Source organism: Sphingopyxis sp. sgz302558 (assembly GCF_057220455.1).
On sequence record NZ_JBXPUZ010000002.1, the window covers coordinates 521,455 to 575,369 of the forward strand.

Sequence of the window (53,915 nt, forward strand, 5' to 3'; positions counted from 1 at the left end):
CCCAGTCTGATGGGCCAATCCATCAGGCTCTTGCGGCCAATGATGCCAGCTATGTGTTGGTGGAAGCCCATGGTAGGATGCTGACCCGGCGTTCGATCCACGCGATACATCGGTTGCTGCATGCGCGCCACGACGGCGAAGCGGTTGTTGCCGCCATCGCCGATCCGCGCACGCAGTTGATTACCGTGGCAATTGGTGAGAGTGCCTATCGACAGAGCGCTGCAGCCACCGACAGTTGTCATGACGTCAGTCCTGCGGCTGGGGCGACCGGGCGGGATCGTGCCATCGACCCCATTGGCCAGATCGTCGCCGGGCTAGCTGCGCGTCGCGACGCTGGTAGCGGTGGCCTGACGATATTGGCTTGCGACAATCTGGATCAGAACAACGTCATTCTGGCCAGCTTGATTGATGAAGCCGCCGTTGCCCATGATGTGGCTTTTGCCGACTGGATTGCCGCGAACATTCGCTTTCCGGCGGTGTTTGGTGACCGTTTCTTGATCAACGATTTGCCTGCCTCGACCGCCATCGGGGGTGCTGATGTCGCCGTCGAGCCCTTTGCGCAATGGGTGCTGGAAGACAATCTGGGGCCTGAACGTGTGCCACTTGCCGCGATTGGGGTGAGTTTTGTGGCCGAGGCGCGGCCCTTTCAAAAGGTCCGACGCCGGTTGCTGGAAGGGGGATTGCTGCTGTTGGCGCTATGCGGCCGGTTGCGAGGGCATGATCGCCTTGATAGCGCCGTTGCGGATTCTGAAATCTGCATGTTGCTCGATAGCTATTTTGTGGAGACTGCTGGCGCGCTGCCTCCGCTCAAAGGATTTGATCCCGAACGATATTGCACTGAATTAACGCGGCGATTTGCCAACCCGGCGCTGAATTTGCAGTTGGCGGGCTTGCTTTGTGACGGGTCAGTGCAAATCCGCGAAATAATCCTTCCTACTATCGCGGACGTATTGCGGCTTGGTCGGTCCGCTGAGCCAGCGGCGGCTGTGGTGGCCGCGTGGATGCTACATTGCACGTCTGATGACGTTGAAGATCCACATGCGGAATGTCTGACCGCCATTGCCCAGTTGGCCGGCGCCGACTGGCATAAACTGACGGCCTTGATGTGCGACTATGAACCGGTGTTCGGGAACTTGGGGCGCAAGCCACTATTTCGCGAGATGACTGAAAGGGCCGTACGCCTGCTGCCCGGCCTCCACGCGCTATGACCTTGTCGGGGGCGTTGGTGTTTCTGCGGTTTTTGCAGTGCCAGTTCCAATTCTTTGTTTACCGCTTTCATGCATGACACAGACAGCATCCTTCAATCATGGCGCCTTGTCACGTTGAAGGGAAACGGAAGGCCGCGATGGAAGAACCACGCCTCTATTCCGCTCCGCCCATAGCGGAAGCTGAAGATGACCGCCGCGACGGCGCGCGGCTCCGCACCGTCTGCCGCATCGCCAAGATTGTGCGTATCGACGATGCCGGACTGTGGATGGTCCGCAATATCTCCGACGGCGGCATGATGCTGACCACCAATGTTCCAGTTGCGGTCGGCGAAGACATTACAATCATGTTGTCAGAGGAAATCTCACTGGACGGCCAAGTGGCGTGGGTGCGTGACGGCAGATGCGGCGTCGCATTCACCGACGAGATCGACGGCGAGCTTGTTTTGCGTCAGCTCGCCGAGGACAAAGACAATGGCTGGCATCGCCCGCTGCGCGTTGAGGTCAATGCGCACGCGCTGGCCAGTGTCAATCACCGCATGCGCCCAATCGAAGTCGTCAATCTGTCGCAGCATGGCGCGGGCATCATCCATGACGGTTCGGTAGAGACGGGAATGCGCCTCAACCTTATGCTGCCGGGCGGTATCAGGCGCGAGGCGGTGGTGCGTTGGTCACGGGACGGCCGCGCAGGGCTGTGGCTGACCCAACCGCTGGAGCGACACCTGTTGGAAAGCGTGCGCCACCTTCAACCTGCGGCGCAGCCTAAAGGGTTGCCGTTAACCCAGGAGCCGCCGGAAGTTCCTGCGAAGAAAAAGGCTGCACCGGCAGCAAAGAAGAAGCGCAACGCAGCGCCGCGCTAAAAATCCTGCGCCAGACGTCCGTATAGCTCAGGACGACGATCACGGAAAAAGCCCATGCCCGCGCGGTGCTTGGCGGCCATTCCGAGGTCGAACGAAGCGACGAGCACGCCAGTTTCCGCTTCGCCATATTCGGCGATCAGATCGCCCCATTCGTTGGCGATGAAGCTGTGACCATAGAAATGCTGGCCGTCCTCGTCACCGATGCGGTTTGCGGCAATCACCGGCATGCAATTTGATACGGCGTGTCCCTGCATGGCGCGTCGCCACATCCGGCTGGTATCCAGACTGGCGTCATAGGGTTCGCTGCCAATAGCGGTAGGATAAAAAAGCAGTTCCGCGCCCATCAACGCCATCGCGCGGGCGCATTCGGGATACCATTGGTCCCAGCAAATTCCGACGCCGATGCGCGTGCCAAAAACATCCCAGACCTTGAAGCCGGTGTTGCCAGGGCGGAAGTAATATTTTTCCTCATAGCCCGGCCCGTCGGGGATGTGGCTTTTGCGGTAGATACCCATAATCTCGCCGTCGGATCCGATCATGGCGAGCGTATTGTAATGGTGCGGCCCGTCTCGTTCGAAGAAGCTGGTCGGGATGGCGACGCCCAATTGCTTGGCGAGCTTGGCCATGGCGCGCACGCTCGGGTGCTCGGCAGTCGGGTGCGCGGTAGCGAACAGCGATTCATCCTCGACCTTGCAAAAATAGGGGCCTTCGAACAATTCGGGTGGGAGGATGATCTGTGCGCCTTCGGCTGCCGCGCGGGCGACCAGATCGGACACGGTGTCGATGTTCGCAGCCTCGGGGCCCGGCAGCGGGAGCTGGAGCGCGGCAACGGTAATGGTGCGGTCGGTCATGGCGGATACCGCTATGCCGGAAGCTGTTGGCTCGAACAATGGAAACTGCCGCCGCCCATGATAATCCCGCGCGCCGATACGCCGACGGTACGACGATCTGGGAAAAGATCGGCGAGTGCGGCGACCGCGAGATCGTCATTGGCGACGTCATAGGTGGGGACCACAACAACGCGGTTGCCGATGTAGAAGTTCATATAACTTGCTGCGACAAGTTCCCCGTCGATGACGACGCGGCCGGGGGAAGGGATGGGCACCACTTCGATGCCAAACGCCTTGGCGCGCGCGCGGGCGTCGGCATAGATAGCGGCGTTGGGGTCGTTGCCGCCGGCCGCTACCGGAATGGCCAGCCGTCCTTCGCCAATGAACCGGGCGAGATTGTCGACATGGCCATCGGTATGGTCGCCGACCAGACCTTTGCCCAGCCACAGGATACGATCAATGCCGAGGTCATCGCGAAGTCGCGCTTCAATGTCGGCCTTGCTGAGCTGGGGGTTGCGATTGGGATTGAGCAGGCATTCCTCGGTCGTGACGGCGAGGCCGGTGCCATCCACATCTATCCCGCCACCTTCGAGCACCCAATGGCATTTGCGGATGGGCAGGCCCGTATCGGCGGCCAGCTTTGCGCCAATTTCGCGGTCGCCGGACATCACGAACTTGCCGCCCCACCAGTTGAAGTCGAAGTCGCGCGCCTCGCGGCTTCCGCCTGTACCGACGACAATTGGGCCGGTGTCGCGCAGCCAGATATCGCCTAGCGGATGCTGGACCAGCCGCACATGGTTTGACACCAGCGCCGCCGCCGCGCGCATACTGTCGGCATCGCGCACGACCAGCCTCACCTCTTCGCCGCGCCCGCTATCGGCGAGGGCGTCGGCAAAGGCGGCCAAATCGCGCCGCGCCGCGTCCATATGTCCCGCCCATTCCTCGGCAATGTGCGGAAAGCCGATCCAGGTCGCCTGATGGCGTGCCCATTCAGCGGGCATACGCAGCGTCACCGGCCTATTTCCGGCTGGCGTCGCGCACCGCGCGGAATTCGTCGCCTTCGACCCAGTTGGGCCATGCTTCGCTCATCGCCAGCATACGTCCGACAGCATAATAGAGCCGCAGATCCGCCATCATCCCGTCCCAGCTGGTAATCGCGCTCATGTCATCCGACGGGGCGTGATATTGTTTTTCTGTATAGTTCGCTGCCCACGCCTTGCCCGCTGCGGTGCCGCCCTCGAGCAGGTCTTCGCCGCCATCGAAATAGATCATCGGCACGCCCAGTTTGGCGAGACTGAAATGGTCGGAGCGGTAATAGAAGCCTTTTTCAGGGGTAGGCTCGGTAACCAGTACGCGCTTGTCGCCGGTCGCTGCCTTTTCGAGATAGGCGTCCAATTCGGACTTGCCGCGCCCGATAACGATTACGTCGCGCGACGCCCCTGCGCCGGTCAGCGCGTCCATATTGACGCCGCCGACCGTGGTGGCGAGCGGAAACACCGGATTTTCGGCGTAATATTTAGACCCCAGCAGCCCCGATTCCTCTGCGGTAACGGCAAGGAAGATCAGGCTTCGGTCGGGCGCACCCGCTTTCGCATGTGCCTCGGCTAGCGCCACCAACGCGGCAGTTCCGGTCGCATTATCGATCGCGCCGTTGCAGATATCATCGCCATTCACTGCTTCGCACCGGCCCAAATGGTCCCAGTGCGCGGTGTAGAGCACATGTTCGTCGGGGCGGTTCGCGCCTCGCAGAACACCGACAACATTCCTCGACATTTTACGGGTGATGTCATTGTCGAGCGACAGCGATGCTTTGACGCCGGTAAGCGGCACTGCCTTGAAGCCCTTTTTCTTGGCGGCTTCGCGCAGCGCGGCAAAATCCTGTCCGGCACCGGCGAACAACGCCTTCGCCTTGTCAAGTTGGATCCAGCCATTGGCCGCAGTCTCGTTTGCGCCATTGTTCTCGGAAGCAGCCAGATATTGCGTGCCGGTCCAACTCGACTGGACCACATTCCAGCCATAGGCGGCCGGTTCGGTGTCGTGGACGATCAAGGCTGCCGCCGCGCCCTGCCGTGCGGCCTCTTCATATTTGTACGTCCAGCGGCCATAATAGGTCATCGCGCGGCCGTTGAATTCGCCTTTGGCTTCCTTGGTTTGCCAGTCGGGATCATTGATCAAGATAACGACGGTCTTGCCCTTTACATCGATTCCGGCGTAGTCGTTCCAGCCTTTTTCGGGGGCGTTGATGCCATAGCCGACGAAGACGACGTCGCTATCCTTCACTTTGACGCTTGGCTGGACGCGGTAGCTGAACGCGGCAAATTCTTTGCCATAGGCGAGCGAGAGCGGGGTCTTGCCGCCCGTAAAGGTGAGCGGGCTAATATTTTTTGCCGTCATTTCAACCAGTGGGACATCCTGCGTCCAGCTGCCCTTGTTGCCCGGCTGTAGTCCCGCTGCCTTAAAGCGCTCAATTAGCAGCGCGACGGTCTTTTCCTCGCCCGGCGTGCCGGGTGCGCGTCCTTCAAATTCGTCGGACGCGAGCTGGCCGGTTACGTCCTGCATGGTCTTGAGCGAGATTTGGGGAACGGTGACGTCGGGAATGGCGGAGGCGTCGGTCCCGCCTGTGGTGCAAGCGGTAAGCAGTGCGGCAGATGCCAGGGTAGGCGCGAGAAATTTCATCGGGACGCTTCCTATCGGGAAATTCGAAGGTGGTTCCTGCCAGTGGGGAAGGGTTCGTGCAAGAGAGGGGATGAACCAGCACGCTTCTCCCAAACCGTTTGTCCCGAGCTTGTCGAAGGAGCGCAATTTCTTTCGTCCCGCTCAAGGCAATGCCAGCGCTTCAACAAGCACTGGGCAGGCGGAGTAGAGGGCTCGGCAGGAAGCCAAACGAAAAAGGGCGGCCCTGCAAGACCGCCCCTCTTGTATCGTTGATGCCGGATCCGGATCAGCGCGAATAAAATTCGACGACCAGATTGGGTTCCATCTTTACCGGATAAGGCACTTCGTCCAGCGTGGGTACGCGGGTGTAGGTGACCTTGGCCGTATCGGTGACGGCGACATAGTCGGGAATGTCACGCTCAGGCAGGCTCTGCGCTTCGGCCACCAGTGCCATATCCTGCGCCTTCTTGCCCAGGCTGATTTCGTCGCCGGGCTTCACGAGGCGGCTGGCAATGTTGCACTTCACACCGTTCACATAGACATGGCCGTGGCTGACCAGCTGGCGCGCGGCAAAGATGGTCGGTGCGAATTTGGCGCGATAGACCAGCGCGTCGAGGCGGCGTTCGAGCAGACCAATCAGGTTTTGTCCGGTATCGCCCTTCATGCGCGATGCTTCGATATAGTTTTTCTTGAACTGCTTTTCGGTGATGTCGCCGTAATAGCCCTTCAGCTTCTGCTTGGCACGCAGCTGAATGCCGAAGTCCGACATTTTGCCCTTGCGGCGCTGGCCATGCTGCCCGGGGCCATATTCGCGGCGGTTGACCGGCGACTTCGGACGACCCCAGATGTTTTCGCCCATCCGGCGGTCGAGTTTATACTTGGCGCTCTGGCGCTTTGACATATGTCACTCCATTTGCTGTGCCGCGCGCCACCATTGGAACGCAGCCTACGACCCGGACCCGCCCGCGATTTCATGGGAGAAAAAGCGCGACCGCCGCTGCACCGGGTGTGCGGGGTCAAATGCGAAGGCGCGCGGTTAGCGGGGGGTGCCTACAAAGTCAAGCGTGGCGGCGGAGAAAGCCCACCCCCTCGACAGCGAAGCAAAATCGGCTATGGCGCGCGCCATGTCAGAGCCGCTTGCGCCCGCCGATTGCACCACCATGACCGAAGTCCGCGCTGGCGTGGATGCTGTCGACCGTGAACTGGTCGCGCTACTTACCCGGCGCTTCGGTTATATGAACGCCGCTGCGCGTATCAAGACAGACCGCGATACGGTGCGCGACGAGGCGCGTAAGGCAGAGGTGCTGGCCAATGTCGCCCGCCATGCAGCGGCGGCTGGGCTCGATCCCGACCGGCTGACGGCAGTATGGGACGTGCTTATCGAGCAATCCATTGCGCACGAACTAGTGCGCTGGGACAAGCTGCGCGGATCGGCCTAGCTTCAGCCGCCGCCAAGTGGATCGTGGGTATTCTGCTTAAACTGCTGATTCTGCACATCAAGCTTGCCGCTGTCGCTCCGCTCTTCCACTGCCCATTCATCAGCGGTCAGGCATTTTCGCTTGCTCATGCGCGTGCCGGTGCGTCCGATATCGCGGCAGATCTTTTTGGGCTTTGCCGGAACCGCTGCGGGCGGGGTAGGGGCGGGGGCATCGGACGCGGCGAAGAGCAGAGCGAGGGCGGCGGTGATCATGGTTGGGGCTCCGTTGCGGAAATTGGCCTAACGGCAATGGCATCAGCCTAACCGCGTTTGCGCGGTCGGCCAAGTATCGAAATAATGCCATGCATCATCCGCACATCGTTGCTGGACCAGCCGGTCTTGGTCAGCATCGTACGAAGCGCGCGCAACGTTACCTTCTTGCGGTCCGCGGGGAAGAAATAGCCCGACGATTCCAGATCAGCGACAAAATGACCAATCAGATCCTCCATCTCGCCGTGCGGGGCGGGCGGATCGAGGTCCACGACCGTTGGCTGCGCCAGCCCGACATGCTTGGACCATTCATACGCGTTGATGATCACAGCCTGCGCCAAATTGATTGAACCGAATTCTGGATTGATCGGGATCGTGACAATGCTGTGCGCCAGCGCGACATCGTCGCTTTCAAGCCCCGAGCGTTCGGCGCCAAACACCAGTGCGCATTGCCCGGCTTCGGCGTGGATCTCTTTTGCGGCAGCCTCGGGCGTCAACACCGGCTTGGTCACCCCGCGCCGTCGTACCGTGGTCGCATAGATATGCGCGCAGTCAGCGACTGCATCGGCCAGTGTCTGATAAACCTTTGCTTCCGCCAACACATTGTCAGCGCCCGAAGCAGCAGGTCCGGCGTCGGGATTGGGCCACCCGTCGCGCGGCGCCACAAGCCGCAAATCGGTCAGCCCAAAATTGAGCATCGCACGCGCAGCCTTGCCGATATTCTCGCCCAGTTGCGGGCGGACAAGGACGATGGCGGGGGGCGGGGCCACACCCATACGTCAGGTTTTGCGCGGCGCGGCTTCGCTTATACTCGCGGCGAATTCCTCAAAATCGCGGGCATCGGCGAAGTCACGATAGACGCTGGCGAAACGAATATAGGCGACGCTATCGATACCCTTGAGCGCTTCCATCACCATAGCGCCGATCTGCGACGCGGTGGCCTCGGTTTCGCCGCTGGTTTCCAGCTGACGCTGGATGCCTGATACCAATCGTTCAATACGAGCGGGATCGACCGGGCGTTTGCGGCAGGCAATACCAACGGATCGCAACAATTTTTCACGGTCGAATGGCTCGCGCCGTCCGTCTGCCTTGATGACGGCCACTTCGCGCAGCTGGACGCGTTCAAAGCTGGTGAAGCGCGCGCCGCAATCCTCACATTGCCTCCGCCGCCGGATTGCCGCGCCATCCTCGGTCGGGCGGCTATCCTTCACCTGGCTGTTGTCATGTCCGCAGTAAGGGCAACGCAATGCAGATCAGCCCTGATAGATGGGGAAGCGTTGGCACAGTGCGCGCACCCGGGCGCGAACACCGGCCTCGACGGCTGCATCGCCATGTTCGCCATGAACGCGCAACGCTTCGAGCACATCGGCGATCATGTCGCCAATTTCCTCGAACTCAGTAATGCCAAAGCCACGCGTCGTGCCGGCCGGCGAGCCCACGCGGATGCCGCTGGTCTTCATCGGCGGCAACGGGTCATTGGGAATGCCGTTCTTGTTGCAGGTAATCGCGGCGCGCTCCAGCGCCTCGTCGGCATCGCGGCCGGTGACGCCTAGCGGGGTCAGGTCGACCAGCGCGAGATGCGTGTCGGTGCCGCCCGCGACCAGATTGGCCCCGCGCGCTTTCAGGCGCGCCGCCAGCGCCTGAGCATTGGCCACAACAGCGCGCGAATAATCCTTGAATTCTGGGCGCAACGCTTCGCCGAACGCCACCGCCTTGGCGGCGATAACGTGCATCAGCGGGCCACCCTGCAGGCCCGGGAACACTGCTGAGTTGATGCGCTTTGCAATCGCTTCGTCGTTGGTCAGGATCATCCCGCCGCGCGGCCCGCGCAGCGTCTTGTGCGTCGTCGTCGTCACTACATGGGCATGCGGCAGCGGCGAAGGGTGGACACCGCCTGCGACCAGGCCGGCAAAATGCGCCATATCCACCATCAGCAATGCACCGACATCATCAGCAATCGCGCGGAAACGGGCGAAATCGATAGTGCGCGGATAAGCGCTGCCGCCCGCGATGATCAATTGGGGACGATGCTCGCGAGCGAGCCGTTCGACCTGTTCAAAATCAATCAGATGGTCATCGGCCTTCACACCATATTGAACGGCGTTGAACCATTTTCCCGACTGCGCTGCCTTTGCCCCGTGAGTCAAATGGCCTCCGGCATCAAGGCTCATTCCCAAAATGATCGCGCCGGGTTTGGTCAGCGCCAGCATCACCGCGCCGTTGGCCTGCGCCCCAGAATGCGGCTGGACATTAACAAAGCCGCAGTCGAACAGCGTCTTGGCGCGCTCGATTGCCAACGTTTCGACCGCGTCCGACGGGGCGCAACCTTGATAATAGCGCTTGCCCGGATAACCTTCGGCATATTTGTTGGTGAAAACGCTGCCCTGCGCCTCCAGCACCGCCTTCGACACGATATTCTCGCTCGCAATCAGCTCAATCTGATATTGCTCGCGGTCGAGTTCGCTCGCCAGCGCGGCAGCCACGGCAGTGTCAGTGGCGGCTACACCGTCGGTGAAGAATCCCGCAGCGCGGATGGCGGGGCGATCGAGTGTAGCGGTGGTCATGCGGGCGTCTCCAGCGCAGGGGGATGGGTAAGTTTGCCGACACGCCGCACATGGCGATCGCCGGCAAAAGTGGTGGTGAGGAAAGTCTCGACGCAGGCGCGCGCCATGTCACTGCCCGTAAGCCTTGCGCCAAGCGCTATGACATTAGCGTCATTATGCTCGCGCGCCAGCCGCGCCGACAAAGGTTCCGACACGCGCGCGCAGCGGCAGGCGGGGTGACGGTTGACGGCGATGGAAATGCCGATGCCGGATCCGCATAAGGCAATGCCGAAATCGGCTTCACCAGCCGCGATATGCAAAGCGAGCTTATAGCCATAGTCGGGATAATCGACGCTGTCTGTGCTTTCCGGGCCCAAATCGGTCACTTCGTGGCCGCTAGCGCGCAGCCATGCGATCAGCTCGGCCTTCAAGCCAACTGCTGCATGGTCCGAGGCGATGGCAAGGCGCATGGTGGCTCCGTCACACTGGGCGAGAATCGTCTGGCGAGGCTTTAGGCGAAGCGCTGCACCTTGACCATAAGCGAAGGTGGCACTTTTGTTTCGGCGCGTTAAATCGGCGTAATGACGGATACCATCCTTGCAATCTTGATGTTGTCTGGCTTTGCGCTCGGCTTCGGCGCAGCCATCATCTTCCGGCGCGGCGATAATCGGCGCGCGATCCTGATGCTGCTCGCCGCGCTGGTGATGTTTGCCAATGTCGCGATCTGGCTGGCCCCGTTGCCTCCTATTTGATCGGCGAATCCGGCGCGAGTCGCATATCCAGATAGTTATCGAGCGACTTCATCAACTGTTCGAGTTCGAACTCGAAGAAGTGATTGGCGCGTGGAATTTCGTCATGGTGGATGGTGATCCCGCGCTGCGTGCGCAGCTTATCGACCAGTTTCTGCACCGACGCAGGCGGGACAATTTCATCTTGCAAGCCCGCAACGATGATGCCCGACGAAGGACAGGGGGCAAGGAAGCTGAAGTCGTACATATTGGCGGGAGGCGCGACCGACAAGAAACCACGAATTTCGGGACGGCGCATCAGCAACTGCATCCCGATCCATGCGCCAAAACTGAAACCGGCAACCCAGGTGGTCTGCGCTTCGGGATGAATTGACTGTACCCAATCAAGCGCCGAGGCGGCGTCACTGAGTTCGCCGATGCCGTTGTCGAATGTTCCTTGGCTGCGCCCGACTCCGCGAAAATTGAACCGCAGTGTGGCAAAGCCGCGCGCAACAAAGCTTTTGTACATTGCCTGAGTGATGCGGTCATTCATCGTGCCGCCGCCTTGCGGGTGGGGGTGCAGAATGAGCGCAACGGGCGCGCGTGGACGCGGCGGCGGAGAAAAGCGGCCTTCGATCCGGCCTTCGGGACCGGGAAAAATCACGTCGGGCATTGCTGACCTTTTCTTTTGTGGGCTGCGAACCGGAGGCGCCAGCGGGGGCTGGCGAGGGCAGGGAACGCGCTATATAGAGAATTGGTTGCAGAACGCAACTTTTGCGAATCGCTCGCAACAAGGTTTATTGCCCGGCATGCTTTATCTCGATTACCAGGCCACCACTCCGCTTGCTCCAGAAGCGCGCGCGGCGATGCTACCGTGGTTGGCCGGACCGGGCGATGGCGATGGCTTTGCGAATCCCGCGAGCAATTACCGCGCCGGTCGCGCGGCGGCGGCGGCGGTAGAGGTGGCACGAGATCAGGTGGCGGCGCTGCTCCCTTCAGGTGGCCGCCTCTACTTTACCAGTGGTGCCACTGAAGCCATCAACTGGGCGCTATTTGCAGCGCAGCGCCACTACAGTGCACCCGTGGCCGGCACTGCCATCGAACATGCCGCAGCAATCCAATGTCTGGAACGGTTGAACGGCGCGCTGTGGCCGGTCAATCATGCCGGCATAGTTGCGATCCCTAATGAAATTGCACCCGGCACGATTGGCGCTTGCATGCTGGTCAACAATGAAGTCGGGACTATTCAGCCAGTCACGATGTTCGCCGATGCCGTTCATGCCGCTGGCGGTCTGCTATTGTGTGACGCCGTGCAGGGTTTTGGTCGCATGGTGATACCCGAAGGTCCCGATTTCATTGCCGTGACAGCCCACAAAATCCATGGCCCCAAGGGCATTGGCGCTTTGTGGGTCAAAGACGGCGTGCATCTGCCCCCGTTTCTGGTCGGCGGTGCGCAAGAAGAGGGCATGCGGTCTGGCACGGTGTCGCCCGCGCTGGTCGCGGGTTTCGGCGCAGCGGCAGCGTTGGCGGCGGAGCGGATCGATGCTGACGCGGTGCATGTGGCGCAGCTGTGGGACCTCGCGACCGACCGGCTCAAGGACTGGACAATCAATGGCACCACCGGCGCCGATGAGCGCTATCGGGGCAATCTGAACATAAGGCGCGACGGTATCAATGCCGCGCGATTGTTGTCTGACGCGCGAGAGGTTGCCTTTTCGCTGGGAAGCGCTTGCGGCAGCGGATCGGGCAAAGTCAGCCATGTGCTGCGCGCTATGGGTCTGTCGGAAGTGCAGGCGCGATCGTCCATCCGGCTCGGCTGGGGACGATATACCACCGAAGCCGAACTGGACGCAGCGCTCGGCGCGCTGTTGGCGGCGGCAAAGCTACAGGGGCTGAACTGACCATGGTGCGCGTGACGTTTATCCAAGCCGACGGCGAGAATCGTATCGAGGCCGAGGCCGAAGCTGGCACCCGCCTACTGGAATTGGCGCAAGCACAGTTGCTCCCGCTCGAGGGGACCTGCGAAGGCCAGATGGCTTGTTCGACCTGCCACGTCATTGTCGCCAAGGAAGACTTTGACCGCCTGCCGCATGCCAGCGAGATGGAGGAGGATATGCTCGACCTCGCAGCGGGCGCCAGGCGCACCAGCAGACTGGCATGCCAGATTGTCCTGGAAGATTCGCTGGACGGGCTGACCGTGCATATTCCTGCCGAAAGCCGGAATATGCAGGGACGCTGATGGCCTAACCCAAAGCCAGCAGCCCGATTGCGACAGCGACCCAGAAAACTGCCATAATAATGAATGGCTTGGAAAAGTCAGGAACCGGATCACTGCGAACATGCAGCACGGTTCCTTGCGCAACGGGTTCGCCTTCCTGGGTTAGGCGGTAGGGCACAGGATCAGCCTTTAACAGCGCTGCAGCCAGCTGCGCTGCGGTCAGCAAGGTGTCCAACTGGCAGCCGAAAAATGGCGGTGCCGCCCATTTGACTTCAGCCGAAACCAAACCCTTATCAGGTAACTCCACCTCAATGACATCGCCAACGGAAAGGAGCTGACTGTCGGTTTCCAGCAGCAATCCGTTTTCGGCAATATTGCGAACGCGAACATTGACCAATCGCCCGTCGGCGTCTCGCAGCTCAATTTCCAGCCGCAAAGCCCGGCGGCCCCGGCTAGCACGGCGGTCGGCGATTTTCGCGGCAAGGGCTGCTGTGAATTTCATGGCGCGGCTCGCCAGCAAAAGCTGACCGAAACAGGTAAACAGATGGTTAACAACGTCGACGGCGTCGGCACTGATCCGTCAGAACAACTGTAGCGACGGCAGTTCGCTGCCTGTCTTGCAATTCGGCCGCGCCCCCGCCATATGCGCGCCGGGAGTCGGGCGGACGTGGCTTTCGCCAACCCGGTCAGGTCCGGAAGGAAGCAGCCGTAACGAATTTCGCTGCGGGTCGTTCCGGCTCCCACCCTTTCCACTATCGCTATTGCGCCCAGCGGGTCTAAAGACCCATGCCATGAGCGATTCCGCCGACGATGATATGCCCATGATGGGTTTGGGGCTGGACGAACCGGCGCAACCCAAGACCGAAGCTGTTGGCGGTGCCTATCGTGTACTGGCGCGCAAATATCGACCACAGACTTTCGCCGAGCTTATTGGACAGGATGCGATGGTCACAACGCTGGCGAACGCCATAGCCCGCGACAGGCTGGCGCATGCGTTTCTGATGACTGGGGTGCGGGGCGTTGGCAAAACATCGACCGCGCGGCTAATCGCCAAAGCTCTGAACTGCATTGGCCCTGACGGGCAAGGTGGGCCTACGATCGATCCGTGCGGGGCGTGCGAGCCGTGCCGCGCCATTGCCGAGGGGAGGCACATCGACGTCATCGAAATGGACGCCGCGTCAAACACCGGGGTGGACGATGTACGCGAGATTATCGAGGCGGTGCGTTATGCCGCCGTGTCAGCGCGCTATAAAATCTACATCGTCGATGAAGTACACATGCTGTCAAAGAATGCCTTCAACGCCCTTTTGAAAACGCTCGAGGAACCGCCGCCGCACGTCAAATTCCTGTTCGCCACAACCGAGGTGCAGAAGGTGCCAGTGACGGTGCTGTCGCGCTGCCAGCGCTTCGATCTGCGCCGTATCACCCCCGCGATGTTGTTTGATCATTTCGCGGCGATTTTGACAAAGGAAGGCGTCGAGGCCGAACCGCCCGCCATTTGGTTGATTGCCAATGCTGCCGAAGGATCGGTGCGCGACGGGCTGTCGATACTCGATCAGGCGATCGCCCATGCCGACTTGGAAAGCGGCGGGCGGGTTACCGCGCAGCAGGTGCGCGCGATGCTCGGCTTGTCCGATCGGTCGGGCATTCTCAACCTGCTCGGCGCGGTGCTGGCTGGCGATGCCGGCGCGGCGATCGATCAGGCGCGCCAGCACTATGCGCTGGGGATTGAACCCATTGCGCTGGTGCGCGGGATGATGGATCTGGTGCACGCGGTCACGCTGGCAAAGGTCGCTAGGCACGAAGACAGCGGCTTGCCCGACGAGGATCGCGCGCGCATGGGTGACTGGGCGGATCGGTTGACGCACGGCCAGCTCCACCGGTTGTGGCAGCTTTTGACGCGCGGCCATGACGAGGTGCTGCGGGCCAATACGCCGCTCGATCATCTGGAAATGCTGTTGCTTCGCATTGTGCATGCGGCCGCAATGCCCGATCCCGGCGAGCTGGCAAGAATGCTTTCGAACGGCGTGCCTGCACCAGCATCTGCAATCGCGGCGTCATCACACACGGTTGCCGAAGGGCCGTCCGACGCAGCCGCAATCCATGCGCTTCTCGAGTCAGCGCAGCGTCATCGGCTTGCGGTGCAATTTCATGACCACGGCCGCGTGATTGGGCTAGGTGACAATGTGTTGACGCTGGCGCGCGCACCAGGCATCGACGATGGTGCCGCGCGCGAACTCGCTGATGCGCTGCACGCAGCGACCAGCCAGCGCTGGCGTGTCGAACTTTCCGATGGCGAGGGCACGCCCAGTCTTGGTGACAGCAAAGCTGCCGTGGTGCGGGACAGCGAGAACGCCATCCGAGAACTTCCCGTGGTCAAGGCAGCCCTAGCGGCATTTCCGGCAGCGCGGATCCTCCCCCCCGAAACTGAAAGCAGGAAGGCATCATGAATTCGTTTGAGGAAATGATGAAAGCGGCGCAGCAGGCTGCGGCCACGGTGCAGGCGCAAATGGCCGAAGCACAGGCAAAGCTCGACAGCGTAGAGGTCGAAGGCGTGTCGGGCGGCGGATTGGTCCGCATCCGTGCCTCCGCCAAAGGACGCATCATCGCCATCAGTATTGATGACAGTCTAATGGTCGCCGACGAGAAGCAAATGCTGGAGGATTTATTGGCCGCTGCATTTAATGATGCCCGCGAAAAGGCCGATGCCGCGAGCGGTGAAGAACTGGGCAAGGCGACATCGGGGCTGCAATTGCCGCCAGGATTCAAGCTGCCGTTTTGAAGCGGGGGCGCGGCGGGTTGAAGCCGTGCGGATGAATGCCATATTAGGCGTTACCGTGTAAATTGCGGGCGGCCCAAAACAATGCCGCGACCGCGCGAGGAGCCAGATTTGACCCAGACATTCCCCCTGTTGCCGCTGCGCGACATTGTTGTGTTCCCGCAAATGATCGTGCCCCTGTTTGTCGGCCGCGATCGATCAGTCGCTGCGCTTGAGGTAGCGATGGAGAGCGACAAGGAAATTTTTCTCGTTGCGCAGCTCGACCCGGGTGAGGACGATCCCGAGCGCGACGATCTTTACGACCTTGGCGTGATTGCCTCAGTGCTTCAACTCCTCAAGCTGCCTGATGGCACCGTGCGTGTGCTGGTCGAAGGCAAGCAGCGTGCCAAGCTCGAGGCGCTTGACGCCTCGGACAAGGCAGTGATGGCGACGGTGACCTTGCTGGATGACGTCGCTGACGAAAGCAAAGAAACTGCGGCACTGATGCGCTCGGTGCTGGATCAGTTTGAGAATTACGCGAAGCTCAACAAGAAAATGCCCTCGGAAACGGCGGTGCAATTGTCGCAGATTGAAGATGCCTCGCGCCTTGCCGACGCGGTCGCGGGCAATCTGAACATCAAGGTGGCAGATAAGCAGGCGTTGCTGGTTGAGCCTTCGCCGGCGAAGCGCCTGGAAATGGTTTTTGCCTTCATGGAGGGTGAACTTGGCGTGTTGCAGGTCGAGAAGAAAATTCGCGGCCGCGTGAAACGCCAGATGGAAAAGAGTCAGCGCGAATATTACCTCAACGAACAATTGAAGGCGATCCAGCGCGAGCTCGGCAATGACGGCGGCGAGAGCGGAGACGACCTTGGCGAGCTGCAGGAAAAAATCGACAAGCTGAAACTGTCGAAGGAAGCGCGCGCAAAGGCCCTGGGCGAACTTAAAAAGCTGCGCGCCATGGCCCCGATGTCGGCGGAAGCCACGGTGGTGCGCAATTATCTCGACGCACTGCTTGGCCTGCCGTGGGGCAAGAAGTCCAAGCTCAAAAAGGACATTGCCGCGGCGCAGGCGGTGCTTGATGCCGATCATTACGCGCTCGACAAGGTCAAGGACCGGATCGTCGAGTATTTGGCTGTGCAGGCGCGCACCAATAAGTTGAAGGGCCCTATCCTATGCCTCGTCGGCCCGCCGGGTGTGGGCAAGACTTCGCTTGGGCGCAGCATCGCGAAGGCGACGGGGCGCGAATTTATTCGCCAGTCGCTGGGTGGCGTGCGCGATGAGGCCGAAATCCGCGGCCACCGGCGCACCTATATCGGCTCGCTGCCGGGCAAGATTGCCACCAACCTTAAAAAGGCGGGAACGATGAACCCGCTGTTCCTGCTCGACGAGATTGACAAGCTGGGTCAGGATTTCCGCGGCGACCCAGCATCGGCGCTGCTGGAAGTGCTGGACCCTGAACAGAACGGCAAATTCCAGGACCATTATCTGGAAGTCGATATCGATCTGTCCGACGTGATGTTCGTGACGACCGCAAACAGCCTCAATCTGCCGCAGCCGTTGCTAGACCGGATGGAGATTATCCGGCTCGAAGGCTATACTGAGGACGAGAAGGTCGAAATTGCGCAGCGCCACCTGATCGCCAAGCAGATCGAGGCGCATGGGTTAAAGGCAGGCGAATTTGAACTGGCCGAAGACGGGTTGCGGGCGTTGATCCGCCACTATACCCGCGAAGCCGGGGTGCGTACGCTGGAACGCGAAATCGCGCGTTTGGCGCGCAAAGCGCTGCGCCGCATTCTGGAAGGCAAGGCCGAAACGGTTACGGTCACGGGCGAAAATCTGGCTGACTTTGCCGGGGTGCAAAAATTTCGGCACGGCATGGGCGACAAGGAAGACCAGATCGGTGCCGTCACGGGGTTGGCGTGGACCGAAGTTGGCGGCGAGTTGCTGACGATCGAGGCCGTTACTGCGACTGGCAAGGGTCAGGTGCGTACCACCGGCAAGCTGGGCGAGGTCATGACCGAATCAGTGCAGGCCGCGCTCTCCTTTATCAAGGCGCGCGCACCCAGCTATGGCATCCGTCCCAGCGTCTTTGCGCGCAAGGATCTCCATATCCACCTGCCCGAAGGCGCAGTGCCCAAAGATGGTCCGTCAGCGGGCATCGGGATGGTCACGGCAATGGTTTCGACGCTGACCGGCATCGCGGTGCGCAAAGATGTCGCTATGACCGGTGAAGTTACGCTGCGTGGGCGTGTGCTAGCGATTGGCGGGCTCAAGGAAAAACTGCTGGCCGCATTGCGAGGCGGGATCGCCACAGTGTTGATTCCACAGGAGAATGAAAAGGATCTGGCAGAGATCCCGGCCAATATCCGCGAAGGTTTGAAAATCATTCCCGTTAGCCATGTCGACGAAGTACTGGCGCTTGCTTTGGTGCAGCCGATGGTCCCCATCGAATGGACTGAGGCAGACGAGCTGGCTGCATCGCCTGTCGCAGGGTCGCCTAGCGAAGGCGACATTCCGATTCGTCACTAAGCGCTTGCTTTTGCTGCGATGCAACAAGAGGAAAAATGGCATTTATGCGACGAAATGGCGATTTTTTGCTTTGACAAAGCCATGGGAAAGGCCGTTAGTGCGCGCCCATGACAAAGATGTCATGAATCAGATTCAACGCCAATAAGGGGGTTCCCAAGGGATGAACAAGCAAGACCTGATCGCCACTGTCGCTGACGCCAGCGGCCTTACGAAGAGCGATGCGAGCAAAGCGGTGGAAGGCGTGTTTGATGCCATTACTGCCGCGCTGAAGAAGGGCGGCGAAGTCCGTCTGGTCGGCTTCGGAACCTTTTCGGTCAGCAAGCGCAAGGCGTCGACCGGTCGTAACCCGCGCACCGGCGAAACGATGACGATCCCGGCTTCGACCCAGCCGAAGTTCAAGGCAGGCAAGGCGCTGAAAGACGCTGTCAACTGACCTGATCGGCGAAGTCCGAAAGGAATGAAAAAGGGGGGTCGCGGTCACCAAGCTGCGGCCCCCTTTTTGAATCCGCGTTGTTGGGGGGCAAACTGGGCATTGCAATTGGTTCGCCATAACCCTAAGGCGCGCGCCTGCAGCGCTTCTGGGCTGCGACGGGCGCGTAGCTCAGCGGTAGAGCACTCCCTTCACACGGGAGGGGTCACAGGTTCAATCCCTGTCGCGCCCACCATCCCCGCCGGGATTTTCTTGGACCCTGAATGCGGATCGTGCCGATGTCCGGCTGGACTGTCACAAAGCTGCGTTACCTATTCATGGGCCATTCAATGCGCTGCTGGCAAATCCCGCGCATGAACCGACCTATACTGCTTGCTGCTGCCTTGGGCGGACTTGCGTTGATCGCCGCACCTGCCGCTGCACGTGATGATCGTGAAGCGGAGTCGGCACGCGCCGCGGCAGAGCAGGGCCAAGTGCTGCCGTTGGGCCGGCTGGTGGCGATGGTGCAGGCACGCGCCCCCTATCGCGATATGGTCTATCTTGGCGGGCCGAAGTTTGACGAGCGTACGATGCGGTATGGCTTAAAGTTTTTGGATGGGAACAAAGTGATTGTGGTGTTCGTGGATGCGCGCACCGGCAAGATTGTCGGACGCCAGCCCTGAGACAGCGCCCCTTTTGCCACCCGCGCTGCGATGCTACCCGTGAAATGAGCAACAAGCCGCCCGTGGCGGTGCGAAAGGTGAAGCGATGCGCATTTTGATTGTCGAAGACGAACCCACGCTAGGCCCCCAGCTTAAATCGACGCTGGAGCAGGCGGGGTATGCCGTCGACCTCGCCACCGACGGCGAGGATGGCCATTTTCTTGGGTCAACGGAGAATTACGACGCGGCAATTCTCGATCTGGGTTTGCCCGAGGTTGATGGGCTTACCGTTCTCGACCGCTGGCGCAAGGAGAAGCGCAACTTTCCCGTACTGGTGCTGACCGCGCGCGACAGCTGGTCGGATAAGGTGGCCGGGCTAGATGCTGGCGCCGATGATTATTTGGCCAAACCGTTTCAGACCGAAGAGCTGATTGCCCGTTTGCGCGCCTTGATCCGGCGCGCTTCCGGCAATGCATCGAGCGAATTGGTGGCAGGCGACGTACGGCTCGACACGCGGTCGGGCCGGGTCACGCTAGCGGGCCAGTCAGTGAAAATGACCGCGCAGGAATTCAAGTTGCTGTCATATTTGCTTCATCACAAAGGCAAGGTGGTTTCACGTACTGAGCTGATTGAGCATATCTATGATCAGGATTTTGATCGCGATTCGAATACCATCGAGGTGTTTGTAACGCGCATTCGCAAAAAGCTGGGTGCCGATATCATCACTACTATTCGTGGTCTGGGTTATCAGCTTGACGACCCGCAGGGCTGATGCCCGAAAGCACCTCCACCAATAGCGGAGTCCTGGGCCGCGTCACCGGGCAGACCACAGGGTCGCTCAGCCGCCGAATGATCGGTATTGCGGCGCTGTGGATCAGCCTGTTGCTGTTGGGCGGAGGCTTCGCTTTGGATCGGGTCCTGACCGGGGCCATCACACGAAATTTTGATAGCGGGCTAGAATATGTTCTGCTGGCAATGATCCGTTCCGCAGAGATCGGGCCCGATGGCGAAGTACGGATGATCCAGCCGTTGGGGGACCAACGCTTTCTGGAACCCTATAGCGGGCTTTATTGGCAAATCAGCGGTAAGGGCCATGAGCCTTGGCCATCGCGGTCATTGTGGGACCGGCGGCTGGTTTCCCCGGAAGAGCACCGGGACGATGGCTTGCATGTATACGACAGCAACCAGTTTATCGGCGAGGAACTGCGCATTCTGGAACGCAATGTACAATTGCCGGGCAGTGCCACCAGCTGGCGGTTTCAGGTGGCGCAGTCGCGTAGCGTCTTGGATGAGCAAATTCGGGCTGTGCGGCGAACACTTTATCCCAGCCTCGGCGCGTTGGGATTGGGTCTTATCGTTCTTGCTGCGCTCCAGACAATCTACGGTTTGTGGCCACTGCGGCACCTCCGGGCAGCAATTGCAGCCTTGCGGGGAGGAGAGGCAGCGCGCTTGGCTAGGCCCATGCCGCTTGAGGTGCAGCCAGTTGTTGACGAACTCAATGCGTTGTTGGCGCACAGCGAGAAGCAAGCCGAAGAAGCGCGAACGCATGCGGGCAATCTGGCGCATGCGTTGAAAACGCCGCTGGCGGTACTGGTGTCGAGCGCGACATCGGCGACCCCCGAGCTTGCCGAAACGGTGCGGCGCGAAGCTGCCACGATGAAAAGGCAGGTCGACCATCACCTTGCCCGCGCGCGCGTGGTTGGACGTCGCGGTTCGGCGCAGGCGCGCTGTAATGTGTGGGAAAGTGTAAAGAGCGTCGAACGTGCGGTAGCCCGACTTTACCCGGACTTGCGCCTTGATGCGACCGGCGATGAGCGGCTTGAAGCGCGCGTAGAGCGACAGGATTTGGACGAACTGCTCGGCAACTTGCTCGAAAACGCTGCCAAATATGGTGGTGGCAGCGTTTTCGTTACCGTGGCCCGAGCGGAAGGCATGGCCGAAATCGCTGTCGAAGACGATGGTCCCGGGATTGCCCCAGCGGACCGGCTACGCATCTTTGATCGCGGCGTGCGTCTTGACAGTGCCAAGCCTGGCACCGGTTTGGGCCTTGCCATCGTGCGCGATGTTGCCGAGCTCTACGGTGGCAACATCCTGCTTGAAGATAGCGAGGATATGGGCGGGTTGCTGGTGCGGCTGCGATTGCCGGCGGGCTAGGTATCGCGCAGCCTTTCGTGGTGGCGGATGACTTCGTCGATAACAAAACGCAGGAATTTTTCGGAAAACTCGGGGTCCAGATTGGCATCGCGGGCCAGCTGGCGCAGACGCTCGATCTGCCGCTCCTCGCGCTGCGGATCGGCCGGGGGTAGGTCGAGGCGCGCTTTTAGCTCGCCTACAGCCTGGGTAATTTTGAACCGTTCGGCGAGCATGAAGACCAGTGCGGCATCGATATTGTCGATGCTCTGGCGATAACGCCCCAACTGGTCATCATTCATTGAAACCCTCCCTTGTCCCGATTGTCGTTGCCAAACAAGACCGCCCAAGGCAATGGCGAAGCCTATGAGTGCCGAAGTCCACCGCCTGCACGCCAACCGGCCACCGTCGCTTGACCCGATACTCGCGCTGGTGGCCAACGACATGCACGAGGTTAACGCCGTCATTCTTGACCGCATGCAGTCAGAGGTGCCGCTGATCCCCGAGCTTGCGGGTCATTTAATTGCAGGTGGCGGCAAACGCATGCGGCCGATGTTGACGCTGGCCTGCGCGCAATTGCTTGACTATCCCGGACGTCGCCACTGTAAATTGGCCGCTGCCGTCGAGTTTATCCATACCGCGACATTGCTGCACGATGATGTGGTTGATGGATCGGATTTGCGGCGCGGCAAGCAAACGGCCAACCTGATCTGGGGTAACAGCGCCAGTGTTCTGGTCGGTGATTTCCTATTTAGCCGCGCGTTCGAACTGATGGTCGAGGACGGCTCGCTCAAGGTACTCAAAATCCTCTCTCGCGCCTCGGCGGTGATCGCCGAGGGCGAAGTCAACCAGCTGTCAGCGCAGCGCCGGGTTGAAACCAGCGAAGACCAATATTTGGCGATTATCGGTGCAAAGACCGCCGAGCTGTTCGCCGCGGCCAGCAAGATTGCGGCTGTCGTTGCCGAATGTGATGAGGCGACCGAGGCGGCGCTCGATGCTTATGGCCGCAATCTGGGGATCGCTTTCCAGCTGGTTGACGACGCCATCGACTATGTTTCGGATGCCGCCACTATGGGCAAAGGCGTTGGTGACGATTTCCGCGACGGCAAGGTGACGCTGCCGGTTATTTTGGCGCATGCACGAGGCGATGCCGAGGAACGCGAGTTTTGGCGTCAGGCGATGATCGGTCACAAGGCATCGGATTCCGATCTGGCGCATGCGAAGGCGTTACTGACCAAACATGACGCCGTGACCGACACGCTGGCACGGGCCCGTCACTATGGCCAGCGCGCAGTGGATGCGCTCGGCGGCTTCCGCCCGAGTCAGGCGCGCGCGGCGCTGACTGAGGCCGTCGCCTTCGCGGTTGCACGCGCTTATTGAGTGATGACCAGCGTTGCAGCAGAGCTGCCGATCATGGCGGTGCTGCCGCAATTGTTGGGTGCGCTTTCGATCCGTCCCAATGCAGTGTTGATAGCGCCGCCCGGCGCGGGCAAAACCACGCGCGTCGCGCCCGCGTTGCTTGACCAACCATGGGCCGCCGGTGCCATCTGGCTGCTCTCGCCGCGTCGCCTTGCAGCGCGCGCTGCTGCCGAGCGCATTGCCGAGGAGTTGGGCGAGGCAGTTGGCGGGCGCGTTGGTTATGCGACGAGGCTCGACAGCAAAGTGGGTGCGAATACGCGGCTGTTGGTGATGACGCACGGGTTGTTTCGTAACCGTTTGCTGGCGGACCCCGAGTTGACCGGCGTGTCGGCAGTGCTGTTCGACGAAATCCATGAACGTAGCCTCGACAGTGACTTTGCGCTGGCGCTAGCAATCGATGCGCAGCAGGGGCTGCGGCCTGATTTGCGCTTGCTGGCCATGTCGGCCACGCTCGACGGGACGCGTTTTGCCGGAATGCTTGGCGGGGCGAGTGTGGTTGAGAGCAAAGGACAGTCTTTTCCGCTCGAGCTGCGTTACCTCGGGCGTCGGGTTGAACAGCCGCTGCCCGACGCGTTGCTGGGGGCTGTGCGGCAAGCGCTGGCCGATGGTACACATGGCGATCTCCTCGCCTTCTTGCCCGGTGCTGCGGACATAGAGCGGACGGCGGAGCGGGTTGAGGCCGCAGGATTGCCGTTGGTCGTGCACCGGCTGCACGGGCAGATTGATCCTGCGTTGCAGCGCGCCGCGCTGGCGCGCGACGGGGAGAGGCGGCGTAAGCTGATCCTCGCGACCAGTATCGCCGAAACCAGCCTGACCATCGACGGGGTCCATATCGTCATCGACAGCGGCATGGCGCGTCGGCCACGGCTAGACCGGGCAGCGGGGATGACGCGGCTGGTCACTGAACGCGCAAGCCAGGCGTCGGCGACGCAGCGTGCCGGGCGTGCGGCGCGGCAAGGGCCGGGCGTCGCATATCGGCTGTGGGAAGAGGCCGCGACCGCCGGGATGCTGCTGTTCGATCCGCCCGAAATCCACGAAAATGACCTAATGCCGGTGGTTCTGGATTGCGCCAGCTGGGGCATCGTCGATCCGCGCCAGTTGGCGTGGCTGGACCAGCCGACCCCGGCGGCCGTAGCGGACGCCCGCACGCGCTTGGAAGCGATTGGAGCGCTTGGTCCTGATGGGCGCATCACCGCGCATGGCAAAGGGCTGGCCGCCATTCCGCTGCCGGTACCGCTGGCGCACATGCTGACGGAGGCGCGGGACAATTGCGCGGCGGAGCTTGCCGTGCTGTTGACCGAGCCCGGGCTGGGCGGGCGCAATGCCGATATCGAGCAAAGGTGGCAAAGCTGGCGCCATGCGCGCGGCGAACGCGCCGAGAGCGCGCGGCGCTTGGCACGGCGTTTGGCGAAATTGGTCGGTGCTGACGCTGGTGCTGAACCAAGAACGGCCGGGGAGCTGCTGGCGTTGGCTTGGCCGGACCGGGTAGCACGCCGCCGTGACCGGGCGCGCGGTGAGTATTTGAGCGCAGGCGGACGCGCCTTCCGCCTCGATCCCGCCGATACACTGGCCAATCACGAATGGTTGGTAATCGGCGATGCACAAGGCCGCGCCGATGGCGCGCGCATATTGGCCGCGGCACCGATCGACGCGGGCATGGTGGAAGCCATGTTCAACGACCAAATCGATGAACGGCGGATTTGCAGCTTTGATCCGGCCAACGACCGCGTCGATATCGTCGCCGAGCGGCGCCTCGGCGCAATCAAATTGGCCGCGCAGCGGGTACCGCGCGATACCGGTGTCCTGGTCGAGGATGTTGCCGCGCGGGTCGACTATGTCCGCGCGCAGGGGCTGGCGGCTGTCGGCTGGGGCAAGGCAGCGCTGGCGCTGTGCCAGCGCGCCCACTTTGCCGGGGTCGCCGCGCTCGGTGATGCAGCGCTGCTCGATAGTTTGGAAGACTGGCTGGCGCCCGTGCTCGGGCGCACGCGGGGGCTGCGCGATATCCATGATAGCGCCCTGGTCGACGCTTTGCTGGGGCAACTGGACTGGACCGAGCGGCAGGCGATCGACCGCATTGCTCCATCGCATTTCACCTCGCCGACTGGTGCCTGTCACCTGATCGATTATGGCGCCGAGTGTGGGCCATTGGTCACCCTTCGCGTGCAAGAATTGTTTGGACTGGCCGTGCATCCGACCGTGGGTCAGCCACCCGTGGCGCTGGTTCTGGCGCTCACCTCACCGGCGCACCGTCCGATACAATTGACGCGCGACCTTCCGGGCTTTTGGCGCGGAAGCTGGCGCGATGTGCAGCGCGAGATGAAGGGGCGCTACCCCAAGCATAGCTGGCCCGATGACCCGGCGAACGCGCGGGCTTCGACGATGACCAAGGCAGCGCAGGCGCGGCGCGATGGGGCGACGTGAATCCGCTTTGCACCGCCTCCCCACGCGCTTATTGAGCGCGGCAACATTGCACACAGGAAATGATTCATGGCCGCGCGAATTTATCAGGAGCCCAAAAATGCTATGCAATCGGGGCGTGCGCGCACCGACCGCTGGGTGCTCGAATTCGCCCCCGCCGAAGCACGGCGGCCCGACCCGCTGATGGGTTGGGCGGGGAGCGGCGACACGCAGCGGCAGGTGCGGCTGACCTTTGCGAGCGACGCTGACGCGCACGCCTATGCCGACCGTTACGGAATATCGGTGAGCGTGGTACCCACACCGCCACGGCGGCTGAAGCTGCAGGCCTATGCCGATAATTTCCGCTGACTGACCGCTTAAGGATACAAAAGTCACGGCCACACATCCCCTATGTGTATCCTTTGTATCTTTAAGGGAGAGCCTGCGGGCCGTTAAGCGCACATGGCGGGACACGGCACACGATCATCGTGTTGACGATCAAAAGAGCCTTTTGACGGCCTGACAGATTACCGCGATGTAGGAAAGCGGCTTTTGGCCGCGGGCTTTACTCTGCCTCGCTTTCGGGCTCGAGCAACCGGTGTAGATGCACCACAACATATTTCATCTCGGCATCGTCGACCGTGCGCTGGGCAGCCGCGCGCCACGCTTTTTCGGCGCTCTTATAGTCCGGAAACATACCGACGATGTCGAGGCTGGAAAGGTCAGCGAACTCCAGCGTGCGCGGATCCTTGACCCGTCCGCCAAACACCAGATGCAATTTGCTCATGACGCCTTCATCCTGCCGCGCTGAAAAAGCTGGCGCGCCGGTAGCAGCGCAGGGGTGAGGGGGCAAGCGTTCGTCCCTCCCCCGCAAGGGGGAGGGCCAGCGCTCTTCATCCCTCGTCGTCGCGCTTACTTCCCTTGGGCAACAAAGAGCCGAGCAGCGCGCCAACGGCAGCGGCTCCCGCGAGAAGAGTAAGCGGCTGTTTTTCAGCAACTTCCTTGAGCTTCGTGCCTGCCTTTACCGCCTCAGCCTTGCCGCGCGCCACGACAGGGGCGACTTTTTCGCTAAGCTGGTGGGCCTGTTCGGTTGCTTTCGCGGCGGCGTCGCTGGTCGCGGCTTTGGCCTTGCCATAGGTTTCGGTGATGCGCGCCTTCGCCGCCGCGGCGGTGTCGAGGCTCGATTGTTTCAGATCGTCAAACTGGCTCATCATCTTGCTCCGGTAGTTCGGGGGAGGGGGCAGAGGAGGCATCGGCATTTTGCCGTTCGAGGAAATTAGCGACCTTGTCGGCGGCATTCTTGAGCGGGCGACGGAAAGCGAAGGCGAGACCTGCAAGCGCCCCAAGCGCGAGTGGAACACGGTGCTTGCGCAGACCGGCTTCGACCGCCGCGACGCTGCTGTCGATGCGCGCATTCACTTTCTTGGCGGCGCGGCGTTTCAAGGCGTCGGGGGCAAATTCTTGCCGTGCGCCACCGAGCGAACGGCCGAGCCGGGCGCGCTGGAACAGCGCTTTGCGCGCGGCGTTGAGCAGATGGACCTTCTTGGGGTTCATTCCTCGCCCTTCCAGTGCGGGTTGTCGCCTTGTTCGGAAAATGCGGTACGCACGTCGGCCGCTCCGGTCCGAGCGCGCAGTGCAGCAAAAGCCGCAAGGGCGAGCAGCAGGCCACCGACAATCAGCGTCGCGAAAACCGCACCAACATAAGGAACGAGTGCCACGATGACCCCGAAGACAATGGCGAGCAGGGCGATCAGCGCCGCCCCGCCCGCGATGGCGCCCCACATGGCGGCGCGGCGCACCCCATCGCCCGCCAGCGCAGCGCGCGCCTGAATAAGCGCGAGTTCGCTTTCTGCCGTCGCTTTGATGTCGGCGACCAAATTGGCCGCAATGTCAGCGAGCGGTGGCGGGGGCGCAGCAGCATCATGCGCCGTAACGGGAGCGAAGCCATGGCGCACATCGCCTAGCCCGCCGCCCGCGTCGGACGCGTCGCTCTTACCCCGGGTGACCACGCCTGCGGTCAGGCTTCGTCTTTGCCGCCGCCGCTTTTCAGCATGCGCGCAAGCACGAAGCCGATAACGGCGGCAGCGCCAACCGCAACGGCCGGACTTTTCTTGACAAAGTCGCGCGTCGCATTGGCCAGTTCGTCGAGATCCTTTTCTTCGAGCGTGGTGGCGAGACCGGCGACGGTGGTCGCGGCGCTGCGCGCATAGTCGCCATATTGCTTGCCAAACTTGTTATCGACCGTCGCAGCGCTGTCCTCGATCATTTTGGCGAGGCTGCCGACGGTTTCGGCGGCCTTGTCCTTGCCCTTTGTCGCGGCTTCGCGCGCGCCCTTGCTGGCAGTGCTCGCGAGCGCAGCGGCTTCTTCGCGCAGTTCTTTGGCGCGGCGGGTGGCCTCCGATTTGATGGTGTCGGCGGTGGCCGAAATCTGGTCGCGCACCGGATGAGGGGCCGAAGCGGCAGCCTTTGCCTTCGGCGCAGCCTTGGGTGCCGCTTTGGCAGCCGGCTTTTTCGCGGGTGCTTTCTTGGGCGCAGCGGCCTTCTTGGCGGGGGTTGCTGGGGTGGCCATGTTCAAACTCCTCGTGTCGGCGGAGCGGCACCATATCTGTGCGCGCCAAGTGACAACGTCGATATAGGGGCATCGTTCAACCGATGCCAGTGGCGCGCGACAATTTGGCAGGTGTAGCGTTGCGTTCGTCCGATGCGCTGGATAAGGCGGCGGCGCATATTGCCCTAACGGAAGCAGAGCCCAGCTATGACCGCCATCATCGACCTTCATGCCCGCCAGATCCTGGACAGCCGCGGAAACCCAACGGTTGAGGTCGACGTGCTGCTAGAGGATGGCAGCTTTGGCCGCGCGGCGGTGCCATCGGGCGCATCCACCGGAGCGCACGAGGCGGTTGAGCTGCGTGATGGCGATAAGGGCCGCTATCTGGGCAAAGGCGTGACCAAAGCAATCGCGGCGGTGAATGGCGAAATCGCTCAAGAAGTGATCGGCATGGACGCCGAAGACCAGCGCGACATCGATATGGCGATGATTGCGCTGGATGGCACCCCGAACAAGGCGCGGTTGGGGGCCAATGCAATTTTGGGTGTGTCGCTGGCTACCGCCAAAGCGGCGGCGGATGCACGCGGCCTGCCGCTCTATCGTTATGTCGGCGGGGTCGGGGCGCGGACGCTGCCGGTGCCGATGATGAACATTATCAACGGCGGCGAACATGCCGACAACCCGATCGATTTTCAGGAATTCATGGTCATGCCGGTGGGTGCGCCGAGCCTGGCCGAGGCAGTGCGCTGGGGATCGGAGATTTTCCACACGCTGAAGAAGGCGCTGCACGCCAAGGGGCTGGCGACGGCGGTAGGTGACGAGGGCGGCTTTGCACCCAATCTTGCCTCAACCCGCGCCGCGCTCGACTTCATTGCCGCGTCGGTCGAGCAGGCGGGGTTCAAACTCGGCAGCGATGTCGTATTGGCCCTCGACTGCGCCGCCACCGAATTCTTCAAGGACGGAAAATATGTCATCAGCGGCGAGGGGTTATCGCTGAACCCTGAGGCGATGGCCGATTATCTGGCCGAGCTGGTCGCCGATTATCCGATCCGGTCGATCGAGGATGGGATGGCCGAGGATGATTTTGTCGGCTGGAAGGCGTTGACCGACAAGGTTGGGGCAAAATGCCAGCTGGTGGGCGACGATCTGTTCGTGACCAACCCGGCGCGGCTGGCTCAAGGCATTAGCGACGGGCTCGCCAATTCATTGTTGGTCAAGGTGAACCAGATCGGCACCCTGTCCGAAACATTGGACGCAGTCCAGATGGCGCAGCGCGCGCGCTATACAGCGGTCATGTCGCACCGTTCGGGCGAGACCGAGGATGCGACCATCGCTGACCTGGCGGTCGCGACCAACTGCGGACAGATCAAGACGGGCAGTCTGGCGCGGTCGGACCGGCTTGCGAAATATAACCAGCTGATCCGTATCGAGGAGGAGCTGGGCGATATGGCGCAGTATCCTGGGGGCGCGATTTTCGGCTGAAGCAGTGGAAAAGCGGCGCGTGCGGGGTTGACGCCGCGAATCACTTCTGATTCAAGCAAAGGGTGATGGCAAAGCAACCAAAGGTTCGGCGACAGATGCGCGGCGCGATTGGCCCGGCACTCGCTGCCCTCGCGCTGCTTGCCATCGTCGGCTATGCCTTCGCCGGGCCGACGGGGCTGTTTGCCTGGGGCGATTATACGCAGGCGGTGGCATCCAAGAAGATCGAGCTGGCCGCGTTGAAGAAGCGCGAGGCCGAGTTGCGTAACCAGGTGAAGCTGCTCGACCATCGCCGCGCCGACCCCGACATGGTCGATGAACTGGTGCGGCGCGAGTTGGGTGTTGCCCACCCTGACGAAGTCATCATCCCGATGACGCCCGAGGCCGACGCGCCGCGCTAAGCGGTTGCGTTTTCTGCATACGTAAAAATGCTGGCCGGGCGGTGCCCGCGCCGTTGCCAAGTGATGCGCGCGGTGCTTATAGCGGTGCTCCGTTCGCAGTCCCCTTGACGTAAAGGAAGCAGCCTTTGGCCAAGTCCCCCGCACGAGCCAAATCGGTTGGCGCAGCCACTAGCCGCGAAGGTCCCCGCGAACCGGTGCCGCATCCGGCGACCAAGGCCGAGCTTGAGCAATTTTACCGCGAAATGCTGCTGATCCGGCGGTTTGAGGAAAAAGCGGGGCAGCTTTATGGGCTGGGGCTGATCGGGGGTTTCTGCCACCTTTACATCGGACAGGAAGCCGTCGCCGTGGGGCTGCAATCGGCGCTTGATCCGGCGCGCGACAGCGTGATCACCGGGTACCGCGACCATGGCCATATGCTGGCCTATGGCATCGACCCCAAAGTCATCATGGCCGAGCTGACCGGGCGTGCCGCGGGGATTTCGCGCGGCAAGGGCGGGTCGATGCACATGTTCAGCGTCGAGCACAAATTTTATGGCGGGCACGGAATTGTCGGCGCGCAGGTGGCGCTGGGTACGGGCCTTGCCTTTGCGCACAAATATCGCGGCGATGGCGGGGTCGCGCTGGCTTATTTTGGCGACGGTGCGGCGAACCAGGGGCAGGTGTACGAAAGCTTTAACATGGCCGAGCTGTGGAAGCTGCCGATCATCTTTGTCATCGAAAACAACCAATATGCGATGGGCACCAGCGTTAACCGGTCGTCGGCCGAAGACCAGCTCTATCGGCGCGGCGAAAGTTTCCGCATCCCCGGGATGCAGGTCGATGGCATGGACGTGCTGGCCGTGCGCGGCGCGGTGACGAGCGCGCTCGAGTGGGTCCGCGCGGGCAAGGGGCCGGTGCTGATGGAGCTGAAAACCTATCGCTATCGCGGCCACAGCATGTCCGACCCCGCCAAATATCGCAGCCGCGAAGAAGTGCAGGCAGTGCGCGAAAAGAGCGACCCGATCGAAGGGCTGAAAGCGGTGATGCTGGCGGCGGGGATCAGCGACGAGCAGATCAAGGCGATTGATCAGGACATTCGCAAGGTGGTGGGCGAGGCGGCAGATTTTGCCGAAAGCGCGCCCGAGCCGCCGCTGGAAGACCTCTACACCGACGTGCTGGTGGAGCAATATTGATGGCCATCGAGATTAAAATGCCCGCCCTGTCGCCAACGATGGAGGAGGGGACGCTGGCCAAATGGCTGGTCAAGGAAGGCGACGAGGTCAAGTCGGGCGACATATTGGCCGAGATCGAGACCGACAAGGCGACGATGGAGTTTGAAGCGGTCGACGAGGGCGTTGTCGGCAAGATTTTGGTCGCCGAAGGCACCGACAATGTGAAGGTCGGAACGGTGATTGCGGTGATGGGCGGCGATGGGGAAACGAGTGCGCCGGCACCAGCCCCCGTTGCTGCGCCTGCTCCCGCACCGGCACCCGCACCGGTCCCCGCGCCTGAGGTTCGCGCTTCGGTGGCGATGGCTCCCGCCGCCGACCCCGCCATCCCGGCTGGCACCGCGATGGTCAAAACCACTGTGCGCGAAGCGCTGCGCGATGCGATGGCGGAGGAGATGCGCCGCGACGACCGCGTGTTCGTAATGGGCGAGGAAGTTGCCGAATATCAGGGCGCTTATAAGGTTACGCAGGGCTTGCTTGACGAATTCGGCGCGCGGCGGGTGATCGATACGCCGATTACCGAATATGGCTTTGCGGGGCTTGGGTCGGGCGCGGCGATGGGCGGCCTCAAGCCCATTATCGAATTCATGACCTTCAACTTCGCGATGCAGGCGATTGACCACATCATCAATTCGGCGGCCAAGACCAATTATATGTCCGGGGGGCAGATGCGCTGCCCCATCGTGTTCCGCGGTCCCAATGGCGCGGCAAGCCGGGTAGCGGCGCAGCACAGCCAAAATTACGGACCTTGGTATGCGAGCGTGCCGGGGCTGATCGTGATTGCCCCCTATGACGCCGCCGATGCCAAGGGCCTTCTGAAAGCCGCGATCCGCAGCGAGGATCCGGTGGTGTTCCTGGAAAATGAGTTGCTTTACGGGCGCAGCTTCGATGTGCCTGCTCTCGACGACTATGTGCTGCCCATCGGCAAGGCGCGGGTGATGCGCGAGGGCAAGGATGTCACGCTGGTGAGTTATAGCATCGGTGTCGGCTTAGCGCTCGAGGCCGCAGAAACGTTGGCGGGCGAGGGGATCGATGCCGAGGTCATCGACCTGCGCACATTGCGCCCGCTGGACACGGCAACCGTGCTTGCCAGCCTTAGAAAGACCAACCGCATGGTGGTGGTCGAGGAAGGCTGGCCGGTTTGCTCGATTGCCAGCGAGCTGGCGATGGTGGCGATGGAGCAGGGGTTTGACGACCTCGACGCACCGGTGCTGCGCGTGTGTAACGAGGATGTGCCGCTGCCCTATGCGGCGAACCTGGAAAAGGCCGCGCTGATCGACGCGCCGCGCGTTGTCGCGGCGGCCAAGCAGGTTTGCTATCGCTGAGCGCGGCTTCGCCGTCGCTGGAGTGGGTGCCCCCCAGCCTGCTTGACCCGCGCGTGATGCTGATGGTGCCGCGCGGTGAGCGGGCGGCGCTGAGCGCATTATGGAAACTGGAAGCGCGGCTGTTCGGCTTAGTGGCTGAGCGACGTGAGGTAGTTTTGGCGCAGATCAAGCTGGCGTGGTGGCGCGAACGGCTGGAGCAGGTGGCGACCGATGCTGGCGAGCTCCCCAAAGGCGAGCCATTGCTGGCAGAACTGGCGGCAGTGTGGGGCGGCCAAAGATCATTGGCGCCGCTGTCCGATGCCTATGAAGCCATCATGCTGGCCGACGATGGCAATGCATTGAACGCGGCGGGTACGAAGCTGGCAGCGGCGATGCAGGCCGGAGGGGCATGGGGGTTGGGGCGTGCGGCACAGCTCGGCAACACCGAGGAATTGCGTTCCGCTATGCGGCACCGGGTCGTGGCGACAGCGATAAACGAACACCCGCGCCATATGCGTACGCTCGATCGCTGGGCGCATTTGCTAGCAAGGAATGGCGGGTCGGCATCGGCGCGCGCCGAGGGCTGGCTGTTACTGCGCGCAGGTGTAGGTCTTTAACCACCCAAAATGTAACAAGGGGTGGAAAGCGGGCGAACCAATGGTTATCTTGCGACAATAGCAACAGGGGTCCGCCATGGTCGCTGCTTTGATCGACTATCTCGACAGCATCAAGTCGCGCGACCCCGCGCCGCGCACGCGTTGGGAAGTGCTGCTTTATCCCGGCTTGTGGGCAGTCGGATACCACCGCGTTGCCCATTGGCTGTATGAAGCCGAGATGTTCTTTCTGGCGCGGCTGGTGAATCATTGGTCGCGCTGGTTGACGGCGATTGACATTCATCCCGGCGCGAAGATTGGACGCCACCTGTTCATCGACCATGGCTTTACCGTGATCGGCGAGACCGCCGAAATTGGCGACAATGTGACGATTTACCAGTGCGTGACTTTGGGCGGTACCGATCCCGCCAACGGGGTGGCAGGCAAACGCCATCCGACGCTGGCTGATGATGTCATCGTCGGGTCGGGCGCTCAGATCTTGGGTCCCATCACGGTCTCCAGCCGCGCGCGCATTGGTGCCAACGCCGTGGTGACCAAGGATGTGCCGGAAGGTGCGGTGATGGTTGGCATCCCCGCCAAGCCGCAGCTGGTCGATGCCAAGGATTATGCGCGCGAATTCGTCCCCTATGGCACGCCGTGCAGCGAGATGTTCGATCCCGCAACGCAGAAGCTGGAGATATTGCAGTGCCAACTAGAGGTCCTGCAGAAGCAGCTTGCGGCGCTGCAGGCGGACGCAAAGACCGAAGCGGCTCCAATGCCCGCAGCGCGCAAGGGCGGGCGCAAATCGGCCTGATGGGTGAGGTAACCCCCTTTCCCTATTCCCGTTATCCGGCACCGGTTGCCTTTGACCGCATCGAACTCAACCGCATTCTTGACCTGTATGGCCGCATGGTTGCCGCTGGAAACTGGCGCGATTATGCGCTGGATTTCGGGCGCGAGGTGGCCACCTTTTCTGCCTTTCGCCGCGCCGCTGAACGCCCCGAGTTCCGCATAGAAAAGCGCCCCGCCTTGCGGAATCGCCAGGGCATGTGGGCGCTGGTGTCCGAAGGCGGGGCGGTGCTCCGGCGCGGGCACGACCTTACCGGTGTACTCGCGCCGGTGGAACGGCGGCTTATGAAGCTGGTTGCGGACTGACAGCAGTTGTTGCCGGCAGATGTTGTGCCAGCGACGCTGGCAGCAATGCCACCACGACGCTGCGCGCATTCTGCCAGAAAGCAGACAGCAGCAGCAGCGCGCTGCCGATAACAAAGGCGGTCAGGGCAACGTTGAGTTCAACGGCACCGAATTCGCGGAACAGCTGGGTCAGTGCGAACAGCACATAGGCCAATGCCGACACCAGCAACGCGCGGCGGTCGATGGCCAGCGCCACCATGCCGAACAGGATATAGATGCCGATGACAGCCACGGCTGCGCCGCTGGCAATGTCATTGCCGTCGGTGACGCCGAGCAGCGCGAAAATCGGATGCGCGATCATCGGCGCGGCGAGCAGGTGCAGCCAAAAGGCAACATCGCTGCGCCGGGTCTGGCGTGCGCGATCGCTGCGGTCCCACCACATAGCGAGAGTAAAAATGCCGACACCGGCAATCAGCACCAGCGTGAGCACCAGATTCTCGTCCGGCTGGTCAAAGCCGGTCGCTGCCAACACCAACGCGATGGCCGTGCCCGCAAGCGCGGCGGCCCCTGCTGCAACGGTGATCGGCACCATGAAGCGTTTCCAATGGAACCAGGTGGCTGCGGCAGTGATCAGACCCATGCCGGCGAGCAAGGTGCCGGGGATCCAGTCGGCGGGCTGGTTACCAAACCATGCCTCGCCATGGCGCACCAGAAAGCCGCCCATGGTTCCGAACACACCACCGGCAAAGGCGATCATCAGAATGATGCTGGGGAGCGCCATCCGGCGGCGGCGCGTGAAAAATTCGGCAAGGCCCCAAGCAGTGACCGCGACGAACAGTCCCGCCAGTGCCTCGTGCACCGATTGGCCGATCCAGCCCACTGCCACCAGCAGAATGACGGCGGCGATGCCGACGAAAATATCGTTGAAACCAGTGATGAGGCGGAAATGCTCCTCATCGGCGCCGGGCGCGGCACGCGACGCAGCGATGTGGGCCCGGAAAGCGGCGACCGCTTCCGGATTGATCACACCTGCGTCGACCGCCTGTTGCAGGTCGCTGTCGCTATACATCGGGGTCGTCCTTTATCAGATCGATCCCCCTTGCCCCATGCGCGTGATAGCAAGGGTGTATTGCTGTGTCAATACGGCAGCGCGCCTATCCCAATTTCTGCAGCGCCTGCATCACCACCATCGACTGGCCGCTGCCCGATTGCGGCACGGTGTCTCCTGTACGGTCGATAATCGCCTCCCAGTTTGCGGCGAAGCCTTCGGGCGTGCGTTCGCCTTCGGGCAGCGCGATGCCGGGGGTCAGCGTGACATAGGCGGCGTGATAGGCCCCTGCGCCCGCGCCGATGATCATGTTCGACGGCGCATCTTCGCTGACCAGATAAAGCGCAGCGGGGACGACATTTTCAGGCGTGAACTTCTCGAACAATTCCGGCGGGAACAGGTCCTCGGTCATGCGCGTGCCCGCGACGGGCGACAGCGTGTTCACGTGCACATTGTATTTCGCGCCTTCGAGATAAAGCGTTTTGGTTAGGCCCGCGAGGCCCAGCTTGGCGGCGCCATAATTGGCCTGGCCGAAATTGCCGAACAGGCCAGTCGACGAAGCGGTCATCAGGATGCGGCCATAATTTTGCTCGCGCATCAGATCCCAGCAGGCTTTGGTGGCGTTGGCGCTGCCGAGCAGATGGACGCGCACGACCAGTTCAAAATCGGACGGGTCCATCTTGGCAAAGGTCTTGTCGCGCAGGATGCCGGCGTTGTTGATGAGGATATGGACGCCGCCCCACGCCCCTTTCGCCCGTGCGACCATTTCGACCATCTGTTCATATTCAGTGACGCTGCCGCCATTGGCCATAGCGTCACCGCCTGCGGCCTTGATTTCCTCCACCACCTTGTGCGCAGCGTCGCTGGCACCGGTGCCGTCGCGCGCGCCGCCCAGATCATTGACCACCACCTTTGCCCCGCGCCGTGCGAGTTCAAGCGCATAGGCGCGGCCCAAACCGCCGCCCGCGCCGGTGACGATGGCAACGCGATTGGCAAAGCTGATGGTCATATTAGTCTCCCTGATGTGCTGCGCGGTTGCATAGCCGCTGAAGCGCCGGGCGCAAGTGCGGACGTGCCGCCAAACCGCAGAATTCTGCGCAACTTCACACAGTTTTGTAGGAAATGTGGCCGATCCTTAAAGCTACAAAAGATACCGCCAGTCGCACTGAAACTGTATCCTTTGTTGCTTTTACGAAGTTGCAATTGCAGCGGCGAAAATGCGGGCGAGGCGGGCGCGGCGTGCATCGATGCCAATGTGCAGATTTATGCAATGTAGGAAAGCCGTTTTGTCAGCGAATGAGGCGGCCGCCTTGCAGTACAGTCAGTGGCGGGCGCTCGAGTATGCTTATGTCGGTTAAAGGGTCGCCGTCTATACCCAAGAGGTCGGCGTAACGGCCCGGAGCGATCGTACCAATGTCAGCTTCGGCACCGATGATGCGCGCGGCGACGGAAGTGGCCGATTTGATTGCCTGCATGGGCGTCATGCCGTGCTGGACCATATAGGCGAATTGCTTGCCGTTCTGGCCGTGCGGATAGACGCCGGCGTCGGTGCCATAACCGATGGTTACGCCCAGTTCGACCGCGCGGCGAAAGGCGGCGCGCTGGACATCCGTTGTCTCACGGTTCTTGCGGAGATATTCTTCGGGCCAACCCTGGTTGCGACCCTCAGTGTCGATATAGTCGCCGTTGTAAATATCCATGACCAGCGCGACGCCGCGTTCTTTGGCCAATTGCAGCACGGCCTCGTCGGCCAGGCTGGCATGCTCGATGCTGTCGACGCCCGCGAGGATAGCGTTGCGAATTCCCACCGTGCCGTGGGCGTGCGCGGTGACCTTTTTCCCGCGCGCATGGGCAACAGCGACGATGGCGCGCAGCTGTTCGGGCGTGAGTTCGGGCTCGCCGGGTTCGGTGCCGATGGCCAGCACTGCGCCGGTGGCGATGACTTTGATAAAGTCGGCCCCCGCATCGAGCAGCGCGGTGGTTTTGGCGGCGGCCTCTTCAGGCGTCGCGGCGACGCCAAGACGCATGTCGGCGGGCAGGTCGCGGTTGTCCTTGACGACCCCGTTGAGCTCGCCGCCGCCGCCAGGGATGGTGAGATAGGCGCCCGCGACATACATGCGCGGACCCGGCACGTCGCCGCGTGCAATGGCGTTGCGCAAGGCAATATCGGTCAGGCCACGATAAGTGCCAACGTCGCGCACGCTGGTGAAACCGGCTTCCAATGTGACGCGGGCATGGCGCGCGCCAATCAAAGCGGTCGCCGCGGGTGAAGTCTTGAGGGGTTCGGCAAGGTCGCTGCTTTGGCCGGCATCGGCGAGATGGGTGTGGAGGTCGATCAGGCCCGGCACCACGGTGAGGTGCGACCAGTCGATGCGTTCAAGCCCCGGCGGGGTTGGACCGCAGGGTTCAACCGACTGGATGCGCGGACCGCGCGTCGTGATGCACTGATTTTCGAGGGCGCTCTCGCCGATGCCATCGATCAGGCGGCCAGCGTGAATATAGAGGTCACGTGAAGGCACCGACGCGGTGACGGGCACCACGCCAAGCCACAGGGCGGCTGTAATACCTACAGCGCAGCGTCGAAGGTATTGCACTGGCGTGGGTCGCCCGTTTGCAGGCCGCGGCGCAGCCAGGTCATCCGCTGTTCGCTGGTGCCGTGGGTAAAGCTTTCAGGCACCGGACGATGACCCGCCGAGCGCATCAGATTATCGTCGCCGATGGCGTTGGCGGCGCGCAGCGCTTCTTCAATGTCGCCGGGTTCGATCACCGACTGGCCATCGCGGGTGCGCGCGCTTGCGGCCCATACGCCCGCATAGCAGTCGGCCTGCAGTTCCATGCGCACTTGCAGCGCATTGCCCTCGGCGCGGCTTGCCCGCTGCTGCGCCTGCCGAACCTGATCGGAAATGCCGCTGATGGTCTGGACATGGTGGCCGACCTCGTGCGCAATGACATAGGCCTGTGCGGCGTCGCCCGCCGCGCCGAAGCGCTGGCCGAGTTCGTTGAAGAAGCTGGTGTCGATGTAGACGCCCTGATCGGCAGGACAGTAAAATGGCCCCATTGCAGCCTGCGCGGCGCCGCAGCCCGAGCGGTTGCTGTCGGTGAAGAAATTCAGTGTCGGGCGCTGGTAATTCTGGATCAGTCCGTCCCACACCTGATGCGTCGAGCCGAACACGTTGCAGGCGAAGCGTTCTTCGGCCGTGTCACAGGCGATGTTGGTCGCCGAGGACTGGCTGGTGCCCGACGGCGCTTCGGCCGGCCCGGCAAGGTTGAGCATGCCGCTCGACAGCAGAAAATAGCCCGCGATACCAAGGATGAGCAGTGTGCCGCAGCCCATTTTGCGGCCGAGCAACATCGGCAGCAACCCGATGAGCAGGCCACCCATGCCGCCGCCCCCGCCGCCGCCAAAGCCGCCGCCACCGCCGCGCCCCAGGTCGCGGATGTCGTCTCCTGGATCATAATCGTCAAGGCGCATGCGGCATCCTTTTGGTCTTGGCTTGACCCCTGCATAGACCCGCGACAAGGGTTTGAGAATGCGGTTCTTGCCGTCCCTGCCACAGTGAGGAGTGAAGCCCCGATGACCGACCTTAGCGGCCGCACCGCGTTGATCACCGGATCCACCTCTGGCATCGGGCTGGGCTATGCGCGCGCGCTCGCCGGGGCCGGGGCGGCAGTCATGATCAATGGCTTTGGCGATGCTGCTGCGATTGCGTCCATGGTCGCCGAACTGGGCGAGCTAAATGGGGGCAAGGCGGTGCATCACGGCGCCGACATGACCAAGCCAGCGGACATCCGCGATATGGTGGCGACCTGCACCACCGCGTTTGGCGCGCCCGACATTTTGATCAACAATGCAGGCATCCAGCATGTCGCGCCAGTCGATGAGTTCCCGGAGGAAAAGTGGGACGCGGTACTGGCGATCATTTTGTCGTCGGCCTTCCATGCGACCAAGGCCGTGCTGCCGGCGATGAAGGCGAAAGGGTGGGGGCGGATCATCAATACGGGATCGATGCACAGCCTGGTCGCCAGTCCCTTTAAGGCCGCGTATAACAGTGCGAAGCACGGGCTGGCCGGGCTGACGAAGACCGTGGCGCTGGAGGTTGCGACGCAGGGTATTACCGTCAATAACATCTGCCCCGGCTATGTCTGGACCCCGTTGGTTGAAAACCAGATCCCGGACACAATGAAGGCGCGCGGCATGAGCTATGACGAGGTGGTGAGCCAGGTGCTGCTCGACAAACAGCCGCAGAAGCAATTTGTGCAAGTCGAACAATTGGCGGCGCTCGCGCTGTTTCTTTGCGGGGATGCCGCCAGCGCCATTACTGGCACCAATTTGTCCGTCGATGGTGGCTGGACCGCGCAATAGCAAGGTGACAGGATGCACGGCGAGAGGGGTGTGATGCGGGGTCCATTAAGCGCGGCGATGCTGACCATCGGGATGCTGCTGCTGTCCGGCTGTTCCGATATTGCCGCCGACGTGAAGGGTGCCTTTGCGTCGGGGAACAAGGGCGTCAATGATCCTGCAGGGTGGCGGGCGATGGCGACGCCGCGTGACCGCGCGCGCGTGCGCGATTGGTATGGCACATGGACCGCTGCTCTGGCTGACGCGCGCGCCAAGGGGTTTGCACCGCAAATCGCTGCTGAAGGGGCACTGCTCGACCCGCAAGCGGCGCTTATGAATCCGGAACTGCCGATGGGCGCTTTTCGGTGCCGCACCGTTAAAATCGGCACGCAGGGAGCTGGGCCCGGCTTTATCACCTATGACTGGTTCGATTGCCAGGTCGGCGATGAATCGGGCTATGTCAGTATGGTCAAGACACGCGGATCGCAGCGGCTGAATGGCCGACTGTTTCCGGATGATCGCCAGCGCCTAATTTTCCTCGGTACGCTTGTGTTGGGCGATGAGACGATGGCGCTAGACTATGGCAGCGACCAGCTGCGCGATATGGCCGGGATCGTTGAGCGCATTGGCGATCGGCGCTGGCGGATCGTGTTCCCGCGTCCGGCCTTTGAATCCCTGCTCGACGTGATCGAGCTTGTTCCTGCGGAGTGAAGATGATGCGCAATATGGCACTGCTAACCCTGTCGCTGATGTTGGCGGCGCCCGCCGCGGGGCAGGGCATGGACGCGAAGATCAAGGCCGAACTGCCATCGTTGATGGCGATCTATGACGATCTGCATGCCAATCCCGAATTGAGCTTTATGGAAGAGCGCTCGGCTGCAGTGATGGCACGCGAAGCCCGCGCTGCGGGGTTTGAGGTGACCGAGAAAGTCGGGGGGCATGGTGTTGTGGCGGTCATGCGCAACGGGCCCGGGCCCGTGGTGCTGATCCGCGCCGATATGGACGGGTTGCCGGTGACCGAACAAACGGGGCTGCCCGGCGCTTCAAAAGTCCGCGTGGTGACCAAGGAAGGCGTCGAAACCGGTGTGATGCACGCCTGCGGTCATGACACCCATATGACCGCCTGGGTAGGCACCGCGCGCATGCTGGCGGCGAGCAAGGACAAATGGTCGGGCACTTTGGTCATGATCGGCCAGCCCGCCGAGGAGCGCGGTGCCGGGGCCGTCGCGATGTTGAAAGACGGGTTGTTCACCCGTTTCCCCAAGCCGGACTATGCCATCGCTTTTCACGATGCGGCGCAGTTTCCCGCCGGCATGATTGGCTATACCCCCGGCTTTGCGCTGGCCAATGTCGACAGCGTCGATATCCACGTGAAAGGCGTCGGCGGGCATGGCGCCTACCCGCACACCACCAAGGACCCGATTGTGCTCGCCAGCCGCATTGTTGGCTCGCTCCAGACCCTGGTGTCACGCGAGCTTGACCCGCAGGATGCCGCCGTGGTGACCGTGGGCAGTTTTCACGCCGGCACCAAGCACAATATTATTTCGGACGAGGCCAAGTTGCAGCTGACAGTGCGCAGCTTTTCAGACGAGACGCGCAAGAAGATGCTTGACGGCATCCGCCGAATTTCGCGCGGAGAGGCGATTGCCGCGGGCATGCCCGAAGACCGGATGCCGGTGGTGCGCGTTGAGGAGCAAGAATTTACGCCATCCACATACAACAGTCCCGAGTTTACGGTCGAGATGGGCGCGTTCCTGAAGAGCCATTTCGGCGAAAGCCGCGTTCGGCAGGTTCCCGCTGTGATGGGCGGTGAGGATTTCGGACAGTTTTACCGCGCCGATAACAGTATCAAATCGCTGATATTCTGGGTCGGCGGCGTGAAGCAGGCCGAATATGATGCGGCGATGAAGGAGGGGCGGCAGTTGCCCAGCCTGCATTCGCCCTTTTGGGCCCCCGACGCGCCGGTGGTGGTGGCTACCGCGACCGAAGCAATGACGGCGATGACGCTGAAGCTGCTAGGCAAATAGCTGCGCCGCGAATTGCGGTGAAATCGATTAGTGAATGCGGTTTGATTTATTGGACCGATAAGGACGCGTGGCGCAACCATGCGGTCATACTGGTCGTCGATGCGGCGAGTCCCTACCCCAAAGGAGAGAGATGATGAACGCCCCTGCAAAATGCCCGTTCCCCCATCAAGGCGCTGCCCGCTCATTGCTGGGCCGCCAGAATAAGGATTGGTGGCCCGACGCGCTGCCCGTCGACATGCTGCACCAAAATGGCGTGTCACCCGACCCCATGGGTCCCGATTTCGATTATGCCGAGGCTTTCAAGAAACTCGATTATCAGGCGTTGAAGAATGACCTCACGGCCTTGATGACCGACAGCAAGCCTTGGTGGCCGGCAGACTATGGTCATTATGGCCCCTTTATGATCCGCATGGCCTGGCACGCCGCGGGCACCTATCGCGTAACCGATGGTCGTGGCGGTGCGGGCAGCGGGCAGCAGCGGTTCGAGCCGCTGAACAGCTGGCCCGACAACGGCAACCTCGACAAGGCCCGCCGCCTGCTGTGGCCGATCAAGCAGAAATATGGCCAGTCGATCAGCTGGGCCGACCTTTTCATCCTCGCGGGCAATGTCGCCATTGAGTCGATGGGCGGCCCGGTATTCGGCTTCGGGGGCGGGCGTAAGGACGTGTATCAGTCCGAAGGCGATACCTTCTGGGGCACCGAAGAGCTTTGGGTGAATCAAGGCGCCAAGACGCGCATCATTCCTGAAGAAGGTGCCGAAGAACTGGAAGGGCCGCTCGCGGCGATCCAGATGGGCTTGATCTACGTCAATCCCGAAGGCCCGGGCGGCAATCCTGACCCGTTGCAGTCGGCACGCGACATGCGCGCGACCTTTAGCCGCATGGCGATGAACAGCGAAGAAACCGTCGCGCTCACTGCCGGTGGTCACGCCTTTGGCAAGGCGCATGGCGCGAAGCCTGCCGAAACCTTTGGCAACAGCCCGGCGTCGGAAGCTATGCATCTGCAGGGTTTTGGCTGGCTGACCGATCAGGATGAAATCGGGCAGGGCCACATTACCACGTCGGGCATCGAAGGCGCTTGGACGCCGAACCCGACCCAGTGGGGCAACGACTATTTCCGCCTGCTGTTCAAATATGACTATGAACTGGTGCGCAGCCCGGCGGGTGCGCAGCAGTGGCAGCCGATCAACCCCGATCCGGAAGATATGGCCCCCGACGCGCGCGACCCCAACAAGCGCGTGCCTACCATGATGACGACCGCTGATATGGCGCTTAAGATGGATCCCGAATTCCGCGCGATTTCGGAGCGGTTCCGTGATGATCAGGCGGCGCTGGATGATGCGTTTGCGCGCGCCTGGTTTAAGCTGTGCCACCGCGATATGGGCCCCAAGAGCCTTTACCTTGGACCGGAAGTCCCGGCCGAAGACCTGATCTGGCAGGATCCGGTTCCTGCCGGCACTATGCCTTCGGATGGCGATGTGGCGGCGTTCAAGGCGGCGGTGCTGTCATCAGGTCTGACGGTTTCGCAGCTCGTCAAGACGGCTTGGGCGTCGGCCTCGACCTACCGCAAGTCCGACAAGCGCGGCGGCGCCAACGGTGCGCGTATCGCGCTCGCCCCGCAGAAGGATTGGGACGTCAACGAGCCCGCCGAGCTCGCCAAGGTGTTGGCTAAGCTGAATGAGCTGCGTGGGTCGCTGAGCCTGGCTGACGCGATTGTGCTGGCGGGTTCGGCAGCGGTCGAAAAGGCGGCCAAGGACGCTGGCTTCAACATGACGGTGCCCTTTACCGGCGGGCGCGGCGACGCGACGCAGGAGTGGACCGATATTGAAAGCTTCGTTTGGATGGAACCGCAGGCCGATGGCTTCCGTAACTATCTGAAGTCGCCGCAGCCGGTGAAGACGGAAGAGTTGCTGCTGGACCGTGCGTCGCTCTTGGGCCTCTCGGCACCTGAAATGACTGTGCTGGTCGGCGGATTGCGCGTGCTGGGTGCCAACCATGGCGACACACCTGATGGCGTGTTCACCGCTCGCAAGGGTGTGCTGACCAACGACTTCTTTGTTAACCTGCTCGACAATGACGTCTTCTGGGAACAGGCCGACCCGGCAAGCGACGATCGCTTCGTCGGCAAGGATCGCACCGGCAAGCAGGTGAAATGGCGCGGGACGCGGACCGACCTGGTGTTCGGCTCGAATTCGCAGCTGCGCGCCACTGCTGAAGTCTATGCCGAAAATGGCAATGAAGAAAAATTCGTGCGCGACTTCATCAAGGCCTGGGTCAAGGTGATGAACGCAGATCGCTTTGACCTGATGTAATACCCGTCGTTTCCCCCCTCTTGACGGGTCGCAAGGAGCCCCGGTTTCCGTAAAGGAGGCCGGGGCTTTTTGCTGGGATTCGACGCAGGAAATTTTTTTGTTTGGTCGTGCAACCAATCCCAATGCTCGCGCATTAAGGCGGTATGCGGGCCGGGCCCCTCTGACATTCTTGCACTTGCAGGATGTGATGTCGGACCGCATCGGGTGATCCCGGTGCGCTATGGCCTTTCCCTCCCCCCTCACAGAGAGGCGGCGCATCGGGTCACCTGAGTCGAGAGTCAAAGCTCTTTCAGGAGGCCATGTTTATGTCGCTTAATCCTTATCTTTTCCGCCTGACGCAGGTGCATCGCCAGCTCGACGAAGCGATCCGGCGCGAAGCTGCGCGTCCGTCGGGTGACCGTTTGCGCGTGCTGCGGCTTAAGAAGCTGAAGCTGGCGGTCAAGGACCGGCTGGCGCAGTTGATGCGCAAGCCCGTTCGGGCGCGCTGACTTACCGCAATCTAGCAAGTTTATTTTCGCCGCCCCGGCAATTGCGCGCCGGGGCGGCCTAGTTTGGAAAACAGGGACATGGAATTTCTAACCACCATCTGGCTGGGCACGCCGGTCTGGTTCTGGCTCGCCTTTCTGGGCATTGTAGCGGCGCTGACCGTGTTCGACCTTGGCATTTTGCACAAGGAAGACAAGGAAATGGGCGTTGCGGAATCGCTCAAACTGTCGGCCTTCTATATTAGCGTGGCTTTGCTGTTCGGCCTGTGGGTCTGGTACGCCAAGGGCGCCGACCTGGGCATGAAATATTACACCGGCTTCTTCATCGAAAAGGCGCTGTCGATCGACAATGTCTTCGTCATCTCGATGATCTTCACCTATTTCGCGATCCCGCCGAAATATCAGTATCGCGCGCTGCTGTGGGGCATTTTGGCTGTTATCGTGCTGCGCGGCATCATGATCGCGCTGGGTGCGGCGCTGGTTCAGGAATTTTACTGGACGCTCTATATCTTCGCTGTCTTCCTGATCTTCACCGGTGTGAAGATGCTGATGACCGGCGAGCAGGAAATGGACGTGGCGAACAATCCGGTCGTCAGGTTCATGAACAAGCATTTCCGCGTCACCAAGGAACTGCACGGTGAAAAATTCGTGGTGAAGGTGCCCGACGAAAAGTCCGGCAAGTTGGTGCGGGCGATGACGCCGCTGCTGCTCGCGCTGATCGTCATCAACATCGCCGACCTCATCTTCGCGGTCGACAGTGTGCCGGCGATCTTTGCGATCACGACCGACACCTTCATCGTTTATACGTCGAACATCATGGCGATTTTGGGCCTGCGCGCGCTGTACTTTGCGCTTGCGGCGATGGTGCACCGCTTCCATTACCTGAAATATGCGCTGGCGTTGGTGCTGGTGTTCATCGGGTCCAAGATTTTCGTCGCTGACTTCGTCCTCGGCGGGGACAAGTTCCCGCCGGTGCTGAGCCTGGGCGTCACCATGGGCCTGATTGCAGGCGGAGTTATCTGGTCGCTGGTGAAGACCCGCGGCCAGCCCTCCGAGGCCCACTGATGTTTGTTTTTATCCCCAACCAAAACTGACAGGAGAGTAAAATGAAATTGACTGCCGTTGTCCTGGCCATGGCCGCAGTGGCCACCATTCCCGTCGTGGCCGAGGCCAAGACCAATGCCGCCAAGTGCGTCGCGGTAACCCAGGCGCAAGTTGACGGGTTGTTCAAGGAATTCAACGACGGGTTCCAAACGCGGAACCCCGATGTGGTGACCGCGCTGTTCAGCAAAGATGCCGTGTTGCTGCCTACCGTGTCGGGTAAGATGCGCACCGATGCGGCAGGAATTCGCGACTATTTTGTCGGCTTCCTGGCTAACAAACCATTCGGCACGGTGACCGAATCCGAAACGACGGTCGGATGCAACATGGCAACGCGCGTCGGCAATTGGACCGTCAAGCTGACCAATCCGACAACGGGCGAAGTTAGTGAAGCCTCCGCGCGCTTCAGCTTCATCTATGTCTATGAAGACGGTAAATGGAAGATCGCGCATCTGCACAGTTCGCTGCGCCCAACCACTTGATCGTGCAAGAAAATGCCCGCCGGAGGTCTTGCGACTTCCGGCGGGCAGGCTTTCCTCCCCAGGAAAGCAGGTGAGCGCGGCGGCGAGGTCCGCCGCGCAAACTGTTTATGCGGCGAACTGGTTCATCGTGTTGTCCTTGCCCGCTGCTTTCAGCGCGGCTTCGCCGGCGAAATATTCCTTGTGATCATCGCCAATGTCGCTCCCGGACATATTCTGGTGCTTCACGCACGCAATGCCCTGGCGGATTTCCTTGCGCTGGACGCCCGCGACATAGCCGAGCATCCCCATTTCGCCGAAATAATCCTTGGCCAGATTGTCGGTGCTGAGTGCGGCGGTGTGATAGGTCGGCAGCGTGATGAGGTGATGGAAAATCCCGGCACGCTTGGCAGCGTCGCGCTGGAAGGTGCGGATGCGATTATCGGCCTCGATTGCCAAATCGGTGGCGTCGTAGTCGGCGCTCATCAGCTTGGCGCGGTCATAGGCGGCGAGGTCGCGGCCTTCTTTGGCCCATGCGTCGAACACCTGCTGGCGGAAGTTGAGCGTCCAGTTGAAGCTGGGCGAATTGTTATAGGCTAGCTTCGCGTTCGGCACGACCTCGCGGATACGGTCGACCATTCCGGCAATCTGTTCGATGTGCGGCTTTTCGGTTTCGATCCAGATGAGGTCGGCGCCATTTTGCAGGCTGGTGATGCAGTCGAGCACGCACCGGTCCTCGCCCGATCCGGCGCGGAACTGGAACAGGTTGGAGGGAAGCCGCTTGGGGCGCAGCAGCTTGCCATCGCGATTGATCAGGACGTCGCCGGGGTTGCCTGCGCCGACCACCTCTTCGCAGTCGAGGAAGCTGTTATACTGGTCACCCAGATCGCCGGGTTCGCGGCTGAAAGCGATCTGCTTGGTCAGGCCCGCGCCCAGGCTGTCGGTGCGCGCGACAATGATGCCGTCCTCTACGCCGAGTTCCATGAAGGCGTAACGGATAGCGCGGATTTTCTGGAGGAAATCTTCGTGCGGGACGGTGACTTTGCCGTCCTGGTGACCGCATTGCTTTTCGTCCGACACCTGATTTTCGATTTGGAGCGCGCAGGCCCCCGCCTCGATCATCTTCTTGGCAAGCAGATAGGTCGCCTCGGCATTGCCGAAGCCGGCATCGATGTCGGCAATTATCGGCACGACGTGCGTTTCATGATTGTCGATGGCGTTGAGCAGCTGCTTCGCCTTCACCTCGTCGCCGGCTTCACGGGCTGCGTCGAGTTCGCGGTACATCAGGCCCAATTCGCGGGCATCGGCCTGGCGCAAAAAGGTGTAGATTTCCTCGATCAGCGCAGGGACGCTGGTCTTCTCGTGCATCGACTGGTCGGGCAGGGGTCCGAATTCGCTGCGCAGCGCGGCGATCATCCAGCCGGAGAGATAGATGTAGCGGCCCTTGGTGGTGCCGAAATGCTTTTTGACCGCAATCATCTTTTGCTGCGCGACAAAGCCGTGCCAGCAACCGAGCGACTGGGTGTAATTGGCCGGGTCGGCGTCATAGGCCGCCATGTCGGCGCGCATGATGCGCGCGGTATATTTGGCGATATCGAGACCGGAACGGAACCGGTTTTGCGCGCGCATGCGGGCGACGCTTTCGGGGCTGATCGCATCCCAGCGGCCGTCTTGGTCGCGGATGATGCGGCCCGATTGGGCGATGTCGTCTTGATAGGCCATGGTGCAGTCCTTGGTGGGAGGTGATGATTGGATATTGGCGAAAGTGCCGCGCAACGTGAAAAGCTTTGTCAATAAATCTTGTCAATAATGCTCATATCGTGCATATTCGTCGGTGAAATTGTAAAGAAAGTTACATATGGCCGAGCAGCGGGTATTTGCGGGCGCCGCGGTGCGCAAGGCGCGGCGCGCGGCTGGGCTGACGCAGGCGGCCATGGCCGAAGCGCTGGACATTTCGCCCAGCTACCTCAACCTGATCGAGCATGGCCAGCGGCCCTTGACCGCGCCGGTGCTGGTGCGGCTGGCCGAGCGGTTCGGGTTCGAGCTGGCGCAGCTGACCGAGAGCGCGGTCGCTGGCGGCGTTGCGGGCCTGCGGCGCCGGCTGGGCGATGCGATGTTTGCGGACCTCGATATCCAGCCGCAGGATGTCGAGGATTGGTTGGCGACATCGCCGATGATCGCCGCAGCCTTTGCGCGGCTCTACGATACCAAGGGGGGAGAGGGCAGCGCGGCGGTCGATAGCGAAGCCCCCGAAGTGCGCGCCGTCCGCCTGGCCATCGAACAATGGCGCAACCATTTTGCCGACCTCGACGCCGCAGCCGAGGCACTCGCCGACGAATTGCGGCTGGCTGGCAGCGACCTGTATGCGCAGATCAGCGAGCGGCTGCGCACGCGGCACCAGCTGGGCATCCGCATCATGCCCGCCGAGGTGATGCCCGACCGGCTGCGTTACCTCGACTATCACAGCCGCCAGTTGGTGCTGTCCGAGCTGCTGCGCCCCAACAGCCGTACCTTTCAGGCCGCCGCAGTGCTGGCGCAGAGCGAGCAGGGGGACGCCATCGACGCGCTGGTCGCGGGCGCGCGGCTGGGCGATGCCGCCGCCGAACGCCTGTTCCGCCGCCATCTGGTCCATTATTTCGCGGCCGCGCTGATGATGCCCTATGGCCGGTTTTTGCGCGCGTGCGAGGGCACGGGTTATGACCTGCTGCTGCTCCAGCGGCGCTTTGGGGCGGGGTTCGAACAGGTCGCCCACCGGCTGACCACGCTGCAGCGCGTCGGCGCACGCGGCTTGCCCTTTTTCATGCTGCGCATCGACCGCGCGGGGCAGGCGAGCAAGCGTTACACCGGCGCGAGCCAAAGCCCGCTGGTCGACGGCGATGCGCGCTGCCCGCTGTGGAGCGTGCACGAGGCGTTCGCGCGCGCGGGCGAGGTGGTGTCCGAACTGGTCGAGCTGGAGGATGGCAGCCGCTGGTACACGCAGGCGCGCGCGGTGGCGGCGGTCGGCGCGAGCGGCGGCGGCACGCCCGCGCGCTTCGCCGTGGTCATCGGGGTGGATGCCAAGCTTGCCGCACCCATCGCCGCCGCACGCGGGCTGGACATGCTGCGCGCCCCGGCAACGCCGATCGGGCCGGGGTGCCGCAAGTGCACACGGACGAACTGTCCGCAGCGTTCGGCGCCGCCGATCGGACGACCGCTACAGTTCAGCGATCGCGAGCGGGGGCGATCACCGTTCAACTTTGCGGGGTGAAGGAACGCGCGCGTGGCTCAACCGGACGGAAAACGTTTTTCGAGCCACGCCATCCAATCGGCTTGGAGAGCGTCGAGGTCGCGGGGCAGTGTGCCCTTTGGTTCCGCACCCGCCAGCCATTGTTCGATCGTTTCCCCGCGCACAAAGGCGCGAGCGATGCGGCCGAAAATCTGCTGATCTCCCGTCCGGTCGATTAGATATTCTGACGCGACGGCCGATTGCAGATAAAAGCGCACCCCGCCCTCGGCGATCTTTCTGGCTTCATCGCCGGTGAGTACGCGCACAGTGCTTTTCTTTTCCTCGTCTGATTGCATGGCATTGAGCAACCGCACCTGGTCAAAGGCCGGGTGGGTTTCGGTCATGAAGTTTTTCAGATCCAGCAACAATTTGGTGCCTTCGTCAGCGCCGGCGGGGTTGGCGCGATACTTGGCATAACGCTGTTCAAACTGGGTGATGCGTTCGGCGAACATTTCGGGTGCTTCCAGCAGCACCGCCGACATTTCATCGAGCCAGTCGGGGCTGGGCCCGCCATAATGTTTATTTTCGCCCAATGGCGCGTCGGGCCAATAGCCGATGCGAAACCAGTCGTGACCCAATTCGTGGGGCACGGCGGCCAATTCAATTCTGGCGCGCCGCGCCGGGTCCATTTGGCGTGCCATGCCGGCCTGAACCGCCGCCTCGATTTCCTCGGCCGATCGGCCCGCCATTTGCGCCGTTACGGCGCGGCGAATGGACGCTTCGCTTTGCTGGCGAAACACGGCTTCCGATAGCCACGCCAGCACCACCGGATAGCCGGATTTGCGCAAGGTAACGATCTTGTCATTGCTTAGCACCGCATCAGGCTGTTCCACCACCGCATAGCGCAGCGGTTCGATGTCAAAGTAGGATGCGAAGCGTGACGCCCCGCCCTCGGCAAGGTCTAACAAGCGCTGTGCCCGCGTTGCGTCCTGAGCCAGCGCGACGCCGCGCGCGCTCTCGACACAGGCCAGATCGCCCACAATATTGATAGCGGCGGGGCACAAAGATGATTCAGCGGCCACTGCACCGTTGCTGACCAGCACAGGTGCGGCGAGCATCGCTGCGAAGCAAATTGACTTGATTTGATGCGACACAGAACCTCCCTTTGTAAGCGACTACACTTGTAGTCGTAAGGTGTCGTAGCGAGCGCTACAAGGGCCGTCAACCTGCCAGCGCACGGAAAAAATCCAGCCATTATCGCCTTCAATCAAGGGAAGAGGCCGTACGTCCTGACCCTTGCAGAGTTGGATGCCAATCTGGCAGTGGCACGGGCTGTGAAGATAGCAGGCTGGCATCTGGAGCGCGTTGACGTGGCATCGCTGGCCGAATGGCGGGCGTGGCTGGCCGCCCACCATGGGCAGCGCGAGAGCATCTGGCTGGTCCGCTGGAAAAAGGGGCGCGGGCCGCATCTGGCCTATGGCGATGTGGTCGACGAGGCGCTGTGTTGGGGCTGGATCGACAGCCTGCCGCGCAAGCTGGACGATGACCGCTCGATGCTGCTGCTGTCGCCGCGCAAAAAGAGAAGCGCCTGGTCGGCGGTGAACAAGGCGAAGGTCGAGCGGCTGACGGCGGCGGGGCGGATGCAGGTGGCAGGGCTGGCGAAGATTGCGGCGGCAAAAGCGGACGGCAGCTGGGACCGGCTGAACGCGGTTGATGCGCTAAAGATCCCTGATGATCTGGCACAGGCGCTGGCGGGGGCAGGTAGCGCAGCGGACAATTTTGCCGCCTTTAGCCCGTCATCGCGGCGCGGCATATTGGAATGGATCCAGCAAGCAATGCGCCCCGAAACCCGCGCCCGGCGCGTGGCAGAAACGGTGCGATTGGCGGCGTTGGGGCTGCGCGCGAATTTTCCGGAAGCGAAGGGGCAGTAGGCAATTCGTGCCTGCGCGACAGGGGGGATTTTCCGCCTTTGTCATGCGCGTGCAATTGTAGCATGTTGCACTCTTCGGGTGTCCCGATCACTTTTCCAGGAGAAGCAGCGATGACCTATGTGACGACCGACGATGGCGTGGCTATCTTCTACAAAGATTGGGGCCCCAAGGATGCCCAGCCGATCATGTTCCACCACGGATGGCCGCTGAGCGCCGATGACTGAGACACGCAAATGCTGTTCTTTCTCGACAAGGGTTTTCGCGTTATCGCGCACGACCGGCGCGGCCATGGCCGGTCCGATCAGGTGGCGCACGGCCATGACATGGACCATTATGCCGCCGATGCCTTTGCCGTCGTCAAGGCGCTCGACCTGCGCAACGCCATTCACATCGGCCATTCGACCGGCGGCGGCGAAGTGGCGCGCTATGTCGCGCGGCACGGCGAACCGGCGGGCCGGGTGGCGAAAGCGGTGCTGGTGTCGGCGGTGCCGCCGCTGATGCTGCAGACGGCGGACAATCCCGAAGGCACGCCCATCGAGGCCTTTGACGGGTTGCGCGCGGCGCTGGCAGCCAACCGCGCACAATTTTATCGCGATGTGCCCACGGGCCCCTTTTTCGGGTTCAACCGGCCCGGCGCGACGGTGCACGAAGGCATGATCCAGAATTGGTGGCGCCAGGGCATGATGGGCAGCGCCAAGGCGCATTATGACGGCATCAAGGCCTTTTCCGAAACCGACCAGAGCGAAGACCTGAAGGCGATCAGCGTGCCCACGCTGGTGCTGCACGGCGATGATGACCAGATTGTGCCGATTGATGCTTCGGCGCACAAAGCCATCACACTGCTGCGCAATGGCGAGCTGAAAGTCTATCCGGGGCTGGGGCACGGGATGCTGTCGGTGAACCCCGATGTGCTGAACGCCGATATATTGGCGTTTATTGGGGGGTAGGGGGGGGGTGCGCGGGCGCAGCCATCGACCAGTTTTGCGAGGTTTGGGGGCGTTCGCCCCAGGCAAGGAGCACTGCCGCGGTGCGATTTCAATCGCCGCCGAACGCCGTGCCCCCGGCAGCCCCCAAACATTGCTCAACCGTTGCTCGTCCCACATCGGTAAGCTCGTGCGCCCGTGAATCATGTGCAGCCTGGCAACCCACGCGGCGCACATAACCATGATCGATCAACAAGGTGAGCCAACGCTCCGTTAGTTCGAAAGACTGGTCTGTCTCTCCTGCAAGCGAGAAGCGATCGATCACCGTGCCTTGATCGCTTGCATAGATGATCAGCATGAACTCCCACCAGGCGTCGCTTACCCAGCCATTGCCAAACAGGGCACGTTGTTGCCGGCGCAGGTTGAGTAGTGACTGAGCGCGCGCCTTGAAAGCACATTGGGTCGGTTTGGTTCCGCGTTCGATCGCGCTCATAGCAGACCTGCGGCACGAAAGCTGAACACATTGGGGCTGGCCACAATCAGGTGATCACGGATGGCGAGGCCAACGGCTTGACCGGCGGCTGCGATTTGTTTGGTCACCAAAAGGTCGTCCTCGCTTGGCTCGGGGTTCCCCGATGGATGGTTGTGGATCAGAACCAGCTGCAAAGCGCCAATCTGTAACGCGCGCCGAAACACGGCGTGCATTGGGAATTCGGCACGAGCCTCTGTGCCGTACGAAAATACCTCATGCCGCAGAAAGCGCAGTCGCCCGTCCAGAAAGAACACATGCGCCTCTTCACGGGTAAGCCCGCCCATGATTGCGGTGATGTATCGCAAGACATCCTGATTGGACGGGGAAAATGGTGTTTTGGGCAGTTCATCAAGCAACGCTTCAACAACAACATGTTTGGCGGTGCTCAAGATCGTCGCGAGCGCCTGGTTGCCGGTGGAGAGGAAAAGCTCCTTTGCAGGCTCAGCCAATAGCGCGGTCAGCGACCCGTATTGGGCAAGAAGGCGCGCGGCCATCTCTTCGGGGAAATCCGGTTCAACGGCCCGGACCATGTTCGCCAATGCTGCGTGTTGCCGACCAAGCGTGGCTTGCGTCGTTGCAGGAAAGTGACCATGATCAGGGTGAACATCGCAACGGTTGTGGGTGCAGTGCGCATAATCGCGTAGACCACGGGGTCGACTGGGAGGTGTAGCGCGGGGCCGAAGTGCGCGCCGATTGCCAGAAGCTGTAATGCTGCTGTCCATATGGGCCAGAATCTCCAGGAAAATATTGCGATCCAAGTAAATCCGAGAAATGCAAGGCTGTCGGAAAGCAAACCGAGGACATCAAAGTCATCGACGGGACCGTCAACCAATAAGGATCGCAGTAGGCCAAAGCCAACAACAAATAACAGGATTTGACCACCGACCTTTTCTGGGCCACTTCCCCAGCGGATTACACCGAAAATCAGAGTAACTACAAAGAGGACGGTGATCAAATCAGCCATATTGCTTAACCGTTGAATTAAGCTGCCTTAAGGCTGTCAACCTGATCGTCGAGCTGCGCAGTTTTCGGGCACTCGCTTGGCAGTATAAAGTCCGCACGCTCTTCGCCAACCCTACGCAGTTCAGCGTGCGTTTGGACGAAATGCTTGCGCGCGGTCGACAGCGCGCCCAGCGCTTCGGTGACGCGCATGATCGCAATTTGTCCGCTGGCAGCGTCGGCGCCGATGTCCATCCGTGCCTGCGCAATGTCTGCGAGCAAGCTCGCGCCGCTGGCGAGAACGCGGTCGATATCATTCTCGGTAGCAATCAGGTTGCGGGCAATACGCTGTGCGGCGACATTCGGGGTCATGGGCATTTTTGAACTCCTTTGCCTTGGCGATGCGCCAAGCAATTGTAACAAAAACGCTAAAGCAAATCGCTCAGGGTTTGCGCCATGGACAGCATCGCAACAAGCGATACTGCTAGCAGTGCGGCCAACAGGCCTATTGCGCCAAGACGGCCAAAAACTCCAAACTTTCTGTCCAGCGATGCGAGAGGGTGATCAAGCGGAGACCCCTCAGTGCTGACGAATGGCGAGGTAAACCCGGCCATGTCCGCTACTGAAAAGATCGGGCCGCTCTGTTCGCCCTGCGCACCGATGTCATGCGTGATGAAAGATTCGGGAACCTGCGCTGGATCATATGCGACGCGATCGCATATCGCCTGTGATGCCAAATAGCGCGTTACCAACTCGTTGCGCGATGCAGCGCCAAATTTTTGCCGGGCAAGCGTGATGCGCTGGTCGACCGTATGTTTTGAAATTCCGAGTTTGCGCGCAATTTCCTTGGACGAATAGCGGGCAACAACGAGATCCAAAACCTCGCGCTGCTTCTCGGAAAGCGAGGCAGCCAAGTTAG

General features: G+C 61.6%; 60 protein-coding genes, 1 tRNA gene, 1 other RNA gene and 1 pseudogene (2 of these 63 only partly in view). 35 read left to right on the forward strand and 28 right to left on the reverse strand.

Translation table 11 applies throughout. The annotated features are described in order from the left end of the window. Nucleotides 1-1,208 carry the 3' portion of a mannitol dehydrogenase family protein gene (locus tag AC2TC0_RS07985; protein ID WP_484716976.1) on the forward strand. It extends 172 nt beyond the left edge of the window, so only the last 1,208 of its 1,380 coding nucleotides appear in the window; the start codon falls outside the window, past its left edge; its stop codon occupies nucleotides 1,206-1,208. 137 nt (nucleotides 1,209-1,345) lie between these two features. Further along, the gene (locus AC2TC0_RS07990; RefSeq protein WP_484716977.1) at nucleotides 1,346-2,065 is read left to right on the forward strand and encodes a PilZ domain-containing protein; all 720 of its coding nucleotides are present in this window, start codon (nucleotides 1,346-1,348) and stop codon (nucleotides 2,063-2,065) included. Here the strand turns inward: AC2TC0_RS07990 and aguB are convergent. The 4 genes from aguB to rpsD form a co-directional block, all read right to left on the reverse strand. Continuing rightward, the gene (gene aguB / locus AC2TC0_RS07995) at nucleotides 2,062-2,916 is read right to left on the reverse strand and encodes an N-carbamoylputrescine amidase (protein WP_484716978.1); all 855 of its coding nucleotides are present in this window, start codon (nucleotides 2,914-2,916) and stop codon (nucleotides 2,062-2,064) included. The two genes, AC2TC0_RS07990 and aguB, sit on opposite strands and share 4 nt — an antisense overlap. Nucleotides 2,917-2,927: 11 nt before the next feature. After that, nucleotides 2,928-3,908: an agmatine deiminase family protein gene (locus AC2TC0_RS08000; protein ID WP_484716979.1), complete on the reverse strand. Its 981-nt coding sequence runs from the start codon at nucleotides 3,906-3,908 to the stop codon at nucleotides 2,928-2,930. Between the two features lie 4 nt (nucleotides 3,909-3,912). After that, nucleotides 3,913-5,571, reverse strand: a complete 1,659-nt coding sequence (locus AC2TC0_RS08005) for a M28 family metallopeptidase (protein ID WP_484716980.1) — start codon at nucleotides 5,569-5,571, stop codon at nucleotides 3,913-3,915. Between the two features lie 265 nt (nucleotides 5,572-5,836). After that, on the reverse strand, nucleotides 5,837-6,451 hold the full coding sequence (gene rpsD, locus AC2TC0_RS08010) for a 30S ribosomal protein S4 (RefSeq protein ID WP_484716981.1): 615 nt from the start codon (nucleotides 6,449-6,451) through the stop codon (nucleotides 5,837-5,839). A 223-nt stretch (nucleotides 6,452-6,674) separates the two neighbouring features. Between rpsD and AC2TC0_RS08015 the strand changes: the two genes are divergently transcribed. Beyond that, nucleotides 6,675-6,989, forward strand: a complete 315-nt coding sequence (locus tag AC2TC0_RS08015) for a chorismate mutase (RefSeq protein WP_484716982.1) — start codon at nucleotides 6,675-6,677, stop codon at nucleotides 6,987-6,989. A 2-nt stretch (nucleotides 6,990-6,991) separates the two neighbouring features. Here AC2TC0_RS08015 and AC2TC0_RS08020 read toward each other — a convergent pair whose 3' ends face one another. From AC2TC0_RS08020 to AC2TC0_RS08040, 5 genes are read right to left on the reverse strand one after another with little or no spacing between them, the layout of a single operon-like run. After that, nucleotides 6,992-7,240: a hypothetical protein gene (locus AC2TC0_RS08020; RefSeq protein WP_484716983.1), complete on the reverse strand. Its 249-nt coding sequence runs from the start codon at nucleotides 7,238-7,240 to the stop codon at nucleotides 6,992-6,994. Between the two features lie 47 nt (nucleotides 7,241-7,287). After that, nucleotides 7,288-8,013: an RNA methyltransferase gene (locus tag AC2TC0_RS08025; protein ID WP_484716984.1), complete on the reverse strand. Its 726-nt coding sequence runs from the start codon at nucleotides 8,011-8,013 to the stop codon at nucleotides 7,288-7,290. A 3-nt stretch (nucleotides 8,014-8,016) separates the two neighbouring features. Continuing rightward, a complete protein-coding gene (gene nrdR / locus AC2TC0_RS08030; RefSeq protein ID WP_484716985.1) occupies nucleotides 8,017-8,484 on the reverse strand; it encodes a transcriptional regulator NrdR in 468 nt (155 codons plus the stop codon). Nucleotides 8,485-8,490: 6 nt separating this feature from the next. Further along, nucleotides 8,491-9,801 (reverse strand): serine hydroxymethyltransferase, encoded by a 1,311-nt coding sequence (gene glyA / locus AC2TC0_RS08035; protein ID WP_484716986.1) that lies wholly within the window; start codon nucleotides 9,799-9,801, stop codon nucleotides 8,491-8,493. Further along, the gene (locus tag AC2TC0_RS08040; RefSeq protein ID WP_484716987.1) at nucleotides 9,798-10,250 is read right to left on the reverse strand and encodes an RpiB/LacA/LacB family sugar-phosphate isomerase; all 453 of its coding nucleotides are present in this window, start codon (nucleotides 10,248-10,250) and stop codon (nucleotides 9,798-9,800) included. The genes glyA and AC2TC0_RS08040 overlap by 4 nt, the downstream gene beginning before the upstream one ends. A gap of 111 nt (nucleotides 10,251-10,361) precedes the next feature. On the opposite strand from AC2TC0_RS08040, the gene AC2TC0_RS08045 reads away from it, so the two are divergent. Then, on the forward strand, nucleotides 10,362-10,532 hold the full coding sequence (locus AC2TC0_RS08045; protein ID WP_484716988.1) for a hypothetical protein: 171 nt from the start codon (nucleotides 10,362-10,364) through the stop codon (nucleotides 10,530-10,532). On the opposite strand, the gene AC2TC0_RS08050 is transcribed toward AC2TC0_RS08045, so the two are convergent. After that, entirely contained in the window at nucleotides 10,525-11,181 is a 657-nt protein-coding gene (locus AC2TC0_RS08050) for an alpha/beta hydrolase (protein WP_484716989.1), read from the reverse strand. The two genes, AC2TC0_RS08045 and AC2TC0_RS08050, sit on opposite strands and share 8 nt — an antisense overlap. 136 nt (nucleotides 11,182-11,317) lie before the next feature. Here AC2TC0_RS08050 and AC2TC0_RS08055 point away from each other — a divergent pair, with 136 nt between their 5' ends. After that, entirely contained in the window at nucleotides 11,318-12,409 is a 1,092-nt protein-coding gene (locus AC2TC0_RS08055; protein WP_484716990.1) for a cysteine desulfurase family protein, read from the forward strand. A 2-nt stretch (nucleotides 12,410-12,411) separates the two neighbouring features. After that, a complete protein-coding gene (locus AC2TC0_RS08060; protein ID WP_484716991.1) occupies nucleotides 12,412-12,747 on the forward strand; it encodes a 2Fe-2S iron-sulfur cluster-binding protein in 336 nt (111 codons plus the stop codon). Nucleotides 12,748-12,751: 4 nt separating this feature from the next. On the opposite strand, the gene AC2TC0_RS08065 is transcribed toward AC2TC0_RS08060, so the two are convergent. Beyond that, on the reverse strand, nucleotides 12,752-13,246 hold the full coding sequence (locus AC2TC0_RS08065) for a PilZ domain-containing protein (protein ID WP_484716992.1): 495 nt from the start codon (nucleotides 13,244-13,246) through the stop codon (nucleotides 12,752-12,754). Nucleotides 13,247-13,375: 129 nt separating this feature from the next. Here AC2TC0_RS08065 and ffs point away from each other — a divergent pair. The 9 genes from ffs (at nucleotide 13,376) to AC2TC0_RS08110 (ending at nucleotide 21,238) form a co-directional block, all read left to right on the forward strand. Beyond that, nucleotides 13,376-13,474: signal recognition particle sRNA small type (gene ffs, locus AC2TC0_RS08070), an RNA gene on the forward strand. 43 nt (nucleotides 13,475-13,517) lie between these two features. After that, a complete protein-coding gene (locus tag AC2TC0_RS08075; protein ID WP_484716993.1) occupies nucleotides 13,518-15,176 on the forward strand; it encodes a DNA polymerase III subunit gamma/tau in 1,659 nt (552 codons plus the stop codon). Beyond that, nucleotides 15,173-15,508 carry a YbaB/EbfC family nucleoid-associated protein gene (locus AC2TC0_RS08080; RefSeq protein WP_484716994.1) on the forward strand — a complete coding sequence of 112 codons (336 nt, stop codon included), beginning with the start codon at nucleotides 15,173-15,175 and terminating at the stop codon, nucleotides 15,506-15,508. Before AC2TC0_RS08075 ends, AC2TC0_RS08080 begins: the two co-directional genes overlap by 4 nt. Before the next feature lie 108 nt (nucleotides 15,509-15,616). Beyond that, nucleotides 15,617-18,013, forward strand: a complete 2,397-nt coding sequence (lon, locus tag AC2TC0_RS08085; RefSeq protein ID WP_484716995.1) for an endopeptidase La — start codon at nucleotides 15,617-15,619, stop codon at nucleotides 18,011-18,013. A gap of 160 nt (nucleotides 18,014-18,173) precedes the next feature. Next, nucleotides 18,174-18,446, forward strand: a complete 273-nt coding sequence (locus AC2TC0_RS08090; RefSeq protein ID WP_484716996.1) for an HU family DNA-binding protein — start codon at nucleotides 18,174-18,176, stop codon at nucleotides 18,444-18,446. 157 nt (nucleotides 18,447-18,603) lie between these two features. Beyond that, nucleotides 18,604-18,678: transfer RNA gene (locus AC2TC0_RS08095), tRNA-Val, on the forward strand. Nucleotides 18,679-18,796: 118 nt separating this feature from the next. After that, nucleotides 18,797-19,105: a PepSY domain-containing protein gene (locus AC2TC0_RS08100; RefSeq protein WP_484716997.1), complete on the forward strand. Its 309-nt coding sequence runs from the start codon at nucleotides 18,797-18,799 to the stop codon at nucleotides 19,103-19,105. Nucleotides 19,106-19,190: 85 nt separating this feature from the next. Continuing rightward, a complete protein-coding gene (locus AC2TC0_RS08105) occupies nucleotides 19,191-19,856 on the forward strand; it encodes a response regulator transcription factor (RefSeq protein WP_484716998.1) in 666 nt (221 codons plus the stop codon). 77 nt (nucleotides 19,857-19,933) lie between these two features. After that, nucleotides 19,934-21,238 (forward strand): sensor histidine kinase, encoded by a 1,305-nt coding sequence (locus AC2TC0_RS08110; protein ID WP_484717479.1) that lies wholly within the window; start codon nucleotides 19,934-19,936, stop codon nucleotides 21,236-21,238. Here the strand turns inward: AC2TC0_RS08110 and AC2TC0_RS08115 are convergent. Continuing rightward, nucleotides 21,235-21,516: a chorismate mutase gene (locus AC2TC0_RS08115; RefSeq protein WP_484716999.1), complete on the reverse strand. Its 282-nt coding sequence runs from the start codon at nucleotides 21,514-21,516 to the stop codon at nucleotides 21,235-21,237. The genes AC2TC0_RS08110 and AC2TC0_RS08115 overlap by 4 nt on opposite strands. A gap of 64 nt (nucleotides 21,517-21,580) precedes the next feature. Between AC2TC0_RS08115 and AC2TC0_RS08120 the strand changes: the two genes are divergently transcribed. From AC2TC0_RS08120 to AC2TC0_RS08130, 3 genes are all read left to right on the forward strand, one after another. After that, nucleotides 21,581-22,594, forward strand: a complete 1,014-nt coding sequence (locus AC2TC0_RS08120) for a polyprenyl synthetase family protein (protein ID WP_484717000.1) — start codon at nucleotides 21,581-21,583, stop codon at nucleotides 22,592-22,594. 3 nt (nucleotides 22,595-22,597) lie between these two features. Beyond that, nucleotides 22,598-25,054, forward strand: a complete 2,457-nt coding sequence (hrpB, locus tag AC2TC0_RS08125) for an ATP-dependent helicase HrpB (protein ID WP_484717001.1) — start codon at nucleotides 22,598-22,600, stop codon at nucleotides 25,052-25,054. Nucleotides 25,055-25,120: 66 nt separating this feature from the next. Then, entirely contained in the window at nucleotides 25,121-25,399 is a 279-nt protein-coding gene (locus AC2TC0_RS08130; RefSeq protein WP_484717002.1) for an ETC complex I subunit, read from the forward strand. Between the two features lie 196 nt (nucleotides 25,400-25,595). On the opposite strand, the gene AC2TC0_RS08135 is transcribed toward AC2TC0_RS08130, so the two are convergent. The 5 genes from AC2TC0_RS08135 to AC2TC0_RS08155 all read right to left on the reverse strand — a co-directional run bounded on the left by AC2TC0_RS08135 (nucleotide 25,596) and on the right by AC2TC0_RS08155 (nucleotide 27,599). Continuing rightward, nucleotides 25,596-25,817, reverse strand: coding sequence for a DUF4170 domain-containing protein (locus tag AC2TC0_RS08135; RefSeq protein ID WP_484717003.1), 222 nt, complete (start codon nucleotides 25,815-25,817; stop codon nucleotides 25,596-25,598). A 106-nt stretch (nucleotides 25,818-25,923) separates the two neighbouring features. After that, on the reverse strand, nucleotides 25,924-26,241 hold the full coding sequence (locus AC2TC0_RS08140) for a hypothetical protein (RefSeq protein WP_484717004.1): 318 nt from the start codon (nucleotides 26,239-26,241) through the stop codon (nucleotides 25,924-25,926). Then, a complete protein-coding gene (locus tag AC2TC0_RS08145) occupies nucleotides 26,228-26,584 on the reverse strand; it encodes a hypothetical protein (RefSeq protein ID WP_484717005.1) in 357 nt (118 codons plus the stop codon). Before AC2TC0_RS08145 ends, AC2TC0_RS08140 begins: the two co-directional genes overlap by 14 nt. Next, a complete protein-coding gene (locus tag AC2TC0_RS08150; protein WP_484717006.1) occupies nucleotides 26,581-27,039 on the reverse strand; it encodes a phage holin family protein in 459 nt (152 codons plus the stop codon). Before AC2TC0_RS08150 ends, AC2TC0_RS08145 begins: the two co-directional genes overlap by 4 nt. A gap of 8 nt (nucleotides 27,040-27,047) precedes the next feature. After that, on the reverse strand, nucleotides 27,048-27,599 hold the full coding sequence (locus AC2TC0_RS08155) for a hypothetical protein (protein WP_484717007.1): 552 nt from the start codon (nucleotides 27,597-27,599) through the stop codon (nucleotides 27,048-27,050). 186 nt (nucleotides 27,600-27,785) lie between these two features. On the opposite strand from AC2TC0_RS08155, the gene eno reads away from it, so the two are divergent. From eno to AC2TC0_RS08190, 7 genes are all read left to right on the forward strand, one after another. Beyond that, the gene (gene eno / locus AC2TC0_RS08160) at nucleotides 27,786-29,060 is read left to right on the forward strand and encodes a phosphopyruvate hydratase (protein WP_484717008.1); all 1,275 of its coding nucleotides are present in this window, start codon (nucleotides 27,786-27,788) and stop codon (nucleotides 29,058-29,060) included. A 65-nt stretch (nucleotides 29,061-29,125) separates the two neighbouring features. Further along, nucleotides 29,126-29,458, forward strand: coding sequence for an FtsB family cell division protein (locus AC2TC0_RS08165; protein ID WP_484717009.1), 333 nt, complete (start codon nucleotides 29,126-29,128; stop codon nucleotides 29,456-29,458). 125 nt (nucleotides 29,459-29,583) lie between these two features. Next, entirely contained in the window at nucleotides 29,584-30,630 is a 1,047-nt protein-coding gene (gene pdhA / locus AC2TC0_RS08170; RefSeq protein WP_484717010.1) for a pyruvate dehydrogenase (acetyl-transferring) E1 component subunit alpha, read from the forward strand. Then, complete coding sequence (locus tag AC2TC0_RS08175) at nucleotides 30,630-31,991, forward strand: pyruvate dehydrogenase complex E1 component subunit beta (RefSeq protein WP_484717011.1); 1,362 nt, start codon at nucleotides 30,630-30,632, stop codon at nucleotides 31,989-31,991. The genes pdhA and AC2TC0_RS08175 overlap by 1 nt, the downstream gene beginning before the upstream one ends. Further along, nucleotides 31,979-32,587 (forward strand): hypothetical protein, encoded by a 609-nt coding sequence (locus AC2TC0_RS08180; protein WP_484717012.1) that lies wholly within the window; start codon nucleotides 31,979-31,981, stop codon nucleotides 32,585-32,587. Before AC2TC0_RS08175 ends, AC2TC0_RS08180 begins: the two co-directional genes overlap by 13 nt. Before the next feature lie 76 nt (nucleotides 32,588-32,663). Next, nucleotides 32,664-33,377: a serine O-acetyltransferase EpsC gene (epsC, locus tag AC2TC0_RS08185; RefSeq protein WP_484717013.1), complete on the forward strand. Its 714-nt coding sequence runs from the start codon at nucleotides 32,664-32,666 to the stop codon at nucleotides 33,375-33,377. Continuing rightward, entirely contained in the window at nucleotides 33,377-33,718 is a 342-nt protein-coding gene (locus AC2TC0_RS08190; RefSeq protein WP_484717014.1) for a DUF2794 domain-containing protein, read from the forward strand. The genes epsC and AC2TC0_RS08190 overlap by 1 nt, the downstream gene beginning before the upstream one ends. Here AC2TC0_RS08190 and AC2TC0_RS08195 read toward each other — a convergent pair. From AC2TC0_RS08195 to ypfJ, 4 genes are all read right to left on the reverse strand, one after another. Continuing rightward, nucleotides 33,696-34,766, reverse strand: a complete 1,071-nt coding sequence (locus AC2TC0_RS08195; RefSeq protein ID WP_484717015.1) for a hypothetical protein — start codon at nucleotides 34,764-34,766, stop codon at nucleotides 33,696-33,698. The genes AC2TC0_RS08190 and AC2TC0_RS08195 overlap by 23 nt on opposite strands. 85 nt (nucleotides 34,767-34,851) lie before the next feature. Beyond that, nucleotides 34,852-35,754, reverse strand: coding sequence for an SDR family NAD(P)-dependent oxidoreductase (locus tag AC2TC0_RS08200; RefSeq protein WP_484717016.1), 903 nt, complete (start codon nucleotides 35,752-35,754; stop codon nucleotides 34,852-34,854). A 280-nt stretch (nucleotides 35,755-36,034) separates the two neighbouring features. Continuing rightward, entirely contained in the window at nucleotides 36,035-37,282 is a 1,248-nt protein-coding gene (locus AC2TC0_RS08205; RefSeq protein WP_484717017.1) for a metal-dependent hydrolase family protein, read from the reverse strand. A 29-nt stretch (nucleotides 37,283-37,311) separates the two neighbouring features. Beyond that, a complete protein-coding gene (ypfJ, locus tag AC2TC0_RS08210; protein ID WP_484717018.1) occupies nucleotides 37,312-38,217 on the reverse strand; it encodes a KPN_02809 family neutral zinc metallopeptidase in 906 nt (301 codons plus the stop codon). A 102-nt stretch (nucleotides 38,218-38,319) separates the two neighbouring features. Here ypfJ and AC2TC0_RS08215 point away from each other — a divergent pair, with 102 nt between their 5' ends. The 7 genes from AC2TC0_RS08215 to AC2TC0_RS08245 all read left to right on the forward strand — a co-directional run bounded on the left by AC2TC0_RS08215 (nucleotide 38,320) and on the right by AC2TC0_RS08245 (nucleotide 45,490). After that, nucleotides 38,320-39,108 carry a 3-hydroxybutyrate dehydrogenase gene (locus tag AC2TC0_RS08215; protein WP_484717019.1) on the forward strand — a complete coding sequence of 263 codons (789 nt, stop codon included), beginning with the start codon at nucleotides 38,320-38,322 and terminating at the stop codon, nucleotides 39,106-39,108. Between the two features lie 33 nt (nucleotides 39,109-39,141). Then, complete coding sequence (locus AC2TC0_RS08220) at nucleotides 39,142-39,795, forward strand: DUF4893 domain-containing protein (protein ID WP_484717020.1); 654 nt, start codon at nucleotides 39,142-39,144, stop codon at nucleotides 39,793-39,795. Nucleotides 39,796-39,809: 14 nt separating this feature from the next. After that, complete coding sequence (locus AC2TC0_RS08225) at nucleotides 39,810-41,111, forward strand: amidohydrolase (protein WP_484717021.1); 1,302 nt, start codon at nucleotides 39,810-39,812, stop codon at nucleotides 41,109-41,111. Between the two features lie 133 nt (nucleotides 41,112-41,244). Next, nucleotides 41,245-43,422 (forward strand): catalase/peroxidase HPI, encoded by a 2,178-nt coding sequence (gene katG / locus AC2TC0_RS08230; RefSeq protein WP_484717022.1) that lies wholly within the window; start codon nucleotides 41,245-41,247, stop codon nucleotides 43,420-43,422. Nucleotides 43,423-43,727: 305 nt separating this feature from the next. Continuing rightward, entirely contained in the window at nucleotides 43,728-43,910 is a 183-nt protein-coding gene (locus AC2TC0_RS08235; RefSeq protein WP_484717023.1) for a YdcH family protein, read from the forward strand. A gap of 78 nt (nucleotides 43,911-43,988) precedes the next feature. Further along, nucleotides 43,989-44,972 carry a TerC family protein gene (locus AC2TC0_RS08240; protein WP_484717024.1) on the forward strand — a complete coding sequence of 328 codons (984 nt, stop codon included), beginning with the start codon at nucleotides 43,989-43,991 and terminating at the stop codon, nucleotides 44,970-44,972. 41 nt (nucleotides 44,973-45,013) lie between these two features. Beyond that, the gene (locus AC2TC0_RS08245) at nucleotides 45,014-45,490 is read left to right on the forward strand and encodes an SgcJ/EcaC family oxidoreductase (RefSeq protein ID WP_484717025.1); all 477 of its coding nucleotides are present in this window, start codon (nucleotides 45,014-45,016) and stop codon (nucleotides 45,488-45,490) included. A 105-nt stretch (nucleotides 45,491-45,595) separates the two neighbouring features. Here AC2TC0_RS08245 and AC2TC0_RS08250 read toward each other — a convergent pair whose 3' ends face one another. Further along, nucleotides 45,596-47,188 carry an isocitrate lyase gene (locus AC2TC0_RS08250; RefSeq protein ID WP_484717026.1) on the reverse strand — a complete coding sequence of 531 codons (1,593 nt, stop codon included), beginning with the start codon at nucleotides 47,186-47,188 and terminating at the stop codon, nucleotides 45,596-45,598. Between the two features lie 136 nt (nucleotides 47,189-47,324). On the opposite strand from AC2TC0_RS08250, the gene AC2TC0_RS08255 reads away from it, so the two are divergent. Beyond that, nucleotides 47,325-48,713 (forward strand): helix-turn-helix domain-containing protein, encoded by a 1,389-nt coding sequence (locus tag AC2TC0_RS08255; protein WP_484717027.1) that lies wholly within the window; start codon nucleotides 47,325-47,327, stop codon nucleotides 48,711-48,713. 17 nt (nucleotides 48,714-48,730) lie between these two features. On the opposite strand, the gene AC2TC0_RS08260 is transcribed toward AC2TC0_RS08255, so the two are convergent. Further along, the gene (locus AC2TC0_RS08260; protein ID WP_484717028.1) at nucleotides 48,731-49,825 is read right to left on the reverse strand and encodes a hypothetical protein; all 1,095 of its coding nucleotides are present in this window, start codon (nucleotides 49,823-49,825) and stop codon (nucleotides 48,731-48,733) included. Nucleotides 49,826-50,005: 180 nt separating this feature from the next. Here AC2TC0_RS08260 and AC2TC0_RS08265 point away from each other — a divergent pair, with 180 nt between their 5' ends. Continuing rightward, nucleotides 50,006-50,602, forward strand: coding sequence for a YdeI/OmpD-associated family protein (locus AC2TC0_RS08265; RefSeq protein WP_484717029.1), 597 nt, complete (start codon nucleotides 50,006-50,008; stop codon nucleotides 50,600-50,602). 110 nt (nucleotides 50,603-50,712) lie between these two features. Beyond that, nucleotides 50,713-51,549: pseudogene (locus AC2TC0_RS08270) on the forward strand (alpha/beta fold hydrolase). A gap of 88 nt (nucleotides 51,550-51,637) precedes the next feature. Here AC2TC0_RS08270 and AC2TC0_RS08275 read toward each other — a convergent pair. The 5 genes in view from AC2TC0_RS08275 to AC2TC0_RS08295 are tightly spaced (at most 50 nt apart) and all read right to left on the reverse strand, a layout consistent with a single transcriptional unit that may run on beyond the window. After that, entirely contained in the window at nucleotides 51,638-52,018 is a 381-nt protein-coding gene (locus AC2TC0_RS08275; protein WP_484717030.1) for a hypothetical protein, read from the reverse strand. Then, nucleotides 52,015-52,551 (reverse strand): JAB domain-containing protein, encoded by a 537-nt coding sequence (locus AC2TC0_RS08280; protein ID WP_484717031.1) that lies wholly within the window; start codon nucleotides 52,549-52,551, stop codon nucleotides 52,015-52,017. The genes AC2TC0_RS08275 and AC2TC0_RS08280 overlap by 4 nt, the downstream gene beginning before the upstream one ends. Then, a complete protein-coding gene (locus AC2TC0_RS08285; RefSeq protein WP_484717032.1) occupies nucleotides 52,515-53,021 on the reverse strand; it encodes a hypothetical protein in 507 nt (168 codons plus the stop codon). Before AC2TC0_RS08285 ends, AC2TC0_RS08280 begins: the two co-directional genes overlap by 37 nt. A gap of 17 nt (nucleotides 53,022-53,038) precedes the next feature. Next, a complete protein-coding gene (locus AC2TC0_RS08290; RefSeq protein ID WP_484717033.1) occupies nucleotides 53,039-53,374 on the reverse strand; it encodes a hypothetical protein in 336 nt (111 codons plus the stop codon). A gap of 50 nt (nucleotides 53,375-53,424) precedes the next feature. Continuing rightward, a protein-coding gene (locus tag AC2TC0_RS08295) for a LuxR C-terminal-related transcriptional regulator (protein WP_484717034.1) crosses the window boundary here: on the reverse strand, nucleotides 53,425-53,915 show its 3' portion. Its footprint extends 16 nt past the window's final position; only the last 491 of its 507 coding nucleotides appear in the window; its start codon lies beyond the right edge, outside the window; it ends in the stop codon at nucleotides 53,425-53,427.

What these genes read in the sequence shown, in the direction of transcription:
- AC2TC0_RS08145 (WP_484717005.1), bottom strand. Translation starts at nt 26,584, where the DNA reads ATGAACCCCAAGAAGGTCCATCTGCTCAACGCCGCGCGCAAAGCGCTG.
- AC2TC0_RS08235 (WP_484717023.1), top strand. Translation starts at nt 43,728, where the DNA reads ATGTCGCTTAATCCTTATCTTTTCCGCCTGACGCAGGTGCATCGCCAG.
- AC2TC0_RS08165 (WP_484717009.1), top strand. Translation starts at nt 29,126, where the DNA reads ATGGCAAAGCAACCAAAGGTTCGGCGACAGATGCGCGGCGCGATTGGC.
- AC2TC0_RS07990 (WP_484716977.1), top strand. Translation starts at nt 1,346, where the DNA reads ATGGAAGAACCACGCCTCTATTCCGCTCCGCCCATAGCGGAAGCTGAA.
- AC2TC0_RS08050 (WP_484716989.1), bottom strand. Translation starts at nt 11,181, where the DNA reads ATGCCCGACGTGATTTTTCCCGGTCCCGAAGGCCGGATCGAAGGCCGC.
- glyA (WP_484716986.1), bottom strand. Translation starts at nt 9,801, where the DNA reads ATGACCACCGCTACACTCGATCGCCCCGCCATCCGCGCTGCGGGATTC.
- AC2TC0_RS08240 (WP_484717024.1), top strand. Translation starts at nt 43,989, where the DNA reads ATGGAATTTCTAACCACCATCTGGCTGGGCACGCCGGTCTGGTTCTGG.
- AC2TC0_RS08175 (WP_484717011.1), top strand. Translation starts at nt 30,630, where the DNA reads ATGGCCATCGAGATTAAAATGCCCGCCCTGTCGCCAACGATGGAGGAG.
- AC2TC0_RS08225 (WP_484717021.1), top strand. Translation starts at nt 39,810, where the DNA reads ATGGCACTGCTAACCCTGTCGCTGATGTTGGCGGCGCCCGCCGCGGGG.
- AC2TC0_RS08075 (WP_484716993.1), top strand. Translation starts at nt 13,518, where the DNA reads ATGAGCGATTCCGCCGACGATGATATGCCCATGATGGGTTTGGGGCTG.
- AC2TC0_RS08215 (WP_484717019.1), top strand. Translation starts at nt 38,320, where the DNA reads ATGACCGACCTTAGCGGCCGCACCGCGTTGATCACCGGATCCACCTCT.
- AC2TC0_RS08080 (WP_484716994.1), top strand. Translation starts at nt 15,173, where the DNA reads ATGAATTCGTTTGAGGAAATGATGAAAGCGGCGCAGCAGGCTGCGGCC.
- AC2TC0_RS08130 (WP_484717002.1), top strand. Translation starts at nt 25,121, where the DNA reads ATGGCCGCGCGAATTTATCAGGAGCCCAAAAATGCTATGCAATCGGGG.
- AC2TC0_RS08255 (WP_484717027.1), top strand. Translation starts at nt 47,325, where the DNA reads ATGGCCGAGCAGCGGGTATTTGCGGGCGCCGCGGTGCGCAAGGCGCGG.
- epsC (WP_484717013.1), top strand. Translation starts at nt 32,664, where the DNA reads ATGGTCGCTGCTTTGATCGACTATCTCGACAGCATCAAGTCGCGCGAC.
- AC2TC0_RS08290 (WP_484717033.1), bottom strand. Translation starts at nt 53,374, where the DNA reads ATGCCCATGACCCCGAATGTCGCCGCACAGCGTATTGCCCGCAACCTG.
- AC2TC0_RS08005 (WP_484716980.1), bottom strand. Translation starts at nt 5,571, where the DNA reads ATGAAATTTCTCGCGCCTACCCTGGCATCTGCCGCACTGCTTACCGCT.
- AC2TC0_RS08025 (WP_484716984.1), bottom strand. Translation starts at nt 8,013, where the DNA reads ATGGGTGTGGCCCCGCCCCCCGCCATCGTCCTTGTCCGCCCGCAACTG.
- AC2TC0_RS08245 (WP_484717025.1), top strand. Translation starts at nt 45,014, where the DNA reads ATGAAATTGACTGCCGTTGTCCTGGCCATGGCCGCAGTGGCCACCATT.
- AC2TC0_RS08110 (WP_484717479.1), top strand. Translation starts at nt 19,934, where the DNA reads ATGATCGGTATTGCGGCGCTGTGGATCAGCCTGTTGCTGTTGGGCGGA.
- AC2TC0_RS08250 (WP_484717026.1), bottom strand. Translation starts at nt 47,188, where the DNA reads ATGGCCTATCAAGACGACATCGCCCAATCGGGCCGCATCATCCGCGAC.
- AC2TC0_RS08195 (WP_484717015.1), bottom strand. Translation starts at nt 34,766, where the DNA reads ATGTATAGCGACAGCGACCTGCAACAGGCGGTCGACGCAGGTGTGATC.
- AC2TC0_RS08275 (WP_484717030.1), bottom strand. Translation starts at nt 52,018, where the DNA reads ATGAGCGCGATCGAACGCGGAACCAAACCGACCCAATGTGCTTTCAAG.
- AC2TC0_RS08220 (WP_484717020.1), top strand. Translation starts at nt 39,142, where the DNA reads ATGCGGGGTCCATTAAGCGCGGCGATGCTGACCATCGGGATGCTGCTG.
- AC2TC0_RS08105 (WP_484716998.1), top strand. Translation starts at nt 19,191, where the DNA reads ATGCGCATTTTGATTGTCGAAGACGAACCCACGCTAGGCCCCCAGCTT.
- AC2TC0_RS08190 (WP_484717014.1), top strand. Translation starts at nt 33,377, where the DNA reads ATGGGTGAGGTAACCCCCTTTCCCTATTCCCGTTATCCGGCACCGGTT.
- aguB (WP_484716978.1), bottom strand. Translation starts at nt 2,916, where the DNA reads ATGACCGACCGCACCATTACCGTTGCCGCGCTCCAGCTCCCGCTGCCG.
- AC2TC0_RS08285 (WP_484717032.1), bottom strand. Translation starts at nt 53,021, where the DNA reads ATGGCTGATTTGATCACCGTCCTCTTTGTAGTTACTCTGATTTTCGGT.
- hrpB (WP_484717001.1), top strand. Translation starts at nt 22,598, where the DNA reads ATGACCAGCGTTGCAGCAGAGCTGCCGATCATGGCGGTGCTGCCGCAA.
- rpsD (WP_484716981.1), bottom strand. Translation starts at nt 6,451, where the DNA reads ATGTCAAAGCGCCAGAGCGCCAAGTATAAACTCGACCGCCGGATGGGC.
- AC2TC0_RS08015 (WP_484716982.1), top strand. Translation starts at nt 6,675, where the DNA reads ATGTCAGAGCCGCTTGCGCCCGCCGATTGCACCACCATGACCGAAGTC.
- AC2TC0_RS08090 (WP_484716996.1), top strand. Translation starts at nt 18,174, where the DNA reads ATGAACAAGCAAGACCTGATCGCCACTGTCGCTGACGCCAGCGGCCTT.
- katG (WP_484717022.1), top strand. Translation starts at nt 41,245, where the DNA reads ATGAACGCCCCTGCAAAATGCCCGTTCCCCCATCAAGGCGCTGCCCGC.
- AC2TC0_RS08200 (WP_484717016.1), bottom strand. Translation starts at nt 35,754, where the DNA reads ATGACCATCAGCTTTGCCAATCGCGTTGCCATCGTCACCGGCGCGGGC.
- AC2TC0_RS08045 (WP_484716988.1), top strand. Translation starts at nt 10,362, where the DNA reads ATGACGGATACCATCCTTGCAATCTTGATGTTGTCTGGCTTTGCGCTC.
- AC2TC0_RS08020 (WP_484716983.1), bottom strand. Translation starts at nt 7,240, where the DNA reads ATGATCACCGCCGCCCTCGCTCTGCTCTTCGCCGCGTCCGATGCCCCC.
- AC2TC0_RS08280 (WP_484717031.1), bottom strand. Translation starts at nt 52,551, where the DNA reads ATGGCCGCGCGCCTTCTTGCCCAATACGGGTCGCTGACCGCGCTATTG.
- AC2TC0_RS08060 (WP_484716991.1), top strand. Translation starts at nt 12,412, where the DNA reads ATGGTGCGCGTGACGTTTATCCAAGCCGACGGCGAGAATCGTATCGAG.
- AC2TC0_RS08040 (WP_484716987.1), bottom strand. Translation starts at nt 10,250, where the DNA reads ATGCGCCTTGCCATCGCCTCGGACCATGCAGCAGTTGGCTTGAAGGCC.
- AC2TC0_RS08100 (WP_484716997.1), top strand. Translation starts at nt 18,797, where the DNA reads ATGAACCGACCTATACTGCTTGCTGCTGCCTTGGGCGGACTTGCGTTG.
- AC2TC0_RS08155 (WP_484717007.1), bottom strand. Translation starts at nt 27,599, where the DNA reads ATGGCCACCCCAGCAACCCCCGCCAAGAAGGCCGCTGCGCCCAAGAAA.
- AC2TC0_RS08115 (WP_484716999.1), bottom strand. Translation starts at nt 21,516, where the DNA reads ATGAATGATGACCAGTTGGGGCGTTATCGCCAGAGCATCGACAATATC.
- eno (WP_484717008.1), top strand. Translation starts at nt 27,786, where the DNA reads ATGACCGCCATCATCGACCTTCATGCCCGCCAGATCCTGGACAGCCGC.
- AC2TC0_RS08140 (WP_484717004.1), bottom strand. Translation starts at nt 26,241, where the DNA reads ATGAGCCAGTTTGACGATCTGAAACAATCGAGCCTCGACACCGCCGCG.
- ypfJ (WP_484717018.1), bottom strand. Translation starts at nt 38,217, where the DNA reads ATGCGCCTTGACGATTATGATCCAGGAGACGACATCCGCGACCTGGGG.
- AC2TC0_RS08135 (WP_484717003.1), bottom strand. Translation starts at nt 25,817, where the DNA reads ATGAGCAAATTGCATCTGGTGTTTGGCGGACGGGTCAAGGATCCGCGC.
- AC2TC0_RS08120 (WP_484717000.1), top strand. Translation starts at nt 21,581, where the DNA reads ATGAGTGCCGAAGTCCACCGCCTGCACGCCAACCGGCCACCGTCGCTT.
- AC2TC0_RS08055 (WP_484716990.1), top strand. Translation starts at nt 11,318, where the DNA reads ATGCTTTATCTCGATTACCAGGCCACCACTCCGCTTGCTCCAGAAGCG.